At 68.5% G+C, this 55,906-nt stretch carries 54 protein-coding genes, 1 tRNA gene and 1 pseudogene (1 of these 56 running past the window's edge); 33 read left to right on the top strand and 23 right to left on the bottom strand.

Annotated features, from left to right (window positions below):
• The 16 genes and pseudogenes from EZ313_RS14850 to EZ313_RS14780 form a co-directional block, all read left to right on the top strand.
• Window positions 1-782, top strand: partial view of a branched-chain amino acid ABC transporter permease gene (locus tag EZ313_RS14850; RefSeq protein WP_135264062.1) — the 3' portion only. The gene continues 364 nt to the left of window position 1, outside the view; 782 of the gene's 1,146 nt are visible here — the last part of the coding sequence; the start codon falls outside the window, past its left edge; its stop codon occupies window positions 780-782.
• 25 nt (window positions 783-807) lie between these two features.
• Window positions 808-2,061, top strand: a complete 1,254-nt coding sequence (locus EZ313_RS14845; protein WP_205960401.1) for an ABC transporter substrate-binding protein — start codon at window positions 808-810, stop codon at window positions 2,059-2,061.
• A gap of 11 nt (window positions 2,062-2,072) precedes the next feature.
• On the top strand, window positions 2,073-2,897 hold the full coding sequence (locus EZ313_RS14840) for an ABC transporter ATP-binding protein (protein ID WP_135264061.1): 825 nt from the start codon (window positions 2,073-2,075) through the stop codon (window positions 2,895-2,897).
• Window positions 2,897-3,394: pseudogene (locus EZ313_RS23625) on the top strand (ABC transporter ATP-binding protein); the annotation flags it as partial. The gene EZ313_RS14840 and the pseudogene EZ313_RS23625, both read left to right, overlap by 1 nt.
• A gap of 558 nt (window positions 3,395-3,952) precedes the next feature.
• Window positions 3,953-5,155 (top strand): Tm-1-like ATP-binding domain-containing protein, encoded by a 1,203-nt coding sequence (locus EZ313_RS14835; RefSeq protein WP_240788704.1) that lies wholly within the window; start codon window positions 3,953-3,955, stop codon window positions 5,153-5,155.
• An 18-nt stretch (window positions 5,156-5,173) separates the two neighbouring features.
• The gene (locus tag EZ313_RS14830) at window positions 5,174-6,016 is read left to right on the top strand and encodes a phosphoenolpyruvate hydrolase family protein (RefSeq protein ID WP_135264059.1); all 843 of its coding nucleotides are present in this window, start codon (window positions 5,174-5,176) and stop codon (window positions 6,014-6,016) included.
• A gap of 21 nt (window positions 6,017-6,037) precedes the next feature.
• Entirely contained in the window at window positions 6,038-7,729 is a 1,692-nt protein-coding gene (locus tag EZ313_RS14825; RefSeq protein WP_135264058.1) for a flotillin family protein, read from the top strand.
• Between the two features lie 7 nt (window positions 7,730-7,736).
• The gene (locus tag EZ313_RS14820; protein WP_135264057.1) at window positions 7,737-8,183 is read left to right on the top strand and encodes an SRPBCC family protein; all 447 of its coding nucleotides are present in this window, start codon (window positions 7,737-7,739) and stop codon (window positions 8,181-8,183) included.
• A 12-nt stretch (window positions 8,184-8,195) separates the two neighbouring features.
• The gene (locus EZ313_RS14815; RefSeq protein ID WP_135264056.1) at window positions 8,196-9,668 is read left to right on the top strand and encodes an SRPBCC family protein; all 1,473 of its coding nucleotides are present in this window, start codon (window positions 8,196-8,198) and stop codon (window positions 9,666-9,668) included.
• A gap of 16 nt (window positions 9,669-9,684) precedes the next feature.
• Window positions 9,685-10,059 (top strand): VOC family protein, encoded by a 375-nt coding sequence (locus tag EZ313_RS14810; protein WP_135264055.1) that lies wholly within the window; start codon window positions 9,685-9,687, stop codon window positions 10,057-10,059.
• Window positions 10,060-10,223: 164 nt separating this feature from the next.
• Entirely contained in the window at window positions 10,224-11,387 is a 1,164-nt protein-coding gene (locus tag EZ313_RS14805) for an ABC transporter substrate-binding protein (RefSeq protein WP_135264054.1), read from the top strand.
• 211 nt (window positions 11,388-11,598) lie between these two features.
• Entirely contained in the window at window positions 11,599-12,921 is a 1,323-nt protein-coding gene (locus EZ313_RS14800; RefSeq protein ID WP_167772590.1) for a sensor histidine kinase, read from the top strand.
• On the top strand, window positions 12,918-14,324 hold the full coding sequence (locus tag EZ313_RS14795; RefSeq protein WP_135264052.1) for a sigma-54-dependent transcriptional regulator: 1,407 nt from the start codon (window positions 12,918-12,920) through the stop codon (window positions 14,322-14,324). Before EZ313_RS14800 ends, EZ313_RS14795 begins: the two co-directional genes overlap by 4 nt.
• A 181-nt stretch (window positions 14,325-14,505) precedes the next feature.
• On the top strand, window positions 14,506-14,820 hold the full coding sequence (locus EZ313_RS14790) for a hypothetical protein (protein ID WP_135264051.1): 315 nt from the start codon (window positions 14,506-14,508) through the stop codon (window positions 14,818-14,820).
• A 378-nt stretch (window positions 14,821-15,198) separates the two neighbouring features.
• Complete coding sequence (locus tag EZ313_RS14785; RefSeq protein ID WP_167772589.1) at window positions 15,199-15,660, top strand: SCO family protein; 462 nt, start codon at window positions 15,199-15,201, stop codon at window positions 15,658-15,660.
• 75 nt (window positions 15,661-15,735) lie between these two features.
• Complete coding sequence (locus EZ313_RS14780; RefSeq protein ID WP_135264049.1) at window positions 15,736-17,550, top strand: multicopper oxidase family protein; 1,815 nt, start codon at window positions 15,736-15,738, stop codon at window positions 17,548-17,550.
• 30 nt (window positions 17,551-17,580) lie between these two features.
• On the opposite strand, the gene EZ313_RS14775 is transcribed toward EZ313_RS14780, so the two are convergent.
• Entirely contained in the window at window positions 17,581-18,519 is a 939-nt protein-coding gene (locus EZ313_RS14775; protein WP_135264048.1) for a hypothetical protein, read from the bottom strand.
• Between the two features lie 210 nt (window positions 18,520-18,729).
• On the opposite strand from EZ313_RS14775, the gene EZ313_RS14770 reads away from it, so the two are divergent.
• The 8 genes from EZ313_RS14770 to EZ313_RS14735 all read left to right on the top strand — a co-directional run bounded on the left by EZ313_RS14770 (window position 18,730) and on the right by EZ313_RS14735 (window position 27,682).
• Window positions 18,730-19,197 (top strand): response regulator, encoded by a 468-nt coding sequence (locus EZ313_RS14770; protein ID WP_135264047.1) that lies wholly within the window; start codon window positions 18,730-18,732, stop codon window positions 19,195-19,197.
• A 123-nt stretch (window positions 19,198-19,320) separates the two neighbouring features.
• On the top strand, window positions 19,321-19,701 hold the full coding sequence (locus EZ313_RS14765; protein WP_135264046.1) for a hypothetical protein: 381 nt from the start codon (window positions 19,321-19,323) through the stop codon (window positions 19,699-19,701).
• A 23-nt stretch (window positions 19,702-19,724) separates the two neighbouring features.
• Window positions 19,725-20,297: a GspH/FimT family protein gene (locus tag EZ313_RS14760; protein ID WP_135264045.1), complete on the top strand. Its 573-nt coding sequence runs from the start codon at window positions 19,725-19,727 to the stop codon at window positions 20,295-20,297.
• An 80-nt stretch (window positions 20,298-20,377) separates the two neighbouring features.
• A complete protein-coding gene (locus tag EZ313_RS14755) occupies window positions 20,378-20,908 on the top strand; it encodes a hypothetical protein (protein WP_135264044.1) in 531 nt (176 codons plus the stop codon).
• Between the two features lie 449 nt (window positions 20,909-21,357).
• The gene (locus tag EZ313_RS14750) at window positions 21,358-22,248 is read left to right on the top strand and encodes a hypothetical protein (protein ID WP_135264043.1); all 891 of its coding nucleotides are present in this window, start codon (window positions 21,358-21,360) and stop codon (window positions 22,246-22,248) included.
• The gene (locus EZ313_RS14745; RefSeq protein WP_135264042.1) at window positions 22,238-24,709 is read left to right on the top strand and encodes a heparinase II/III family protein; all 2,472 of its coding nucleotides are present in this window, start codon (window positions 22,238-22,240) and stop codon (window positions 24,707-24,709) included. Before EZ313_RS14750 ends, EZ313_RS14745 begins: the two co-directional genes overlap by 11 nt.
• Before the next feature lie 538 nt (window positions 24,710-25,247).
• Window positions 25,248-27,104 (top strand): hypothetical protein, encoded by a 1,857-nt coding sequence (locus EZ313_RS14740; protein WP_135264041.1) that lies wholly within the window; start codon window positions 25,248-25,250, stop codon window positions 27,102-27,104.
• Between the two features lie 398 nt (window positions 27,105-27,502).
• A complete protein-coding gene (locus EZ313_RS14735) occupies window positions 27,503-27,682 on the top strand; it encodes a hypothetical protein (protein WP_135264040.1) in 180 nt (59 codons plus the stop codon).
• Between the two features lie 7 nt (window positions 27,683-27,689).
• On the opposite strand, the gene EZ313_RS23320 is transcribed toward EZ313_RS14735, so the two are convergent.
• Entirely contained in the window at window positions 27,690-27,848 is a 159-nt protein-coding gene (locus EZ313_RS23320) for a hypothetical protein (protein WP_167772587.1), read from the bottom strand.
• A 275-nt stretch (window positions 27,849-28,123) separates the two neighbouring features.
• Here EZ313_RS23320 and EZ313_RS14730 point away from each other — a divergent pair, with 275 nt between their 5' ends.
• Entirely contained in the window at window positions 28,124-28,408 is a 285-nt protein-coding gene (locus EZ313_RS14730; protein ID WP_135264039.1) for a hypothetical protein, read from the top strand.
• A gap of 19 nt (window positions 28,409-28,427) precedes the next feature.
• Here EZ313_RS14730 and EZ313_RS14725 read toward each other — a convergent pair whose 3' ends face one another.
• The 3 genes from EZ313_RS14725 to EZ313_RS14715 are packed head-to-tail and all read right to left on the bottom strand — an operon-like array spanning window position 28,428 to window position 30,792.
• Window positions 28,428-29,078 carry a class II aldolase/adducin family protein gene (locus EZ313_RS14725; protein ID WP_135264038.1) on the bottom strand — a complete coding sequence of 217 codons (651 nt, stop codon included), beginning with the start codon at window positions 29,076-29,078 and terminating at the stop codon, window positions 28,428-28,430.
• On the bottom strand, window positions 29,075-30,349 hold the full coding sequence (gene otnK, locus EZ313_RS14720) for a 3-oxo-tetronate kinase (protein ID WP_135264037.1): 1,275 nt from the start codon (window positions 30,347-30,349) through the stop codon (window positions 29,075-29,077). Before otnK ends, EZ313_RS14725 begins: the two co-directional genes overlap by 4 nt.
• 44 nt (window positions 30,350-30,393) lie before the next feature.
• The gene (locus tag EZ313_RS14715; RefSeq protein WP_135264036.1) at window positions 30,394-30,792 is read right to left on the bottom strand and encodes a TraR/DksA family transcriptional regulator; all 399 of its coding nucleotides are present in this window, start codon (window positions 30,790-30,792) and stop codon (window positions 30,394-30,396) included.
• 257 nt (window positions 30,793-31,049) lie between these two features.
• Between EZ313_RS14715 and EZ313_RS14710 the strand changes: the two genes are divergently transcribed.
• On the top strand, window positions 31,050-31,283 hold the full coding sequence (locus EZ313_RS14710) for a hypothetical protein (RefSeq protein WP_205960400.1): 234 nt from the start codon (window positions 31,050-31,052) through the stop codon (window positions 31,281-31,283).
• A gap of 97 nt (window positions 31,284-31,380) precedes the next feature.
• On the opposite strand, the gene ku is transcribed toward EZ313_RS14710, so the two are convergent.
• The 5 genes from ku to EZ313_RS14685 form a co-directional block, all read right to left on the bottom strand.
• The gene (gene ku, locus EZ313_RS14705; RefSeq protein WP_135264035.1) at window positions 31,381-32,403 is read right to left on the bottom strand and encodes a non-homologous end joining protein Ku; all 1,023 of its coding nucleotides are present in this window, start codon (window positions 32,401-32,403) and stop codon (window positions 31,381-31,383) included.
• A 37-nt stretch (window positions 32,404-32,440) separates the two neighbouring features.
• Window positions 32,441-32,764, bottom strand: coding sequence for a hypothetical protein (locus tag EZ313_RS14700; protein ID WP_135264034.1), 324 nt, complete (start codon window positions 32,762-32,764; stop codon window positions 32,441-32,443).
• Window positions 32,765-32,855: 91 nt separating this feature from the next.
• Entirely contained in the window at window positions 32,856-33,095 is a 240-nt protein-coding gene (locus EZ313_RS14695) for a KGG domain-containing protein (RefSeq protein WP_135264033.1), read from the bottom strand.
• 167 nt (window positions 33,096-33,262) lie between these two features.
• A complete protein-coding gene (locus EZ313_RS14690) occupies window positions 33,263-34,675 on the bottom strand; it encodes a sigma-54-dependent transcriptional regulator (RefSeq protein WP_135264032.1) in 1,413 nt (470 codons plus the stop codon).
• A 93-nt stretch (window positions 34,676-34,768) separates the two neighbouring features.
• Window positions 34,769-37,402 carry an ATP-binding protein gene (locus EZ313_RS14685; protein WP_135264031.1) on the bottom strand — a complete coding sequence of 878 codons (2,634 nt, stop codon included), beginning with the start codon at window positions 37,400-37,402 and terminating at the stop codon, window positions 34,769-34,771.
• A 324-nt stretch (window positions 37,403-37,726) separates the two neighbouring features.
• On the opposite strand from EZ313_RS14685, the gene rpoN reads away from it, so the two are divergent.
• The gene (gene rpoN / locus EZ313_RS14680; RefSeq protein ID WP_135264030.1) at window positions 37,727-39,109 is read left to right on the top strand and encodes an RNA polymerase factor sigma-54; all 1,383 of its coding nucleotides are present in this window, start codon (window positions 37,727-37,729) and stop codon (window positions 39,107-39,109) included.
• A 30-nt stretch (window positions 39,110-39,139) separates the two neighbouring features.
• Window positions 39,140-40,642 carry a sensor histidine kinase gene (locus tag EZ313_RS14675; RefSeq protein WP_135264029.1) on the top strand — a complete coding sequence of 501 codons (1,503 nt, stop codon included), beginning with the start codon at window positions 39,140-39,142 and terminating at the stop codon, window positions 40,640-40,642.
• Here the strand turns inward: EZ313_RS14675 and EZ313_RS14670 are convergent.
• From EZ313_RS14670 to pcp, 7 genes are all read right to left on the bottom strand, one after another.
• The gene (locus tag EZ313_RS14670; protein WP_135264028.1) at window positions 40,632-41,246 is read right to left on the bottom strand and encodes a response regulator transcription factor; all 615 of its coding nucleotides are present in this window, start codon (window positions 41,244-41,246) and stop codon (window positions 40,632-40,634) included. The two genes, EZ313_RS14675 and EZ313_RS14670, sit on opposite strands and share 11 nt — an antisense overlap.
• A gap of 34 nt (window positions 41,247-41,280) precedes the next feature.
• On the bottom strand, window positions 41,281-42,570 hold the full coding sequence (locus EZ313_RS14665) for a tryptophan--tRNA ligase (RefSeq protein ID WP_135264027.1): 1,290 nt from the start codon (window positions 42,568-42,570) through the stop codon (window positions 41,281-41,283).
• Between the two features lie 7 nt (window positions 42,571-42,577).
• Window positions 42,578-43,240 carry a site-2 protease family protein gene (locus tag EZ313_RS14660; protein WP_135264026.1) on the bottom strand — a complete coding sequence of 221 codons (663 nt, stop codon included), beginning with the start codon at window positions 43,238-43,240 and terminating at the stop codon, window positions 42,578-42,580.
• A 151-nt stretch (window positions 43,241-43,391) separates the two neighbouring features.
• Complete coding sequence (locus EZ313_RS14655; protein ID WP_135264025.1) at window positions 43,392-44,024, bottom strand: L-threonylcarbamoyladenylate synthase; 633 nt, start codon at window positions 44,022-44,024, stop codon at window positions 43,392-43,394.
• 3 nt (window positions 44,025-44,027) lie between these two features.
• Entirely contained in the window at window positions 44,028-44,948 is a 921-nt protein-coding gene (locus EZ313_RS14650) for a DMT family transporter (protein WP_240788656.1), read from the bottom strand.
• On the bottom strand, window positions 44,945-45,796 hold the full coding sequence (locus tag EZ313_RS14645; protein WP_135264023.1) for a 3',5'-nucleoside bisphosphate phosphatase: 852 nt from the start codon (window positions 45,794-45,796) through the stop codon (window positions 44,945-44,947). Before EZ313_RS14645 ends, EZ313_RS14650 begins: the two co-directional genes overlap by 4 nt.
• A gap of 26 nt (window positions 45,797-45,822) precedes the next feature.
• Window positions 45,823-46,461, bottom strand: coding sequence for a pyroglutamyl-peptidase I (gene pcp, locus EZ313_RS14640; RefSeq protein WP_205960433.1), 639 nt, complete (start codon window positions 46,459-46,461; stop codon window positions 45,823-45,825).
• A gap of 61 nt (window positions 46,462-46,522) precedes the next feature.
• Between pcp and ypfJ the strand changes: the two genes are divergently transcribed.
• On the top strand, window positions 46,523-47,395 hold the full coding sequence (gene ypfJ, locus EZ313_RS14635; protein ID WP_135264661.1) for a KPN_02809 family neutral zinc metallopeptidase: 873 nt from the start codon (window positions 46,523-46,525) through the stop codon (window positions 47,393-47,395).
• Window positions 47,396-47,470: 75 nt separating this feature from the next.
• Window positions 47,471-48,916 (top strand): DEAD/DEAH box helicase, encoded by a 1,446-nt coding sequence (locus tag EZ313_RS14630; RefSeq protein ID WP_135264021.1) that lies wholly within the window; start codon window positions 47,471-47,473, stop codon window positions 48,914-48,916.
• Between the two features lie 7 nt (window positions 48,917-48,923).
• Here the strand turns inward: EZ313_RS14630 and EZ313_RS14625 are convergent, their stop codons facing one another.
• The gene (locus tag EZ313_RS14625) at window positions 48,924-49,757 is read right to left on the bottom strand and encodes a symmetrical bis(5'-nucleosyl)-tetraphosphatase (protein WP_135264020.1); all 834 of its coding nucleotides are present in this window, start codon (window positions 49,755-49,757) and stop codon (window positions 48,924-48,926) included.
• Window positions 49,758-49,781: 24 nt separating this feature from the next.
• Here EZ313_RS14625 and EZ313_RS14620 point away from each other — a divergent pair, with 24 nt between their 5' ends.
• Window positions 49,782-51,086, top strand: coding sequence for a hemolysin family protein (locus EZ313_RS14620; protein ID WP_135264019.1), 1,305 nt, complete (start codon window positions 49,782-49,784; stop codon window positions 51,084-51,086).
• 10 nt (window positions 51,087-51,096) lie between these two features.
• On the opposite strand, the gene EZ313_RS14615 is transcribed toward EZ313_RS14620, so the two are convergent.
• Together EZ313_RS14615 and EZ313_RS14610 are read right to left on the bottom strand one after the other, a co-directional pair.
• Window positions 51,097-51,468: a hypothetical protein gene (locus EZ313_RS14615; protein ID WP_135264018.1), complete on the bottom strand. Its 372-nt coding sequence runs from the start codon at window positions 51,466-51,468 to the stop codon at window positions 51,097-51,099.
• Between the two features lie 116 nt (window positions 51,469-51,584).
• Entirely contained in the window at window positions 51,585-51,950 is a 366-nt protein-coding gene (locus EZ313_RS14610) for a hypothetical protein (RefSeq protein WP_135264017.1), read from the bottom strand.
• A 210-nt stretch (window positions 51,951-52,160) separates the two neighbouring features.
• On the opposite strand from EZ313_RS14610, the gene EZ313_RS14605 reads away from it, so the two are divergent.
• Both EZ313_RS14605 and EZ313_RS14600 read left to right on the top strand, forming a co-directional pair.
• Window positions 52,161-53,243 (top strand): hypothetical protein, encoded by a 1,083-nt coding sequence (locus EZ313_RS14605; protein ID WP_167772586.1) that lies wholly within the window; start codon window positions 52,161-52,163, stop codon window positions 53,241-53,243.
• Complete coding sequence (locus EZ313_RS14600; protein ID WP_135264015.1) at window positions 53,240-54,850, top strand: galactose oxidase-like domain-containing protein; 1,611 nt, start codon at window positions 53,240-53,242, stop codon at window positions 54,848-54,850. Before EZ313_RS14605 ends, EZ313_RS14600 begins: the two co-directional genes overlap by 4 nt.
• 65 nt (window positions 54,851-54,915) lie before the next feature.
• On the opposite strand, the gene EZ313_RS14595 is transcribed toward EZ313_RS14600, so the two are convergent.
• From EZ313_RS14595 to EZ313_RS14585, 3 genes are all read right to left on the bottom strand, one after another.
• A tRNA-Thr gene (locus EZ313_RS14595) sits at window positions 54,916-54,991 on the bottom strand.
• Window positions 54,992-55,043: 52 nt separating this feature from the next.
• Complete coding sequence (locus EZ313_RS14590) at window positions 55,044-55,301, bottom strand: acyl carrier protein (RefSeq protein WP_135264014.1); 258 nt, start codon at window positions 55,299-55,301, stop codon at window positions 55,044-55,046.
• 174 nt (window positions 55,302-55,475) lie between these two features.
• The gene (locus EZ313_RS14585) at window positions 55,476-55,739 is read right to left on the bottom strand and encodes a hypothetical protein (protein WP_135264013.1); all 264 of its coding nucleotides are present in this window, start codon (window positions 55,737-55,739) and stop codon (window positions 55,476-55,478) included.
• Window positions 55,740-55,906: the final 167 nt, after the last annotated feature.

Below are 55,906 nucleotides of genomic sequence, written 5' to 3'. Positions count from 1 at the left end.
CGGTCGCGATCCTCGGCAGCAGCGGCACGGCGCTCAGCCTGGGCTGGCACTGGTCGGTCGTGGTGGTGTTCGCGCTGGCCATCGGCACCGTCGCGTCGGTCGTGGTGGGCTGGCTGTCGGTGCGCACCGAGGGCATCTACACCATCATGATCACGCTGGCGATGGGCGTGGCCTTCTACTACCTGGCGCTGCAGAACTACACGGTCTTCAACGGCTTCCAGGGCTTCCAGCGGGTGTTCCCGCCGACGGTGCTGGACATCGACTGGCGCCAGCCGCTGGCCTTCTACTTCCTGTCGCTCGCGTTCGCGATGGCCGGCTACTTCTTCGTGAAGTACCTGATCCGCGCGCCCTTCGGCATCGCGCTGCAGGGCATCCGCGACAACCCGCGGCGCATGAATGCGCTGGGCTACAACGTGACCGCGCACCGCGTGGCCGCCTATGCCGTCTCCGGCTTCATCGCCGCCGTCGCCGGCGTGCTGCTGGTCTGGTACAACGGGCTGATCACTCCCGGATCGGTCGGCACCTCGTGGCTGATCAACATCCTGGTGATCGCCGTGCTCGGCGGCATGAAGCATCCCATCGGGCCGTTCCTGGGCGCGCTGGTGTTCGTGCTGCTGCAGACGTTCGCCGTCGACGTGATCGACCGCGAGCGCTTCAACCTGGTCATCGGCGGCGCCTTCCTCGCCATCGTCCTGTTTTCCCCCGACGGCCTGCTCGGGCTGTGGTCGCACCTCTCGGGGCGGCTGCGGCGCGCGCGGGACGTTTCCTCACCGGTGCGCTAGCGCATCACAACCCAAGGAGACAAGCGTGAAACTGGACAAGCGATTCGTGTTGAAGTCTTTGGCGGGTGCCGCGATGGCCGCCGCCCTGTCCACCGGCTGGGCGCAGTCGGGGCAGCCCGTGAAGATCGGCCTGCTGGCCACGCTGGAAGGGCCGTTCGCGGCCGGCGGCGCGGACGGCATGCGAGGCGCGGAGCTCGCGGTCAAGCAGCGCAACGGCACCGTGGCCGGGCGCCCGGTCCAGATCATCAAGGCGTCGTCGGACGCCAAGCCGGACGTCGCGGTCAACGCCGCGCGCAAGCTGGTGGAGCAGGACAAGGTCGACATCCTGGTCGGCCCGCTGTCGGGCGGCGAGGGCATCGCGATCAAGGACTACTCCAAGACCCAGCCGCAGGTGACGTTCATCAACGGCGGCTCGGGCGCGCAGGCCACGACGCTGGACAACCCGAGTCCCAACTTCTTCCGCTTCAACACCGAGGGCGCGCAGTGGATGGTGGGCCTGGGCGACGCGGCGCTGAAGAAGGGCTACAAGCGCGTGATGGTGATCGCCGAGGACTACGCCTTCCCGTACTCGCAGGTGCAGGGCTTCATGACCGAGTTCTGCAAGGGCGGCGGCAAGGTGCCGGTCAAGGCCTGGGTGCCGCTGGGCGGCAAGGACTATTCCTCCGTCATCGCCCGCATCCCGAAGGACGTGGATGCGCTGCTGCTGGTGCTGGGCGGCGCCGATGCCGTGAACTTCCTGAATCAGTACGAGTCCGCGGGCGGCGACAAGCCCCTGCTGGGCGGATCCATCACGGTGAGCCAGGACGTGCTGAACTACCGCGGCAAGAAGCGCGACTCGCTGGTGGGCACGCTGTCGGCCGGCCCGCTGGCCGACGCGTATGACGGCAAGGAGTGGAAGGCGTTCGTCGAGGACTACAAGAAGAACTACCCGGTGTCCGCCGGCGGCTATCCCAGCCCCTCGCTGTTCGCGTACGTCTACTACGTGAACATGAAGGCGGCGCTGGACGGCCTGGAGGCGGTCAAGGGCGACTTGGGGAACAACCACGCGAAGTACCGCGAGGCCCTGGCCAAGATGACGCTCAAGACGCCCAACGGCGACGTCAAGCTCGACGAGAACCGCCAGGCGATCGGCACCACCTTCGTCACCGAGGTGGTGAAGGACGCCCAGGGCAACCTGCACAACAAGGTGCTGCGCAAGGTCGACAACGTCAACCAGCTGCTGGGCATGAACAAGGCCGACTTCAAGATCGGCTCTCGCGACGTGCCCAACTGCCCGTAAGGCCTGCGCGAATGGCTTCCATCAGCACACTTCGTCCGCCCGCCCGCGCGCACACCGTGGGTGCGCCCGCCGGACCCGCGCGGCCGCTGGCTTCCAGCGACGCGCTGGTGCTCGAGGGCGTCACCCGCAGCTTCGGCGCGCTGCGGGCGGTGGACGACGTGTCGCTGGTGGTGGCCGCCGGCGAGAAGCGCGCCATCCTGGGCGCCAACGGAGCCGGCAAGACCACGCTGTTCAACGCGATCACCGGAGACTTTCCGCCGACCGCGGGGACGATCCGGTTCTTCGGCGAGGACGTCACCGAGCTGTCGCCCTTCGAGCGCATCCGCAAGGGGCTGCGGCGCACCTACCAGTCCTCGCTTCTGTTCCGCGACCTTTCGGTGCGGGACAACCTCTTCCTGGCTGTCCGGGGCGTGTCGAACAACCGGTACAGCTTCCTTCGTCCGTCGGCGCGCCATGCGTCGCGCGCGGCCACGCAGGACCTGCTGGAGCGCGTGCGCCTGGCCCACATCGCCGACGAGCCCGTGTCCAGCCTGGCCCACGGCCAGCAGCGGCAGCTGGAGATCGGCATGGCCCTGGCCGGCGCGCCGCGGCTGATCCTATTCGACGAACCCGCGGCCGGCCTGTCGCCCGCCGAGCGGCGCGAGCTGGTGCTGCTGCTCACGTCGATGCCCGCCCACATGAGTTTCGTGCTGATCGAGCACGACCTGGACATCGCGCTGCGGGTGGTCGAGAAGGTCACCGTCATGCACAACGGCCGCGTGCTCAAGCACGGCACCCCGAGCGAGATCGAGAACGACGCGCAGGTGCAGGCGATCTACATGGGAGGCAAACACTGATGGCGACAGCGTCCCGCAACGCGCGCGACCCCGGTGCGAACGCCGCCCCGATGCTCCAGGTCGCCAACCTGGACGTGTACTACGGCCGCGCCCACGCGCTGCAGGGCGTGAGCTTCACGCTCGACGGCGGTGTGTTCGGCATCGTCGGGCGCAACGGCATGGGCAAGACCACGCTGTGCAACGCTATCACCGGCCTGGTCAGGGCCGGCGGTAGCGTGCGGCTGGCGGGGCAGGAGGTGCTGGGACTGGCGCCGCACGAGATCACGAAGCGCGGCATCGCTTACGTTCCGCAAGGCCGCCGCGTGTGGCCTTCGCTGACCGTGGACGAGACGCTGCGGCTGGTGGCCGGCCATCGCCGCGAGGTCGATCGCGTCTACACCATGTTCCCGCGCCTGGCGGAACGCAAGTCCAACGGCGGAGCGCAGCTTTCGGGCGGCGAGCAGCAGATGCTGGCCATCGGCCGGGCACTGCTGCTGCAGCCCAAGGTGCTGGTGATGGACGAGCCCACCGAGGGCCTGGCGCCGGTCATCGTGGAGCAGGTCGCCCAGGCGCTGCGCAACCTGGGCGGCGAGAGCGGTCTCTCCATCCTGCTGATCGAGCAGAACCTGGGCGTCGCGATGGACGTCGCCGATCGCATCGGCGTCATGGTCAACGGCCGGCTGGCGCACGAGATGGCCGCGTCGCAGCTGGCGGCCGACAAGCCGCTGCAGGAGCGGCTGCTGGGCGTGCGGTCCAACGGCGACGAAGAGATCGCGCCGGAGGAGGAGCAGATGGCTCCCGCGCCGGATGCGGGCGAAGTGCGCGTCTTCACTGTGCGGCGCGCGCATGCGCAGGAGGGCCAGCCCGGCGTGGCCGGCCTGCCGCCGCCGACCGTGCGCGGCTACAACCGCTGGAATGCGGGCGACGCGGCGGCCGCGACGACGGACATTCCGCGCACGGCTTCCGCGCCATCACGCGCCGCGACGCCCGCCGCGCGCTCCGCGTCCGCGCCTCCGGCGTCAGGCGCCCAGGTCTTCGATTTTCCCGTCGCGGCCACCAGCGGCCGTGCCGCGTACGTGGCCGGCACCTTCGACACCAAGGGCCGGGAGCTCTCCTATCTGCGCCAATGCCTGGAGAAGCTCGGCCTGCGCGTGGTCACCGTGGACCTGTCCACCTCCGGCAAGCCGTCGCCCGCCAGCGTGCATCCGCGTGAGGTGGCGCGCCACCATCCGCAGGGCGAGGGCGCCGTCTTCACGAAGGACAGGGGCAGTTCCGTCACCGCGATGGCGCTCGCCTTCGAACGGTTCATCGTGACCCGCCGCGACGTGGGCGGCCTGATCTCCGCGGGGGGCTCCGGCGGCACCGCGCTGGCGACCGCGGCGATGCGCGCGCTGCCCGTCGGCCTGCCGAAGGTGATGGTCTCCACGATGGCTTCGGGCGACACGCGCGCCTACGTCGGCCCGAGCGACATCTGCATGATGTATTCGGTCACCGACGTGCAGGGCATCAACCGCATCAGCCACAAGGTGCTGGCCAATGCGGCGCACGCGCTGGCCGGGATGATCGCGCACCCGACCGGCGAGATGGAAGCCAGGCCCGCGCTGGGCCTCACGATGTTCGGTGTCACCACGCCCTGCGTGCAGGCCGTGACGCGACGCCTCGGCGACCAGTACGACTGCCTGGTGTTCCATGCCACGGGCACGGGCGGACAGTCGATGGAGAAGCTGGCCGACTCCGGCCTGCTGGCGGGCGTGATCGACGTCTCCACCACCGAGATCGCCGACGAGATCGGCGGCGGCGTGTTGTCCGCAGGGCCGACGCGCCTGGACGTTTTCGCGAGCCGCGACCTGCCGTACGTGGGGTCTTGCGGTGCGCTGGACATGATCAATTTCGGCGCCTGGGACTCGGTGCCCGAGCGATTCCGCGGGCGGCGGCTGTACCGGCACAACCCGTCCATCACGCTGATGCGCACCACGGCGGACGAATGCCGGGCCATCGGCGAGTTCATCGCGCGCAAGCTCAATGCGATGCGCGGTCCGGTGAGATTCCTGATCCCGGAGGCCGGCGTCTCGGCCATCGACCGTCCGGGCCAGCCCTTCCACGATCCCGATGCCGATCGCGCGCTGTTCACAGCGATCGAGACGAACTTCCGCGCGGGCCCGAACCGCCGCCTGCTGCGGCTGCCGCTTCACATCAACGACGACGCGTTCGCCGACGCGCTGGTGGCTGCCTGGCAGGAGGTCTGCGCGCCGCAACCCGCGGCGAGGGCGGCCCGCTGAGCGAGAAAAGGGAGACCCATGCCCCGCATCCACCGCAAGGACATCCTCGACCGCCTGCGCCGCAAGGTGGCGCAAGGGCGGCCCATCGTCGGCGGCGGTGCCGGCACGGGGCTGTCGGCCAAATGCGAGGAGGCCGGCGGCATCGACCTGATCGTGATCTACAACTCGGGCCGCTACCGCATGGCCGGCCGCGGGTCCCTGGCCGGCATCCTGGCCTACGGCAATGCCAACGAGATCGTGTGCGAGATGGCGCGCGAGGTGCTGCCCGTGGTGCGCAACACGCCGGTGCTCGCGGGCGTCAACGGCACCGATCCCTTCCTGATCCCGGATGAATTCCTGCAGCGCCTGATCCGCCTGGGCTTCTCCGGCGTGCAGAACTTCCCGACGGTGGGCTTGATCGACGGCACCTTCCGCGCCAACCTGGAAGAAACCGGGATGGGCTACGGCCTCGAAGTCGAGATGATCGCCCGCGCGCATGCGCTGGACCTGCTGACCACGCCTTATGTGTTCGACGAGAAGCAGGCCACCGACATGGCCCGCGCCGGCGCGGACATCGTGGTCTGCCACATGGGCCTGACCACCGGCGGCAGCATCGGCGCGGGCACGGCGCTGAAGCTGTCCGACTGCGTGGAGCCGATCAACGCCTGGGCGGCCGCGGCGCGTGCCGCCAATCCGGACGTGCTCGTGCTCTGCCACGGCGGCCCGATCGCGACGCCGCAGGACGCCCAGGACATCCTGCGCCGCTGCCGCGGCATCCACGGCTTCTACGGCGCCAGCTCGATGGAGCGGCTGCCGACCGAGGTGGCCCTCACCGACGCCACGCGGCAGTTCATGAACATCCGCATCAATGACCACGCCTGACAAGGACCCAAGGAGACTCCCATGACCGGCGCCCAATTTGGCACCTTCATCCTCGGATTGATCGTGGTGGCCATCGTCGCGGCCATCTTCGTGTGGCTGCTGCACTGGCTGTACCTGCGCAGCAGCAAGGAACGGGCGTTCGTGCGCACCGGTCTCGGCGGGCAGAAGGTCGTGCTCGACGGCGGCGCCCTGGTGCTGCCCATCGTGCACGATGTCATCCCGGTGAACATGAACACGTTGCGGCTCGAAGTCGCCCGCGGCCGCGACAAGGCTCTGATCACCAAGGACCGCATGCGGGTCGACGTGATCGCGGAGTTCTACGTGCGGGTGGCGGCGCAGGCCGACGCGGTGGCGGCCGCGGCGCAGACGCTGGGCCAGCGGACGCTGGCGCCCGAGCAGCTCAAGGAACTGATCGAGGGCAAGTTCGTCGACGCGCTGCGCACGGCCGCCGCCGAGATGACGATGGAGGAACTGCACGAGAAGCGCGGCACCTTCATCCGCCGCGTGCGCGAGTCCGTCGCCGGCGACCTGACGACCAACGGCCTGGAACTGGAATCCGCTTCCCTTACACAGCTGGACCAGACCGCGATGGAGTTCTTCAATCCGAGCAACGCATTCGACGCCGAAGGTTTGACGCGGCTGACCGAGCAGATCGAGATCCGCAAGAAGCAGCGCAACGACGTCGAGCAGGACACGCTGATCGCCATCCGCAACAAGAACCTGGAAGCCGAGAAGCTGTCGCTGGACATCGACCGCGAGTCGGAGTACGCGCGCCTGCAGCAGGAGCGCGAGGTGGAGATCGCCCGCGCCCGCCAGCGCGCCGAGCTGGCCACCGAGCGCGCGCAGCGCGAGCAGGATGCGGAGAGCGCGCAGATCACGGCGCGCCAGGCCATCGACGCCGCGCGCATCCGCTCCGAGCAGTCGGTGGAGCAGGAGCGCATTTCCAAGGAGCGGACGCTGCAGTCGGCCGAGATCGAGCGCCGCAAGGAGCTGGAGCTGGCCGAGCAGCAGCGCGCCATCGCGGTCGCGATGGAGAGCAAGGCGCAGAGCGAGGCACAAGCGGCCGCCGACCAGGCTCGTGCGGCTGCCGTGGCCGCCGAGGAGAAGGTGTTCACCGCGCGCGAAGTGGAAGCCGCCGAGCGCCGCAAGGCCATCGAGCTGATCGGCGCCGCGCAGGCTGCCGAGCGCGAGGCGCTGCGCCTGACGCACGCCGCGGCGGCCGAGAAAGCCGCCAGCGCGGACCGCGGCGCCGCCATCCGCGCGCAAGCCGAAGCCGATGCGGACGCCGAGAAGATCAAGGCGATGGCGTCCCGCGTGCGCGCCGAGATCGAAGCCGAGGCGGCGCGCATGATGAACGAGGCGCACAACGTGCTCTCGCCCGAGGCGCGAGCCTCCGCGCTGCGGCTCAAGCTGGTGGAGAAGGCCGAGGCCATCATCCGCGAGTCGGTGCGGCCGATGGAGCGCATCGAAGGCATCAAGATCCTGCAGGTCGACGGCCTGGGCGGTGGCGGCAACGGCCGCGTCAACGGCGAAGGCGGTGGCAGCTTCGCCGACAACGTGGTGAATTCCGCGCTGCGCTTCCGGGCGCAGGCGCCCATCGTCGACCAGCTGCTGCGCGAGATCGGCCTCGAAGGCGCGGACATCCACCGGCTGGTGGGCGGCGCGGCAGGCGGTCCGGCCGCGCTGCCGCCGGGCGAGCCCGACAAGGACTGACGGCTTCATGATCCGCGTCTACGTCTCCAGCGTCATCGACGCGCCCGCCGACGCCGTGTGGGCGCGCATCCGCGACTTCAATGGCATGCCGCAGTGGCATCCCGGCATTGCCGACAGCCGCATCGAGAACGGCGAACCGTCGGACAAGGTGGGCTGCGTGCGGCACTTCCACACCCGCGACGGCGGCGCGATCCGGGAACGACTGCTGGCGCTCTCGGACTACGAATACAGCTGCACCTACTCGATCCTGGAGAGCCCGATGGGCGTGGAGAACTACACCTCCACGCTCAAGCTCACGCCGGTGACCGATGGGGCCCGCGCCTTCATCGAATGGAGCGCGGAGTTCGACTGCGACGAGCGCCGCGAGCGCGAGCTGTCGGACCGGGTCGGCAACGGCGTCTTCCAGGCCGGCTTCGACGCGCTCAAGCGGCACTTCATGGGCGTGAGCCGCTAGAGCCCGCGGCCCATGCTGCAGAAGGTCGTCCGCTCCACCATCATCGACGCGCCGATCGAGCGCGTGTGGGCGGTGCTGCGCGACTTCAACAGCCACGACCGGTGGCATGACGTCGTCGACAAGAGCCGCATCGAAGGCGCAGAGTCGTCGAGCCAGGTAGGCTGCGTTCGCAACTTCACGCTCAACGACGGCAACCACATCCGCGAGCAGCTGCTGGCGCTTTCGGACAGCGAATACAAGTCGACTTACTGCATCGTGCAGGCCACGGTGCCGCTGCAGCGGTACGTCGCCACCGTCACCCTCAAGCCGGTGACCGACGGCAATCGCACCTTCTGGCACTGGGAATCCAGCTTTGCCACGCCGCCGGGCCGGGAGAGCGAGCTGCGGGACATGGTCGCGACCGAGGTGTACGAGGCGGGTTTCGAGAACCTGCGCCGGCACTTGCGGGCGGATGGGGACTCGCGGGTCGTGCGCCCCGGCGCCGCGGGCGGCCCGGCCGCTTCCCGCAACCTGCCGTCCCGTCTGGTGCGGGCCAGCCGCGCGGGAGGACCCGAGGTGCTGGAGATCGCGCGCGGCGAGGTGCCTCCGCCCGGGCCGGGCGAGGTTCGCATCCAGCAGCGCGCGGTGGGCGTGAACTTCATCGACGTCTACCTGCGCCGCGGCTGGTTGCCCGGGCTGATGCCGCTGCCCGGCACGCCGGGCATGGAGGCCGCGGGCGTGGTGGTCGACGTCGGCGCGGGCGTGCAGGCGTTCTCGGTGGGCGACCGCGTGGCCTACATGAGTTCGTACCCGGGCTCGTATTGCAGCGTGCGCAATGTTCCGGCGCAGCACGTGGTGCGGCTGCCGGCCTCGGTCGACGAAGAAGTGGCGGCGGCGCTGCTGCTCAAGGGCGTGACGGCCGACTACCTGCTGCGCGACCTGGGCCGGGTGGGCCCCGGCACTCGGCTGCTGGTGCATGCGGCGGCCGGCGGCGTCGGCCTGCTGCTGTGCGCGTGGTCGCGGCGGCTGGGTGCGACGGTGCTCGGCACCGTGTCCAGCGAAGCCAAAGCGCGCACGGCGCGCGAGCACGGCTGCCAGCAGGTGATCGTCACGCGTGATTACCGCTTCGCCGACGCGGTTCGGCGCGAATGCGGCGGCGCCGACCTGATCATCGATGGCCTGGGCGAAGCGGCGCGCGAAGAGAACCTCGCAGCCCTGGCGCCCTGCGGCCACTGGGTGAGCCTGGGCCAGGCCAGCGGCCCGCTGCAGCCGATCGACCCGGAGGCGCTGGTGCGCAAGTCGGCCACGTTCTCGCGGCCGGTGGTGTTCGACTACGTTGCCCGGCCCGGGCTGCTGGCCGAGAGGGCGCAGCGCGTGTGGGATGCGCTCGAGCAGCGCGTGCTGCGTCCGCCGCTCATCGAACGCTTTCCGCTCGATGCGGCCGCCCGCGCGCATGAGCGGCTGGAATCGCGCGCCAGCATGGGCGCACTGGTGCTGATCCCCTGAACGCTAGGAGCTTGGAATGATCCACGGCCTGAACCACTTCACCGTCATCACCGAGGACCTGCCGCGCACGCTGGACTTCTATGTCAACGTGCTCGGGCTGGAGCAGGGGCCCCGGCCCGATCTTGGCTTCGCGGGTGCGTGGCTCTATGCGGGCGCTGCGCCGATCCTGCACGTCTATGCGGACCGGCGCATCCCGCCCGGCGTGGCCGGCGTGATCGACCACATGGCGTTCTCCGCGAAAGGGCTCAAGCAGGTGAAAGCCCGCTTCGACGAGCGCGGCCTGAAGTACGACCTGCGCCAGCAGAAGGGATCCGGCACATGGCAGCTTTTCTGCCATGACCCGAGCGGCGCGAAGGTGGAACTGGATTTCGATCCGGCGGAGACGCTCTGATTCGTCGCCGGCGTGCGACGGGTCGTGTTAAGCGGCGGCAGGCCAGTGCCGAAACGCCGCACCGACATGTAACGTTCCGGAGACTGAGGCAAATGTCACGGCGACTTCCTTGAATACCTAAGTCATCTGTTGCAAGCTGTAACCAGTGCAACAGGAGGCGTGATATGGGTAAGGCAAGGGATTGGATCTCGCTCGGCCGGCGCACCGCGCTGCTTGTGGGCCTGGGCTTGGCGACGGGGCTTTCGTGGGCGCAGGCCGACGGCGTCGCGAAGGGGAGGCTGCTGATCGGGCAGTCGATCACCCTGCAGAACGGGCGCAACGCGTACGGCACCGCGGTGCAGGACGGGATCACGACATACCTGAAGGTGGTCAACGAGCAGGGCGGCGTGCACGGGCGGCAGCTGGTGCTCAAGACGCTGGACGACGACAACAAGCCGGCGCAGGCGGAAGCCAACGCTCGCGCGCTGGTCGAGCAGGACCGCGTCTTCATCCTGTTCGGCTCGATCGAGGGCGGGCCGTCCACGGCCGTGATGAAGGCCGCCGTGGACCTGAAGGTTCCGTTCTTCGGCCCGATGGCTGGATCGCCCACCTTCCGCCGGCCGCACCAGCCCATGGTGTTCCCGGTGCGCAGCGAGCACCGCGAGGAGTTCCGCGCGCTGCTGGCCCAGGCCAGGAGCAACGGCATGACCCGCGCCGCCTTCGTGCGCTCGGATTCCGAAACGGGCCTGCAGCACCTGGAGAACGTGCGCATCCTCTGCAAGGAGCTCAGCATCGAGCTGGTGGCGGACCTGCCGTTCAAGTCCGACATCAGCGAAACGCAACTGGAAGCGATGGCGCAGGCGGTGGGCAAGTCGGGTGCGCAGGTCGTCATCAACCACGGCAGCGCGGGCATGTACGAGCAGCTGATCCGCAAGGCGCGCAACCAGGGGGTCAAGGCCAATTTCTGGGCGGTGAACTCCGGCTCGGCCCAGCTGGCGCAGAAGCTGGGGCCGCTGGCGCACGGGATGATCTTCGCGCAGGTCGTGCCCAACCCCATGGAGCGCAAGACCGAGATCGCGCGCGAGTACCGCGAAGTGTTCGCCAAACACAACCCGGGCAAGGACTTCTCTTACGGCAGCCTCGAGGGCTACATGACGGCCAAGGCGCTGGTCGCGGCGCTGCGCTTGGCCGGCCCGGAGCCGACGCGAGCGAGCTTCGTGCAGGGGCTCACGAAGGCCGGCGTGATCGACCTCAACGGCATGCGCGCCAAGTACCAGCCCGGCGATCACACGGGCCTGGCGATGGTGGACCTGGCGATCTACACGCGCGACGGCCGGTTCATGCACTGAACGGCCGCACTGCACCGTCGAGCCCGGCTGCCGCGGTCAGCTCGACTGTCGTAACACTTGCTGCGATCACGCTACAAACATGTTGTAGGCATGGGCTGACAGCGGGCGCATATTGGGCGAATGGCTCATGCGACTTGCTTTACGCAAGCGTTCCATTCGTTCGGCAGGGGGGCGGTCGCGTAGCGCGCGACCCGGGACCCGCGCGCAGCCCATGCAGAACCCCTTCAAGCTCACGCGCCGGTTCGCGATCCTCGGGCTGCTGCTGACCGTCGCCGTCAGCGTCGCGTCGTCGTTCTTCCTCTCGCGGTTCATGGTGCGCAACCTGCTGCGGCAGGACGCCACCGTGAGCAGGGACTTCGTCCAGAGCGTGGTGGAGGTCCAGCAGGCCTGGGAGTATTTCAGCGGGCGCCGGGCGGGGGACACCAACCTTGGCGAGTTCTTCAGCCGCATCGCCGCGATGCCGCACGTGGTGCGCACCAACGTCTTCTCGACCGAACGCACGATCGTCTGGTCCAGCGATCCCGCGCTGATCGGCAGGCGGTTCGACCGCAACCCGGAACTGGAAGCTGCCCTCGGCGGTCGCCTGGAGGTCTCGCTGGACGACCAGAAGTCGAAACCCGAACACGTAGCCCTCGACGGCGAACACCCGAAGTACGTGGTCGAGAACTATCTCCCGGTGCGAAGGAACGGCGAGGTCATCGGCGTCGTGGAGATGTACAAGAGCTCGCGCGCGCTGTTCGACTCGATCGACGAAGGGCTGCAGCTGATCTGGCTGAGCGGCCTGGGCGGCGGGATCTTCCTCTATGGCGTCCTCGTGTGGGTGGTGCTGCGCGCCGAGCGGATCATCCGCGCCCAGCAGGCCAGCCTGGTGCAGCACGAAACCCTGGCCGCGCTGGGAACGATGGCCTCGGCCGTGGCACACGGCATCCGCAACCCGCTGGCCTCGATCCGCTCGAGCGCCGAGCTCAATCTGGACAACGAATCCGCGCCTGTGCGCGAGGCCAGCGAGGACATCGTCGACGAAGTGGACCGGCTCGAACGCTGGGTGCGCGACCTGCTCGCGTACGCGGTGCCGGAGGCGGGCGAGCCCGAGAACGTGCGGGTTTCGCAGGTCCTGCACGACAGCCTCAATGCATTCGAAGGCGTCTTCGCCAAGCGTGACATCCGCGTGTCGTCCGACGCGCTCCAGTCCGCCGCAGTGGTGCGCGGCGACCACGCCTTGCTGACGCAGGTGTTCAACTGCCTGCTGACCAACGCGATGGAAGCGATGCCGCAGGGCGGTGAGTTGCAGCTGAAGACGGCGCCCGTGGGAGCTGGGCGCCTGCGCGTGAGCATCAGCGACACCGGACACGGGTTCTCCGCGTCCGACCTGCAGAACGCCTTCGTGCCGCGCAGGTCGACCAAGCGAACCGGGCTTGGTGTGGGGCTTCCGCTCAGCAAACGCATCCTCGAGCGCTTCGGCGGGAGCATCGAGCTGGTCAGCCGGGCCACGGGCGGGGCGACGGTCAACGTCGATCTGCCGATCGCCAGATGAACCGCTCCGTCCTGATCATCGAGGACAACGCCACGCTGGCCAAGAACATGGCCACGTATCTGCGCCAGCATGGCTGGGAAACGCGCACCGCGCCCGAAGCCGGGGACGCGCTGACGCAGATCGCCGATTCACCGCCCGACGTCGTGCTGGTGGACTACAGCCTGCCGGGCATGGACGGCCTCGAGCTGCTTCGGCGGATGCGCGTGGACCACCCGGACGTCAAGTCCATCATGGTCACCGGCCACGGCAGCGTGGACATCGCGGTCGAGGCGATGAAGTCGGGCGCGTGCGACTATCTCTCCAAGCCGATTGCGCTGAGCGACCTCAAGCTGACGGTGGAGAAGGCGATCCACGGGGGGTCGGCCGTCCGGCGCAGCGAGCCGGGCACCGCTGCGAGCGCCGCCGGACTCGACAAGCTGCTGGGTGAGTCTGCCGCGATGCAGATGCTCAAGGAGCAGCTGCGCCGGCTGCTTGAGGCCGAGCACGCGCTGCGCGACCGGGACCGTCCGGCGGTGCTGATCATGGGCGAGACCGGCACCGGAAAGGAACTCGTCGCGCGCGCGATCCACGAAGGCGGGCCGCGGCGCGAGGGCCCCTTCATCGAGCTGAACTGCGCTTCGATCCCGGCGGCGCTGATCGAGTCCGAGCTGTTCGGGTTCGAGCGCGGCGCGTTCACCGATGCGCGCGATCGCAAGCGCGGCCTGGTCGAATTGGCGGAGGAGGGGACTCTGTTCCTCGACGAGATCGGAGAGCTCGACCTGCCCGCGCAATCCAAGCTGCTCAAGCTGATCGAAGACCGCGTCACGCGCCGGCTCGGCGGCGTGCGGGAGCATCGCAGCAACGTGCGCATTGTCGCCGCGACCAACCAGGACCTGGAGCGGCTGGTCGCTTCGGGGCGTTTTCGCGGCGACCTCTTCTTCCGGCTGCGCATCGTGCTGATCCGCGTGCCGCCATTGCGAGAACGAAGCGGCGACATCCTGCTGCTGGCCCGCCACTTCGTCCGCCTGCACGGACAGCGGTACGGCAGGCCCAACATGTACCTGTCTCCCAGCAGCGAAGACCTGCTGGCCGGCTACAGCTGGCCCGGCAACGTGCGTGAATTGCGCAACTGCCTCGAGCAGGCGGTACTGATGGCGCCACGCGACGAGATCGGGCCGGAGCGGCTGGTGCTGTCACCGATGGCCGCCATGGGCATGAACCAGCCGCCTCCTTCGTCCTCCCAGCCGTTGCTGCCGGAGCAAGGGGTGGTGCTGGAGGAGTTCGAAGGCACGCTGATTCAACAAGCGCTTGCGCGCACGAAGTGGAACGTGACGCGCGCCGCCAAGCTGCTCGGCCTTTCGCGCGACACGCTGCGCTACCGCATCGAAAAGCTGGACCTCAAGCCGCCGCCCGGACGGCAGTGACCGGGGCAAGTGGGTGAAATGCCCCACCCAACCGGGGGTTCTCACCGTGCGCCCAGGCGCGGACCGGCTGAACGGAACCGCTGCGACCGCGCTCCCACGAAAGACTTGGTCCCGGTGTCCGCCCTTGTGCCGAACTGGCACGGGCCATGCATGGCGTTCGGTCCCTTCCGGAAGAACCGCCATGAATCCCCAGCAGATCTACGTGGTCGCACAGGAGCGGCACTTGAGCGACATCTCCGATCCCGATGATTCGCCGGTCGATCCCGCCATCGATCAGATCGAGGTCGACATCTGCGCAGACTCGCCGCTGCGCATCGAGAGCATGCCCGACGGCGGCCTGCACATCACTTGCTACCAGCTGGTGGGACAGCAGGAGCTGGTGGCGATGCTGCTGCGCTTCACTCCCGAGGCGGCTGCCAACCTGATCGGCGGGCTGTACCGCGCCATCGAAGCAGGGGAGATCGGGCTGCGCGGCGAAGAGCCGCCGCCGCACTGAGCGACGCAGCGCTCGCCGCGAGGCAACGCGCGGACGCTGCGAGGTTGCGGCCCTTTCGGCTACCCAGAACTGGGTAGTCCGCTGTCCTGCGCCGCGCAGCTGCGTAGCGCCCGTTTCACTTCGAGAACACAAATGCGCTTGCGCGTTCGAGGGCCTCAAGCAAACTGACCCGATCCTTCCCGCAACGGGAAGGGGAGGAGAAGCGCCATGGAGCCTGTTGTCGCCGGTGCACCGAGCTCGGTTCGCTCCTGCACGGTGCTCCGACGACGGCATTTCGCCACGGTGCTCGCTCTCTCTCCTCTCGCGATTTCCGGGCCGGCGGAAGCCGTTCCGAGCGCGTCGCCCCCTGGCCGCGACGATCTGCCCAAGGTCGTTCTGGTGAACCAGGACAGCCAGCCCGTCCGCTTCTACGACGACCTGGTTCGCGGCGACCATGTGGTGGCCATCAACTTCATGTTCGCGCAGTGCTCGGACATCTGTCCGTCGACCACGGCCAACCTTGCGAGGGTGCAGGCCCTGCTGGGCGAGCGCCTCGGGCGCGACGTGCGCATGGCGTCGATCAGCATCGACCCCCGGCGGGACACGCCGCCCATCCTCAAGGCCTATGCCCGCAACTTCGGCGCGCGCCCCGGCTGGCAGTTCCTGACCGGCCGGCCCAAGGACATCGAGCGGCTGCGGCGTCACCTGGGCGTGTTCGAGCGCGACCCGGACCTGGACCGCGACATCTCCCAGCACACCGGAATGCTGGTGTACGGCAATGAGGCCCGCGGGCGATGGAGCCGCGTCTCCGCGCTGGCCGACCCGCTGCGCATCTTCGAAAGCATCACCCGCTGGACCTGACGGTCCCCCCGTCCGGCCGGACCGCGCGGCCGCAAGCGTCGCGTGGAGCGCGTCCACTTCAAGGAGGAGATCGTCATGCTGAACCGGCGCAACTTGTTCCACGTGGGCCTGGCGGGTTCGGCCGGCGCCTTGTTGTCCTGGCCCGCGCTTCGAGCGCAATCGCGTCCGCTGACGCCTTTCCTGGACCGCTTGCCCATGCCGCCGGAGCCCACCCCCATCGACTGGGCTCCGAACCAGGTGCCCTTCGCCGACCTCGACCCCGAGGCCGCCGAGTACGTCGATCCGACACAGGCCCGGGGCAAGGCCGGCTTCTACCGGGTCGTGTCCGAGGTGCGATCGGTCAAGTTCCATACCGAGCTGCCGGCGACCGAGATCTGGGGCTACCGGGACGGCAACTCGAGCGGGCCATGGAACTTCGCGTTGGGACCGACATTCAAGCGGTACCTGTCCAATCACAGCGCATTCAGCGGCACGATCGTGCGGCACGAAAGCCAGCTGCCGTCGGTGGAGGAGCACCGCGGATTCGGCGAGCCGATCAGCACGGTGCACCTGCATGGCGGCCACCATCCCGCTCGCTTCGATGGTTACCCCCACGATTTCACCCTGCCTGGCGGCGTCCCGTTCAATGTCACGTTCAGGCGGGGCGGGCACTTCGACTATGCCTACCCGCTCACCGAGCCCGGCTTCTTCAGCGACACCGCCAACCACGGCAGGCACCACGAGCGGGCGTCGACGCTCTGGTACCACGACCACTTCCTTGATTTCACGGCCCCGAACGTCTACCGCGGTCTGGCCGGGTTCTTCCTCGTCTTCGACAACCCGAACGTCGACGCGGCCGACCCCAACCAGGCCAGCATCACCGAGCAGACCCGTGACACCGGAGACGAGAACAACGCGGCGAAGACGCCGAACGCGCTTCGCCTGCCCAGCGGCGAATTCGACGTTCCGCTCGTGCTGCAGGAAAAGACGTTCAACGCGAACGGCCAGCTTGTCTACGACGTCTTCAACACGGACGGTTTCCTGGGCCAGAACTATCTGGTCAACGGCATGGTGCAGCCCTACCTGGCGGTCAAGCGGCGCAAGTACCGGTTCCGCGTCCTGAACGGATCGAACGCGCGGATCTACCACCTCTTCCTGGCCGACCGCAATGGCCGTACCTATCCGATGACGCAGATCGCCACCGAGGGCGGGCTGCTGTCGCGGCCCGTGCGCCGGCCGAGTTTCCTGCTGGCGATGGCCGAACGCGTGGAGGTGGTGATCGACTTCAACGAGTTTCCGTTCCCGCAGTTCAGCGAGGTGTACCTGGTCAACCGTGCCGCGCAGGACGACGGGCGCGGGCCCCGGGGCACCTTCGAACGCCCCGAGCTGTTTAGCGGCACCCGGTTACTCAAGTTCGTGCTCGAGGACGTGGTGCCGGATCCGAGCCAGGTGCCGGCGGTGCTGCGGCCCTTCCCCACGGTGCCGGCGCAGGAGCTTGCTGCGGCGCGCAGGCGGACATTCGAGTTCGATCGCACCAACGGGCAGTGGGCCATCAACGGACGGCTCGCGGGTGACCTGAGCCGGGTTTCGGCGAATCCGAGCATCGGGGTGGGCGAGATCTGGCGGCTGGTGAACAAGTCCGGCGGCTGGTGGCACCCGATCCACGTGCACCACGAGTTCATGCGGGTGCTCAGGCGCAACGGCAGGCTGCCGTTCGACGGCACCGGCAACGACTTCGGCCAGAGCGTGGAGCGCGACGGCGTGGCGCGCAAGGACACCATCCTGCTGGGCCCGAACAGCGAAGTGGAAGTGTTCGTCCGGTTCGAAGACTACCGGGGCCCGTTCGTCTTCCACTGCCACAACATGGAACACGAGGACCACCAGATGATGGCCCGCTTCGACGTGGTCTGAAGGCCGCAGGGCCGGCGCCGTGGGGCGCCTTCAGTGGGCGGGCCGGGCGTATGCGAAGGGCTGCAAGGCTTCGCGCAACCGGGCAGCGGCCGGTTCGGAGATCAGGCTGAACAGCACACGCGTGAAGCGGGGCTCACCGACGCCCGAAGTGATGTACTGCCAGCGGTAGGCCTTGAGCACGCAATCCCGGAGCTGGTCCTTCTCCACCTGAGTGAAGCGGCTGTTGGCGTTCGAGACGAAGTATTCGACGTCCGAGTTCGCCTGCGACTGGAGAATGCCGTCGATCGCGCCGACGAGCTGGATCAGCTCGTCGACCGCGGCTTCGCGCTGCGCCGGAGTGAGCGCGGCGTCGGCCCTGAGCAGCTCCAGCTCGTCGAGCACGGCATGTTGCGATTCCTCCCGCCAGTGGAACAGGAAGACATCCTTCCAGAGCGGGCAGATCTCCTCCCCGTGCTCGATGCTGGCGCGGAAATGCGCCTGGGTGAACAGCTCGATGTCGAGGGTCAGGGCGAGCACCGCCCACGTGCTCTTGCCGAGGACGGCCCGGCCCACATCGTTCGGATGGGCGACCTGGCGGTATCCCGTGGGCATGCCCTGGTTCATCATCTGCTCGAGGCGGCGGAAAAGGGCCTGGTGCTTCAGCTCCTCGTCGGTCATTCGCACCAGCGCCTCGAGCGCGACTTGGTCCCCGAGCCAGTGGTCGCGGCTGACTTCCAATGCCTTCGCGCCGATGAACCGCTCGACGAGGCCGAACATGAAAGCGTACGTGCGGCCCTGGACCTGCGAGAGAAAACGCCTGTCCTTGTCGGTAAGGAAGGGCACTTCGTCCACGAGGGAGAGCCCCGTCGGCAGGAAGGTGCGGCTGTAGTCGAAGGAGCGCCCGCCGATGACATCCCTGTCGATGTCCCAGCGGACGCGCTGGGAAGCTTCGATGACTCGAGCATATTTGCGACTGTTATCCGTTTGCATGGTTGCTCCTATGGCTGAGGGAGGCCGGGACCATCCACGCAATCTGCTCGTGCCGCCAGACAGGAGGTCATGTCTTCCGTGGAGAGCAAGAGGATCGTCCTGGACGCGCGGCTTACCCGCGCTTACGGAAATCCGATGACCCGAGGCACCTAGCAAGTTGACGCCCACATTCGAACATGACCGCTTCGTAGCGAGCTTAGGAGCAGTTCAATGTGTGGAAAGAGCCATGGGTCCCTGGAGAGCGCGAGCCCATTGCGGGCGTCCCTGTCGGGAGAGACGACCGGGTTGCGCGTACTGCTTGTGGACGACAACAGCGATGCCGTCGAGTCGCTCGGCATCCTTCTCGGCATGTACGGACACTACGTTCTCACGTGCACACATCCGCTCGACGCGCTGGAGGCGGCGCCGGCTTTCGAGCCGGACGTGTGCATCCTGGACATCGGCCTGCCTTCGATCAGTGGCCACGACCTCGCGCGTCGTCTGCAAGCCGCGGGACTCACAAGGACAAGCTTCATCGCCGTCACGGGCTATGGATCGGACGACGTTCGTCAGGAGTCCGCTTCGGCCGGCTTCTCCCTGCACCTCACGAAACCGGTCGATCCGGTGTACCTGCTCGAGCAGCTGTGTGCGCAGCACTGCATGACGGCTCCGAAGTCTTCTGCCAACTTGGCGCCTTGACAGGAAAGGCGGAAATCCGCAGCAGTGCGGGCGCGCCATGGATGACCTTGCTCCTACGATGAGATGAGCTCATGGCCGCAGAGTTGATCCGTAAGCATTGCTTGCGTGTCAACAGGAGCGTCCATGCGCCACCAGGAAGCATTCAGTCGAAGCAAACCATGGGGATGGCTCCTTGGCCCGTTCCTGCCCCGGTCTTTTGACGATGCTCCGGTGACGAGCATCATCGACAGCGAAGAAGTCATCCGCGAGGAAGTGGAGGAGGTCCTGGGCAGATACGCAATCTGCCCGCCTTCCTATCGCCTGCGTCTCCTGATGTGCCCCGAGTCCGAGACCGGCGAGGACCTCCAGTCGGGTCCTGAGGAGTGGGTCATCTATGTCGCACTCACCGACAGGGCCGGCGAGATCGTGGCTGCAATGACGGCGCTCGAGAAGTACCTTCATCGCCGACTCGCCCGCTATGCCATTCGGGTGAAAGCCGTCTACTGGCGAATGCTGCCCGCGTAGTCGTGGCGATTGCACGAGCCAGCATGCAAACCACCGGAACATCCGACAGGCTGCGTCGCACCAGAGGCGTAACGGCGGTTGAGGTGCTGGTCGTTCTCACACTGGTCGCGGTGGTGGTGGCGGTTGCCGCTCCCGGCATGAGGGACTTTCTCGTTCGATCGTCCGTCGCAGCAGGGGCCGAGGCCCTCGTTGAGGCACTGAACACGGCGCGCATGGAGGCCCTGTCGCGCAACGCACAGGTCACGATCTGCAAGTCCTCAAACCCCCATGCGGCAGTTCCGACTTGCGCTGGCAATACGGCTGATTGGCCTGAAGGCTGGATCATCTTCGTTGACCAGTCGGCGATCGGGGCGCTTGACTCGACTGACAGGGTGATCGCGGGGGGAAGAGCCGACGGAAGGATCGAAACGGTTGTCGAGACTCCCACCCGGCTCGCATCGGTGACGTTCAACCCCCTCGGGCCGATCACTGGTTCGCCAGGTACCGTGGAGATCCGCCTCACGTCGGCGCTCTCGGACGGAACGTTCGAACGCGTTATCTGCCTCTCGGTCCTGGGAAGGGCCTCCGTTACCAGGTCAGGAGTTTGCCAGGCATGAGGACACTCGCTCAGTCATCGTGTTCTTACGGGACACGCGACACTCGCCGCGGCCATCGCGGGTGAGTTGATGCATCTAATATGAATCTGCTTTCCTTTTTCATCCCGAGCCGGAAGCCCAATCCGGGCAAGCGTCAAGAACACCGCCCTGGTCCCGACCAACGGGGATCCGTCAGGCGCGAAATAGTCAAGCTGTCACTGCGGGAGACCCTGGTGCGGGCCAGAGTGCCGGCCGAATGGGTGGGGTTCGAACTCTTGCCCGTCGCACAACAAGGGACACCGCACGTTGCCCATGTCCGGCTGATCCTCTCGCAATGGGATGGCAGGCCGGTCTACTCGATCTTCGAACTGGAGCGCAGCTTCATGCGCCGGATGAAGTTGTTGGACTCCACTTCGAGTGATTGGGTTCGCGGCATCAGTTGGCGCCTGGCGCTTCCTTTGGCGAGGATGCCCGTGGCAGCAGAGACGATGCCGAATGAGCCCGCCGGCACCGCCAGTCCTGCACCGGCGAAGAGCGCGAACGTCGAGCCCTTGCTCGAGCCCGATCGTGAGCAGCAGTACGCCTCCCGTGGCGACCATCCGGATTTCAGTCCGACGCAGCCGATGCTCTGACACAGTGGGTGGCAGCGCGCCCGCGGCAAGCTTCGCGGCTTACCGATTCGAGAAGCTCAATTCACCCCGTCGTCCGATAGATTCTGGATCGGCACCGTGTCTGCAAACGGCGGGGCCGCCTCAGCAGTGGCCTCCTCCCAGGCAGCCCAAACGCTTTCCCCGTCCGACTCGATCGTCTCCGGCAGCGGGATGACGTCGCCCGGAACGTAAGGAATTTCGAGAGAAGCTGCTCCTGGCTTTCTCTGCGGTGACTTCTCCCCATCGGGGCCAGTTTCTGAGCGTGAGCGCGTGTCCACTGCAACCACCATTCCTCTGCTCGATCGGAATGGCATCGTCACTTTCAGCTTCTGCGCGGAGCAGGCGATAAGTCATCCACGAATGACGTTCGCTCCTTCATCGCTATCGGTCGGCACCCTAGCCTTGACTTCTCCAAGCACTGAGGTGACGCCATGGTTCGCTTCCTGTCTTACGTGTTCTTGTTCTTGCTGATGGCCACGGCTGGCGGTTGTGGCGGAGGAGGTGGGGGATCTGCCCTGGATCCTCAGGTCCTCGCCGAGGGCATTTCGACGGAAGAAGTTCTTCCGGAGGATCAGGGCTCGGGCGACCGCAACCTCATTCCGCCGAACTTCGTCGTTGTCGTGCCCGGACCGGGCAGTGGGGGCCAAGGCGCTGATTGGGTCATGTGGCCTGAAAGTCTGGCTACCCATGTCCTCGACGCAAACAACCTCTATGCACACTCCGACCAAGCCTTGAGCTGGCCGGCCAATGGCGTCGGGATTTACTCGAGCCGAGCCGATTGCTCCGGGTACGTCACACGTTCCTTGTTGAAGGCGTTCGATCTCACGACCGACAACATGAAGGCTTGGATGGGGAGCACGGGGCCTTCTTCCGCTCGTTATCACGACAACATCGTCTTCAAGAACAACTTCCAACAGATCGAAATTGCCTCTGATATCCGCCGCGGCGACATCGTTGCGATCAAGTATCTCGACAAGACGAGCGGCGGAACCGGGCACACGATGATCGCGGCCAGCGCGCCCGTCTTGCGTACAACGCCGACAAAGCCACTTATCGCGGGAACGAACCAGTTCGAGCTCCGCATCATCGACTCCACCTCCTCGCCACACGGCACGGGTGACACGCGCAAAGGCACGGCCGCCGACGGTTCGGACCAGAACGGCGCAGGACTGGGCACGATGCGCATCTACGCCGACGCAACTTCTGGATTGATCACCGGATACACCTGGAGCTTGTCGACGGGTTCTTCCTACTACACAGCGAACAGTCCAGCGGAAGATCGCCGAAGCCTCGTTGTCGGGAGGATGACCTTTGCAGACTGAAGCCGTCTATCCCGGAGATCGCCGCTTGCGAGCGGCCGTCTCGCTGCGCTTCCTGGCGCTAGTGCTCGCGCTGCTGGTTCTGTCATGCGGCGGGGGCAGTGGTTCGACGGAGCAAGCCCCCACCTCCGCGGCCTGTCTGCTCGTCGATGAAGCATCAGGCTGCCACGAAGCGAACTTCCGCCCGACACATCCCCGCATCTCCATCGACGCGGAGCGCCTGTCCATGTTGCAGGCCAAGGCTGGACGGCTCCCGGACGGGTCGCTCGGGGCGCCTACGAACGACGAGAACTGGCAGGTCATCTATCCCTACCTCAAGTCGCAGGCCCGGCTGACGCAGGGCTACGACTACGGTCTTGAAGCATGGCACTTCGCCCTTGCGCATGTGGTGACGCGCGAAGAGGAGTTCGCCGATCGGGCGATCCACTTCGCCGACCGGATGGTGGCGAACCTAACGAGCGATCCCATCGATCCGTCTTCGGATTCGCCGCCATGCGTCGCGCGATACCCGGCGGATCTTCCCCCGACCGACTTCGCCAACCCTGGCCGATGCCTCTCGGCCGGGCAGTACCTGTACGCGCACTACTACGTCAAGAACGTCGCGTTGGTGTACGACTGGCTCCATGACCGCCTCACCCCTGAGCAGAAGGAAAGCTACCGCGCCTACATGAGGGCGGCGGTCGACCGGATCTGGAACAACCGCGTGGACGGCGGCTGGGCGCTGGATGATCCCGCCAACAACTACCACTACGGGTACCTTGCGGCGACGATGCTGCAGGTGCTCGCGACCTGGGGCGAGGACGAAGCCTCGGTGCGGAACTGGAACTTCATCATGCGGGACAAGTGGCCCCACATCGTCGGCTACCTGAACGGCGACGGACGAGGAGGCTACTGGCATGAAGGCACCCACTACGGCCGCAAGTCCAAGCTCGACCTGGTCGAGGTCCTGCTCTGGTTGCGCGATGCTTCCGTCGGTCGCCGGCTCGACCTCTTCAAGGCGCCCGGGTTCACGTATGCCGAGGAAGCCGCGCGCTTCCAGCTCTACTCGACCCAGCCGGACGTCTTCTCCAAGCGCGGGCAGCACGGCTATCGGGGATCGCCGTACGACGCGGCCAACAACCCGCCTACGCTCCTGCAGGTCGGCGACCTCGCGAGCCATGCCCAAGGCGCGATGACCTCCCTTGATGTGTCCTTGATGACGATGCTTTCAGACGGACTCTCGGGCCGGCCCGCAGGCGCTTCGGCGCAGTACTGGCTTCGCGAACATTCGGCCGGAGTGCTCCGCAGCCGACGCAGCCGCATCCACGAATTCCTGTTCGACGATCCTTCCAGAGGCTCGCAAGACTTCCGGTCGGAGACCGTCCTCCCGACGTTCACTGCGTCGGCGCACTGGTTTCACTCCCGCAGCGACTGGACTGCCGATGCGACGGCAGTGAGCTTCTTCAGCGCCAGCGGACCGCAGATCGCAAGCCACCAGCACCGCGACCAGAACAGCTTCGTCGTGTGGCACAAGGGCTGGCAGGCCGCCGACCTGAACAGCTGGAGCGGAAGCGGTCTCGCTGACGACACGGCCGTGCACAACACCCTGCTGCTGAACGGCCAAGGACAGCGCACTCCGATTCTCGACCCGCGATTCAGCGCCAACGATCCGGGCTACGGGCGCATCGCGGCCGTCCACGCATCGACAGCGGTGCCCGGCCTGAGGGCGGTGATCGGCGATGCGGCCGCCGCCTACGGTGTGCCCGAAGACTTCGGCCGCAAGGTGCGAAGGACGCTCCAGCGCTTCGACCGATTGCTCGTGCACTACAGGCACATCGTCGTCGTGGGGGATTCCGTCGTCACTTCGAACGGAGCAGCAGACAAGATCACGTACGCCGTTCACAGCAGGGGCGAGTTCGCGCCGCTCGACCCCAGAACCTTCGTCTCGGCTGCTCCTTGCGGCGAGAGCATGTTCTCGGGACCCGACTGCATCGATGCGATGCAAGGCGGGCGGATGGTTCACACGACCGTGGTTCCAGCCAATCCTGTGCTGAGACCCGTTACCGGCTTCTCCGGACGATCGAGCCCTGCCATCGACGGTTTCGGGCTGGAACTCGACGTCAGTGGTCTGGCAGTGGTGATGTTGAACGCGATGACGTTCACCGACCGCTCTTCTGCGGCGCTCCCCATCGTTGAAGCCGTTGACAACGATGCGGGTTTCGCAGGAGCGAGGGTTGACCACGACGGCGCCGCGCTGCTGGTCCTGCTCCGGGCTGATGCATCGGCAGGTCCGGTGGAGTCAATGCGGTTCACGGTGACCGCAACTGGGCCGCACGCCCTCCTCATCTCGGGCCTGGTCACGGGCCGGTACCGGATCACCCAGCCCGACGGGAGCGGGATCGACGACATCGCCGTCGGGTCGGACGGTCTCTTGTCCGCCACCGTCAACGCCGGCGGGCAGATCAGCGTCACGCGCACTCAGTGACACGCGCGTCGCGGCGGTCACGCCGCACGCGTTGACCTGCGGCAGCTCTGCATGCCAGCTCCCTGCTCGGGCCATTGCCGGGCTGACTCGGCCGTTCTTTCGAACAATTACGTCCCATTCAAACAGTGACCGCGTCATCGGTCACTGAGGCGTGGCCACGCTTTCGAGCCGTCTGAGTCGGCAGGTCCGCCATCAACGGTCGAGTTCGCTTCTGCTCGTGCTAGAGATTCCATAGCAGTTGCCGCCACAGGCACGCACGTTCGCTGCGGCCCCGCTGCTCTCCGCGCAACGGCGTTTCCGCTGGCCAGGTACCGCTGCGCCCCGGGTTCGGGTGTAGCGTGCGCCCGCACCGCCGCGTGCCTTCCCGCCCCAAAAAACAGGATGGAGCGGCTGGTCCGCCACCCGCAGACTGACTCCAGGAGTTTGTGGAGTGGACATGACGAACAAGAACACCTCTTCAGGCCGTCTTGCGCCTCGACAGCCGGCGGGCCGATCCCGCGGGAACTTCCGGGCCTTTGGAGCAGCGGCATGCCTCGCATTGCTGGCCGCCGGCGCGTCGGCGCAAGCACCGAACGTCTCGGTCGGCTCGAAAGCGGAGCAGTGGTTGCCCGCGGGAACGCCCGCAGATCCGTACTGGATCGTCGACAACCGATGGGGCCAGGGTTCGATCGCCGACGGCCAGTACTACCAGGGCGTCGGAGCGGGCCAGGGCGTTGGCCCCAACGGGGAAGTGGCGTTCCGCATGAAGTGGACCTGGCCGCAGGGCAGCACCGAGGTCAAGTCGTTTCCGGCCGCCGTCTACGGCCGCAAGCCCGGACATGCGGGGTATCCCGACAGCGGAGGCGGATTCTTCCCCTTGCAGATCCCGCTCGCGCCGCTCAAGGCCAAGTTCGCGTTCCAGCACAACGAAACGCCGACGGGCCAGGGCCAACTCACGTTCGATCTCTGGCTGCAATCCAGTTCGAAGCAGGACACGGGCTGGTTCAACTCGTCGATCACGCACGAGATCATGATCCCGCTGGACTACTGGGGGGGCTACGGCGCCCACAAGGCGCCCGGCGGACGCAACCCGGCCTGGTACGACCACGATGTCTCCATCAACGGCAGGCTGTTCCACGTCTACATCTTCAAGGACGGCGACGGCTGCAGCCGCTACAACTTCGGCACGATCAACGGCAGCTATGGCAAGACGGGCTGGAAGCTGATCGCCTTCGTACCGGCTGAAATGCCGGTCGGGCCGGGCGAGATCGACCTCAGCGCGATCGTGAACCACATCGCGACCCGGACCGACCCTTGCGGCCAGCGGTGGGCCGAGGGAAACGAGTTCGTGGTCAGCGCCGAGCTGGGCGTCGAGCCGGTGGTCGGCAGCGGCGACATCACCGTGTACGACTACAAGGTTTCGGCGGGCGCGGCGTCGGGCATCAGCGCCGGCGTGGTCACGTTCCCCAGGAACAACACCGGCCTGATCCACGGCGGTGGCTTCACTGGCGGCTATGGCGGTGCGCACACGGGCCAGAATGCCGGCAATCCTGCCAAGCCCGGTGCGGGCACAGCGAACCCCGGCACGGGCGGCAACACCGGCACGGGCGGCAACGCCGGCACGGGCGGCAACTCGGGTTCCGGCGGCAGCGCCAGCACGGGCGGCAACACGGGCACGGGCGGCCAGGCGGCCCCTGGCGGCAACAACAGCGGTGGCAAGAAGCCGGACCAGGACAAGAAGGCGGACAGGGACAGGGACCGGGACGACAGGGGCAAGGGTCACGGCCACGGCAGCAACTCGGGCCCCGGCTCTGGCACGAACACAGGCGGCACTGGCGCGAATACCGGCGGCACGGCCACGCCCACGCCCACGCCCACGGGCACAGCTACTGGTACACCCACGGTCACCCCCACGGGCACAACCACAGGCACGACCACGGTGACACCCACGGGCACGACTTCAGGTACATCGACCGTCACCCCCACGGGCACAACTACAGGGACAGCCACCGTCACACCCACGGGCGCAACGACGGGCACGGCCACCGTGACACCCACAGGCACAACCAGTGGCACGACCACCGTGACACCTGCAGGCACGCCCGCCGGCACGCCCACGATCACGCCCACGGGCACTGCCACGACCACGGGCACGACCACGGGCACGACCACCGGCTCGGCTCCGGGTGCTGGCACGAACCCCGGTCCCGGCACCGGCGGAGCGCCCGGCACGGGCGCTCCGCCAGATCCCGCCGGCTTGGCAACCCCGGGCAATCCCGCAGGACCGGCGCTACCGCCTCAGGCGGCGGGGCTACCCGCTCAGGCGTCGCCACCGGTACCACCGCAGGCAGCGGCAGCGATACCGCCGCAGGCACCGCCGGCGATACCGCTGCAGGCGACGGCGCTGCCACCGTAAAGCAAGCGGCGCATACCGCTCAGGGCGGTGGCGAGTGCTGCAAACCTGCCACGGCTGATCCGCCCGGCACCCCTGACGCGGTTCTGCAAAGGAAGAGCGTCCTTGACAGCCGCCCGCCAACCCGAAGGTAGGAGAAAACTCACAGCCGCGGTGGACAACTCTGTGGGAAAGCCCTGTGCTTCCCAGCAAAGCTTGCGTGGACATTCGCTTTCGACGTTCTGCCTAAAAAAGAGGCAATCCCGCTGCGCATGCGGGCGGGTGCTCACATCCTTTACGGTACGTTGCAGCGAGCTGCGGCTCCTCCGCACCGCTTCCGGCACGTTGCCGTCCCTGTCCTACAGCCGAGTCACACCCGCGCGGCCACCATCTGCGCCTGACTCAGCAAGGAGGACACAACCATGGAAGACACCGGCCTCGACGACTTCGAACCGCCGCCCACGCACCGGAAGGTATTCGCCGGCCTGCTGCACCGCATCTGCGGCGTGCAGGCGCCGTCGGCGCCTTTTCGGGAGAGCGATTTCGAGCCGTCGGAAAGTCGCTGGAGCGGTTTCGACCTGGAGCCCGGCCGCGCGGAATAGGGCCGTCTCAGTCCAGCAGGATCGTCAGCAGCACCCCCACCCCCGGCGCGATCGACAGCAGCACGATCAGCGCCCAGAGGCCGAGGCCGCCGGGCCGCTCATCGTCAACCGGGCCGGAGTCGTTCCACCAGGTTTCGCTGAAATGGGCCTGGACGGGGGTGGTCATGCGGAAATCGTCTCCACGTCCTTTCGGGCACCGTGTAGGACGCTCGCGGTGCCCAAGGTCAGCGGTTTGCCAGAGCCGTCGCCGAGCCGCGACTGCGGGGTGTGGGCTCGACAGGACGACCAGCCGCACTCCAGCGCGACTCTGCTTGAGTCCGCGCCGTCGCGGCGCTCCGCTGACCCGGGCCGCCGAACGGCACCGACAAGCCGCGCGAGCTGCGCCTCGAACAATGGACTGCACGCGGCGGGGAGCCGTCGCCTCAACCCCAAGGAGCAGCGATGAACGAAAACCGCTCGAACGACGGTCGCTCCGACCGCCCCGGCAGCAAGGAAGCGGAACCCTGGCATCCGGCCGACGAGAAGCGCGGCAAGGCCAACTCTTCGCCGATCGGCACGCACAGCCTCACGGGCGGAGGCGCCGAGGTGGGCATGCCGGCCAAGCCCGAAGCCAACGCGGGCGCGGAGCGCGGCGAGAGCCCGTCCGACGCCGGATCGCCGGCGCAGCCCGATCCCTTGGCCGAGCCGCGCGCCAGCATCGGCGAGATCCTCGGCCGCAAGCCTTGAACTCGTTCGCAGGCCTGGTTCACCAACGAGCGCCGAAGGCGGTGCGCAGTTCATCGATCTGCGCCTCCGTCAGCGGTCGCGGCCGGGGCTGCGCCAGCAGCCAGAGGCGAGCCGTCTCTTCCAGTTCCTCGAGGGTTGCCATCGCGCCTGCCGGCGTCTCGTGCCAGACGTTGGGCCCCAGTCTTTCGAGCATGACCGCGCGCAGCGGCGTGCCCCGCTGCCGGTGCTGCTCGATCTGGCCGGCGACGAGTTCGCCGACCGCGGGATCGCCCGGCCGGTGGTACGGAATCACCGGGACGTGGCCGACCTTCATCACGTAGTAGGGCGTGATAGGCGGCAGCAGATCGCCCTCGCAGGGCTGCAGCGTCAGCGCGACGCAATGCGTGCTGTGCGTGTGGATCACGCAGCGCGCTTCCGGCGCCGCGTCGTAGATGCGCCGGTGCAGCGCGAGCGTCTTGCTGGCGCGTTCGCCGCCGACCTGCCGCCCCTGCGCGTCCACCCTGGCCAGTGCGTCGGGCTCCAGGAAACCCAGGCAGGCATCGGTCGGCGTGATCAGGAAGCCGTCGGCCAGCCGCACGCTGATGTTGCCGGCGATGGCATGCACGTAGCCGCGTTCGAACAGGCTGCGGCCCACGCGGCAGATCTCGCGGCGGGCGAAGTCTTCGTTCATTTGAGCAGGTCGAAGGCCTTGATGAAGAAGTCGCGCGTGCCGAAGTTACCCGACTTGAGCGCCAGGTGGACGCCCGCGCCTTCGCATGCGCCTGCATTCGCGAAGCACCAGGGCACGCCGGGATCGATCTGCGCTCCGATGCGCAACTGGCGCACGCCGAGTGCCTGCACCGCCGCGCCGGAGGTTTCGCCTCCCGCCACGACGAGACGGCGCACGCCCAGCCGCACGAGTCCGGCCGTGATCGCCGCCAGCGTCTGTTCGATCATTTCGCCCGCGCGCGTGCCACCGACCGACTGCTGCACGGCGCGCACCGCATCCGGCGCTGCCGTGGAGTAGACCAGCAGCGGCTGATCGCCCAGGTGCTCGCCCGCCCAGCGAAGCGCTTGCGCCGCCACGTCTTCACCGGCGGCGACGCGCAGCGGATCGATCGCGAAGGACGGCAGCCCGAGCCCGGTGAACTGACGCACCTGCTCCTGCGTCGCGGCCGAACAGCTGCCCGACACCACCGCGCTCGCGCCTTCGGCGCCCGGCAGACGCGCGGCGTCGGAAGAGGGCGCCAAGCCGTGGTTCGTCGGCAGCGCGATGGCGAGGCCAGAGCCCGCCACCATCAGCGGCGCATCGGCCACCGCGCGGCCCAGCGCCATCAGGTCCTGGTTGCCGATCGCGTCCACGATGCCGAAGCGGAATCCCTTCGATCGCAGCACGGCGATGCGTTCGCGAATGGCCTCGCTGCCGCGCGCGACCACCTCGTGCGGCACCAACCCGACGCGGCTCGACCTGCATTGCGCCTGCATCACGCGCACCAGGTTCGCGTCGGTCATGGGCGTGAGCGGATGCTGGCGCATGCCCGAGTCGCTGAGCAGCACGTCGCCGACGAACAGGTGGCCCTGGTAGATGGTGCGGCCGTTCTCCGGAAAGGCCGGCGTGACGCAGGAGAAATCGGCGCCGAGCGCATCGGCCAGCGCTTCCGCGACCGGGCCGATGTTGCCGGCCGGTGTCGAGTCGAAGGTGGAACAGACCTTGAAATAGAAGTGGCGGCAGCCGCGCTCCTGCAACCATCGCATCGCGGCGAGCGATTGCGTCACCGCGTGGGCGGCGGGGATGGTGCGCGACTTCAGCGCGATCACGACGGCATCGACGTCGTCGACCGGCGTTTGCGGCACGCCGATCGTCTGCACGGCACGCATGCCCGCGCGCACGAGGTTGTTGGCCAGGTCGGTGGCGCCGGTGAAGTCGTCGGCGATGCAGCCGAGCAGCAGGGGCGAACTCATGGTGGCGACACTCTAGCGTGTCGCCAGTGTCCGCGAATCAAGCGTCAGGACGCGACGGCCGCGCCTGGGTGCGCCTTCTCCCAGGCCTGCTCGTGCTTCAGGCAGAAGCGCGCCGCGGGCCGGACATTCAGCCGCGCCAGCGGGATGGGCTCATCGCATTCCTCGCAGCGCCCGTAGTCGCCGCTGCGCATCCGGTCGCGCGCGTGGCGCACCTCGCGCAACTCGTCCTCCTGCCGCTGCAGCTGCACCAGGTCAACGCTGGCCGCCATGCGCGCGTCACCGTCCTCGACGGAGTCGCGCACGTCCGAACCGCCGCCGCCCGCGCCCGGCCCCGCGATGTTCTCTCGCAACCGGGCGATCGACTGCTTCAGTTCGTCCTCGCGCCGCGTCAGTTGCTGCTGGAGTTCCGCGCGCTGCTGTGGATTGAGCTCTGGGGTGTCCATCGGACCATTCTGCGGACCAAACCGGTGCGCCGGGCGGGCAGGCCTGTTACGTCCCTTGCGGATGCGTGAAAAGCGGTGAAAACGGCCGAGTCTCGCCGCGACCGGACTGGCTGAGCAGTCGAATGGTTTAATCCGACGCCGCGTCCAGTGCCTTCCGACAGGCTTGCGACAGGTGCCGACTTCCACGTGAGGCGCTGTCCTACAAAGAGGCCGCTGAGCTTGGCCAAGGATGGGCACCTTTCACCAGGAGCCCACCCATGACCCAGCCCACGGATACCCCTCGCAAGCGCGGTTTCGCCCTCCTCGATCCCGAGAAGATGAAGCAGGTTGCGGCGCTCGGCGGCCGCACCGCCCATGCCGCCGGCCGTGCCCACCAGTTCTCCCGCGAGGAGGCCCGTGCGGCAGCGCGCCGCAGCGTGGAGGTGCGCACCCGCCGTGCCGCGGAAGCCCGCCCGGCGGCCAGCAGCGAAGGCAGCAACCCCAGCGCCTGAACCCATCCATTGCGGATCTCCGACCCCGGCCTCGTGCCGGGGTTTTTTCTTGGGGGTTCGTTCGCGCTCGGAACGCCGCGGGAATCTGCGCGAACCCTCAGGCTGCCCGGCGCGTGCGGCTCTTGGTTGTCGCGGACTTTGCGGGCCTGGACTTGTCCGCCGCCTTGCGCTTGTCCGCGCTGCCCTTCGCAACCGCCTTCTCGCTGCTGCGGGCCGCACTCTTGCGCGCGGGGGCTGGGGCAGGAGCGGCCGCGGCGCCGCGCCCAGCACCTTGCAGGCTGCGCTTGAGCAGCTCGGTCAGGTCGATCACGTCGGCGCCGCCGGTGGGCGCCTTCTCGATCGGCGTCACGTGTTCGGTTTCGCCGGCCTGGGCCTTGGCCTCGACCAGCTTCATGATCTCTTCCTTGAAGGAATCGCGGAACTGGTCGGCGCTCCAGTTGGCGCTCATGCCCTCGATCAGCTGCTTGGCCATGTTCAGCTCGGCTTCCTTCACTCCAGCGGCCTTGGCGTCGGAAGGCGGCAGCTTCAGGTCTTCCCAGGAGCGGATCTCGCCGCCCCAGCGCAGCAGGTTCAGGATCAGCGCCGGCCCGCAGGGGATCAGCACCGCGAGGTGCTGCTTGGTCTGGATCACCACCTTGGCGATGCCCACCTTGTGCGTCTGCTTGAGCGCCTCGCGCAGCAGCGCGTAGACCTTGTCGCCCTTGTTCACCGGCCCGACGTAGTACGGCCGCTCCAGGTACACGAAGGGCACCTCGTCGGCGTCGACGAAGGCCTCGATCTCGATGGTCTGCGTGGTCCGCGGATACGCGGCCTGGATCTCCTCCGGGCTGAGCACGACGTAGTCGCCGCCATGCCACTTCACGCCCTTCACGATGTCCTCCTTGTCGATCTCCTTGCCGGTCTTCTTGTTGACGCGCTTGTAGCCCACCGGGTCCATGGTGCGCCGGTCGAGCCAGTCGAAGTCGACGCCGCTCTCGGCGGTGGCGGAGTACAGGCCGATCGGGATGTGCACCAGCCCGAACGTGATCGCGCCCTTCCACAGCGAGCGCGTGGACGTGGGGGCCATGCCCTTGGACGAGGACTCGCGGGACGACGAGGAGGATTTCTTCGCTGCAGCCATGGATCGAAGTCTGCTGGTGTGGCGGCCCGAAGCAAGCTCAGCCGAGCCCGATGAGCCCCAGCACGCGCTGCACGCGCGAAGGCGCCGGCTTGCCCTGGAGCCGGTCGGCTTGCGCGTGCCAGCGCGCGCCGAGGCGCGCGAACTGGCGGCGGCAATCCTGCGAAAAGCACTCCTGCTCGCGCAGCGTCTCGAAGTTGCGCGCGATGCGCCGCGCCATCAGGCAGCGGTGCGCGGGCGCCTGCGTCTGCATGAACGCCGTCATCAGCGACAGCGTCGCCAGCCACAGCGCGCGGCCGGCATCGTGCAAGGTGGTATTCGCGGGAGCCGGTGTGTTCATCGGGCAGTCGAGGGCTGCGGCCATGCTAGGCCGCGCGCCATCGGCGCCCTGTCAGCGCAGGGGCCGCCTGCGAGCCGCGCGGATTCCTACCCGCGCGCAGGCGGCCGCCAACACTTCAGCGCGAGCCTTGCCCGCTGCCGTTGGCGCGCGAGGCGTGCCGCTTCTTGCCCGCGGCCCGTGCTTCCTCGGTGGTGAATTCGTGGGCATGCCCGCTCTGGTGCGCGGCCCGGCCCCCGAGGCTCGCGATCTCGCGCTGCCGCTGCGGATCCATCGCCGCGAAGCCGCGAAGGCTCCTGCGCGCTCCGGTGCCTGCACCGCTTTCCTGCTTCTGGGGAGAAGAATCTTGAGAGGCCATGTTTTCCCGTCCTTTCAGAGTCATGGGGGTTGAATGCCGTGAGGCATCGCAGGGTTGGCAATGCGCGTGCCCAGGGATGGGTCCCGCGCCGAAAAAACCAATCGTCTCTTCGCTGACTGATCCGTGCCGGACCCGCCGCCGCCCGTGGCGGGCGGCCTGCGCGCCGTTTACAGCCCGTATTCCTTGAGGCGGTTGTAGAGGGTCTTGAGGCTGACGCCCAGCGCCGCCGCGGTGCGTTCCTTGTGGTGGCCGTAGTGGTCCAGCGTGGCCAGGATCACCTGCTTCTCGATCACCGCCAGCGGCGTGCCCACCGCGACCTCGATCATCCGCACCGCCGACGGCGCTGCGTGCGCGGACGCACCGTTGCCGGAAAGGGCCACCGGCATCGCCTGCGCAGCTGGCACCGCGGCCGCAGCCACCTGCGCCGGATCACGCGGCAGCCACTGCTCCGTGATCTCGGGCCCGGTGGACATCACGTACGCGCGCTGCAGCACGTTGCGCAGCTCGCGCACGTTGCCCGGCCAGCGGTACTGCGCCAGGCGTTCCAGCGCCTGCGGCGTCGCGCGCTTGACCACGCCTTCGCGCTGGCCGATGTCCTGCAGGAAGTGCCGCACCAGCAGCGGCAGGTCCTCGGGCCGGTCGCGAAGCGGAGGCAGCTCCAGCGGGAACACGTTCAGCCGGTACAGCAGGTCCTCGCGGAACTTGCCCTGCGAGACCGCCAGGGCCGGATCCCGGTTGGAGGCGGCGATCACCCGCACGTCCGTCTCCTGCGGTGTGGTGGAGCCCACGCGCATGAAGGTGCCGGTCTCCAGCACGCGCAGCAGCTTGACCTGCAGCTCCAGCGGCATCTCGGTGATCTCGTCCAGGAACAGGGTGCCGCCGTGGGCGCGCTCGAAGAAGCCCTGGTGCTGGCGCTCGGCGCCGGTGAAGCTGCCCTTCTCGTGGCCGAAGATTTCGCTCTCGATCAGATTGGGCGAGATCGCGCCGCAGTTCACGGCCAGGAAAGGCTTGGCGCGCCGCCGGCTCAGGTCGTGCACGGTGCGCGCCACCAGCTCCTTGCCGGTGCCGCTCTCGCCCGTGACGAAGACGGTGACCGAGGTGCCGGCAACCCGTGCGATCTGCTCGTAGATCTGCGCCATGGGCGCGCTGGTGCCCACCAGGTGTCCGAAGCGGCCGGTGCGCGCCAGGTCGTCGTGCAGGCTGCGCACCTCGTCCTGCAGGACCGAGGGCTTCATCACCCGCGACAGGATGCTGTGCAGCTGCTTGGCGCTGACGGGCTTGATCAGGTAGTCGGCCGCGCCGTAGCGCAGGGCCTGGATCGAGGTTTCCAGGCTCGCATGCCCGGTCATGAGGACCACCTCGGAATTGCCGATCAGGTCGGTCTCGTCCAGGAGCGCCATGCCGTTTCCGTCCGGCAGCCGCAGGTCCAGCAGCACCACGTCCGGCTGCTGGAGCGCCATCTGCCGGCGTGCCTCGCGCAGGGATTGCGCGGTGGCCGCCGAGAAGCCTTCGTTGGCCACCAGCTGCGCCATCATGCGCGCGGCGTCGACGTCGTCCTCGACGATCAGTGCATGACCCATCCAACTCCCTCTTTGATGCTCCGCCATTGCGGCGAATGCCGGGCTGATTATTCGCCGCTGTAGTTCTGCCGTGGTGTAACGCCCTTCGAAATTTCACTCCGCGCTGAGGCTGGCGCGCAGCTGGCCATGGTCGACCGGCTTGACGAGGTAGCCGTCGAAGCCCGCCACCAGCGCGTCGCTGCGATCGCGCTCCTGCCCGTAGCCTGACAGCGCGATCAGGCGGCCCGCGTAACCCGCGGCTCGCGCATGCCGCGCCACTTCATAACCCGTGAGGCCGGGCAGGCCGATGTCGACGATGGAAACCTCGGGCTGCTGCCTCAGCAGGCGCGTGAGTCCTTCGATGCCGTCCGCGGCCGTGCTGACCGTGTGGCCGTCGAGCTCGAGCTTGGAACGCAAGGCGGCGAGCACGTCCGCGTTGTCCTCGATGACCAGCACACGACGGCGCCGCGACGGCGGAAGCGCGTCGCCCTCGGGGTGCAGCGGCGGCGCGATCGCGGGCAGCTCCACCGTGAAGCGGCTGCCCGATGCGGAACTCTCGGCCGCGACCGTGCCGCCGTGCAACTCCACCAAACGCTTGACGAGCGTCAGCCCGATGCCCAGGCCGCCGGCGCGCCGGTCCAGCGTGCGCTCGCCCTGCACGAACAGCTCGAAGACGTGCGGCAGCAGCGACGCCGGGATGCCCATGCCGGAGTCCTTCACGTCGAACACCGCGCGGTCCCCGCGCAGCCCGACCATGACTTCGATGCGCCGGCCGCCGGGCGTGTACTTGATCGCGTTGGTGAGCAGGTTGGTCATCACCTGTTCGAGCCTCACCGCATCGCCATCGACCCAGGCGTCGCTCACGTCCATGTGCAGGTCGTGCCCGCCCGCTTCGCCGGTGAGCTGCGAGGTGCGCCGCACTCGCTCGAACACCTGCGCGAGGTTGACCGGCTGGCGTGCGAGCAGGATCTTGCCCGCGATGACGCGGCCGACATCCAGCAGGTCGCTCATCATGTGCGACAGGTTGCGTGTCTGCCGCGCGATGATCGTCCGTGCTTCGAGCGCCGTCGCGCCGCCGGGCTCGGCCGCTTCCAGCACGTCGATCGCCGCGGAGATCGCGCCCAGCGGATTGCGCAGCTCATGGCCGAGCATCGAAAGAAACTCGTCCTTGGCCCGGCTGGCCGCTTCCGCCGCCTGGCGCGCGGCGACCGCCTGCTCCGTGAGCTCGGCCCGCCGCAATTCGGCCTCGCGCTGGTCGGTCATGTCGACCGTAACGCCCGTCATCTGCACGGGCTTGCCTTCCGGGCCGTAGCGCAACAGGACGCGGCTGGAGAGCCAGCGCCGCTCGCCATCGGGCCGGGGCACCTCGTATTCCAGCGTCTGCATCTGCCGCTGCAGCGCACAGGCGGTCCAGAAGTCGCGTTCGGACGCCGCGCGTTCGGAAGCGGCCATCAGCTCGAACCAACGCGCCAGGCGGGGCGGCTCCAGCGCCTCCACCCCGAACAGCCGGCAGTGCCCCGGCGTCCAGGTCAGCCGGTCGTCCTCGAATCGGTAGTGGAAGAAGCCGACCCGGCCCGCCTCCTGCGCAAGGTCGATCAGGTGCTGGCTGGCCTGCAACTGCTCGTGCGCGGCCAGGAGCTGCGCTTCCACTTTCTTGCGCTTCGCGATGTCGTCCTCGAGGGTGCGCCGGGCCTCTTCATCGTGGCGCGCGGCCGCCTGCAGCGCATCGCGCAGGATCGAGATTTCGCGAACGGCGACCCGGCCCGGCAGGCCGCCCGGCCCGCGCATCGCGAGCGCCTGCAGCGGCCCCGCGATGCGGCGGGCCACCATCACCGCCAGCAGCACGCCAACCAGCAGGCTAGCGCCGCTGACGGAAAGGGCCGCGAGGATCGCCTGCCGGTGCGCGCTCTCGATCGGGCGCGCGGGGATCGCGACCTGCACCGTCCAGCCGGAGGAGGGCACCTGCTGCCACGCGGAGTACACGGCGAGGCCGTCCACGCCGGCCATCCTCTGCACGCCGGATGGCCGGCTGCCGATCGACGTGGCCGCATCCGCGCCGAGGGCCATGCCCAGCGGGGGGTTGGGCGACACCGTCCAGCCGATGAGGCGCAGGCTCGCGTCGTGCAGCAGTGCGTATCCGCCTTCCGGCCGGCTGGCGGAGGCGGCCAGCCGCTGCCACGCGCTGCCCGCCACGCGCGCGCCAAGCACGTGGCGGACCTCGCCGGCGCGAACCACCGGCACGGCCAGCATCACGGCATGGCCCTGGGGTGCGCGCACGGGAACCAGGCCCCAGACGACGGGCTGCCGCTGGCGCAGCACGCGCTCGTGCAGCTGGCCCAGTTCGCCCGCGATGGCGCCGCTGGCCTGCGCATCGGCGGAATCGAACAGCAGGTGGCCTTGCGCATCGAGCAGGAACACGCTGTGCCAGTCGCGCCGCGGCGGCCGCTCGCGCAGCATGCGCAGCCGCGGCTGCGGGGCGTCCAGCAGGTCGGACTGACCGAGCGTGCCGAGTGCGTCGAAGGACGCGTGGATCTCGCTGTCCACTGCCTGCGCCAGGGCGGACGCGGACCGCGTCAGGTTCGCCTCGATCTCGCCTTGCTCCGCGCGAACGTCGGCCAGGATCTGCCAGCACACCAGCGCGGCGAGTGGCAAGGTCGCCAGCAGGATCATCGCCACCAGATAGTGGCGAAGCGAGGCGCGCGGCCAGTACCGCTCCAGGCCGGAGGAGGGAGGTGGGGCCGGGGACATGGCGGTGCGAGGTCAGCGCGACCGAGCAGCGTAGTGCGGCTCAGCCGCCCACGGGGCGGGCGGCAACAGGATGTTTCCCCGGGCGCCCTTGCGGCAAACGCTACCGCCTTGCGGCGCGGCTGAGCCGCGCCCTGCGCAACATTTACAGAAAGCGAGACACGTTCCCGTGACGCTTGCCTAACCTTGTTCGTTCGACGGCCGAGCAGCTGTGACGGGGCGTGTCAGACGTGACGGCAGGGCAGACGCTCCGCAAGACGGCACGTCACTTGCGGCAGGTGTCCTTGCGCATCGCTCGCGCGCCCCGTCTCACCAAGGAAGGAACAGATGCATTCGCTGAGCCTGCAGATCAGTTCAACGATCCAGCCCACGCTGTCGCCGCGCCTGCAGCGCGCGGTGCGGCTTCTGCAGATGTCTTCGATGGACTTCTCGCAGGTGGTGCGCGACGCGCTGGACAACAACCCGTTCCTGGAACCCGACGAGAACGCGGTGGCCGACCTCCAATCCGCCGACGACGTTTCGCCCGCTGTCGATGGGTCGGCCGAATCGCCCGGCTGGGGCGCCGAGCCGATCGCGCGGGCACGGATGGTCGACGGCGAAGGCGTGTTCGACACGCTGGCCGCCCACACGTCGCTGGCCGACCACTTGCTCGGCCAGCTGAACCTGCTTCCGCTGTCGGAGCGGGACTGGACCCTGGCCGCCGCCGTGATCGAGTCGCTGGACGACGACGGCTACCTTCGCACGCCGCTGCAGGAGGTCGGCGCGCTGGTGCCGATGGAGCCGCCGGTGGAGCCCGAGGAACTGGGCGTCGCCCTGCGCCGCGTGCAGTCGCTGGAACCCGCCGGCGTCGCCGCGCGCGACGTGATCGAGTGCCTGCGCCTGCAGCTGCCCGCGATCGACTGCGGGCGCAAGCGCGAACTGGCCACGCGCATCCTGCGCGATTGCGTGCAATGCCTGGCCAGCCGCGACATGCAGTCGGTGGCGCGCCGCCTGGGCGTGACGGTGGCCGAGGCGGACGCCGCGTGCGCCGCCATCCGCCACCTGGATCCGCGGCCCGGCTGGCGTTTCGGCTCGCCCTCGGTGCAGTACGTGACGCCCGACGTGATCGTGCGAAAGGTCCGGGGGCAGTGGACCGCGATGCTGAACGAGGCCGTGGTGCCGCGCGTGAGGCTCAACCGCAGCTACGCCGAAATGTTCCGCCGCCACCGCAGCGCGGAGCACACGGAGCTGGGGGCCCACCTGCAGGAAGCGCGCTGGACGGTTCGCAACGTGGAGCAGCGCTTCTCCACCATCCTGGCCGTCGCGCAGGCGATCCTCAAGCGGCAGCACCGCTTCCTGGCTTACGGTGCGATGGCGATGAAGCCGCTGGCCCTGCGCGAGATCGCGCAGGAGGTGGGCGTGCATGAATCGACCGTCTCGCGCGTCACGAACAACAAGTTCATGGCGACGCCGGTGGGCGTGTACGAGCTGAAGTACTTCTTCTCGCGCGGGCTGGCGACGGCGAGCGGCGGGGAATGCTCGCCCACCGCGATCCGCGGCCTGATGCAGGAGATGTTCGCCGCGGAGTCGCGCGCCAATCCGCTGTCGGATGTGGAGATCGCGCGGCAGCTCGCGTTCCAGGGGCTGAAGGTGGCGCGCCGGACGGTCACCAAGTACCGGCAGCAGATGAAGATCGAGCCGGCGGAGCGCAGGAGGGCCGTTTCGGCTTGAGGACATCCGAACACGCCTAGACTTCGGGCGGTGAAGCCCGACACGACGTCTCCCATCGACACCGCCGGCACCCAATGGGTGGAGGGCGAGCTGGTGCGCAGCCTCATGCGCACGCAGCGCAACACGCAGCTGCTCGGGCTGATGCTGATCCCGGTGTTCATCGGCGTGCTGTGGACCGATGCGCCGCGCGCGGCACTGCTTCTGTGGGCCGCGGCCACTGCGATCATGGCGGCGGCGCGCTTCCGCGTGATCCGGCGCTATGGCCGCGAAGTCTCCGGTTCGGGCGCGGCGGAGCACCTGGACTTCCTGCGCCGCTACGGGTTCATCTGGCCGCTGAGCGCGGTCTGCTGGGGCCTGACGACGGTGCTCTTCTTCGATCGCTCGCCGCTGTCGGACCAGTTCGTCTGCTGGCTGATCATGGCGGGCCTGGCGATGTTCTCCATCAACGGCCTGTCCAGCCACCTGCCCACGATGCGGCGCTACCTGGACACGCTGGCGCTCACGGCGCTTGCGGTGATGGCCTGGCGCATGGGAGTGGAGCTGGGCGGGCACGGGCCGGGCTATCACGGCTGGATGGTGCTGCTGCTGGTGACGTTCTGGCAGGTGCTGCGCCAGGCCGGATTGCGCCTGCACGAGACGCACCGCAAGAACTACGAACTGCAGTACAGCAACCGGCAGCTGATCGAATCGCTCACGCGCCAGACCCAGGCCGCCCTGGACGCGGTGGAGATCAAGAACCGGTTCCTCGCGAGCGCCGCCCACGACATCCGCCAGCCGGTGCACGCATTGGGCCTGTACGCCGACTGGCTGGGCAGCGAGCCGGAGCTGGTGCACGACATCGCGCCCAAGATCGTGGAATCGACGAAGGCGGTGAACGCGCTGTTCGATTCGCTGTTCGACCTGGTGCGGCTGGACTCGGGAAAGATCAGGCTGAAGATCGAGGAGCTGCGGCTGGACAAGCTGCTGCACGACCTCGAACTGCAATACCGGCCGCTGGCGGACGCCAAGGGCCTGCAGTTCCGCGTGCATGCGGTGCCCGGGACCGTGACGTCCGATCCCATCCTGCTGCAGCGCATCGTCGGCAACCTGATCTCCAACGCGGTGAAGTACACGGATCGTGGCGGCGTACTGGTGGCTGCGCGCATGACCCGAAGCGGTCCCCGCATCGAGATCTGGGACACCGGCGTGGGCATCGCACCGTCCTACCAGAAGGAGATCTTCCGCGAGTTCTACAAGGTGCCGAGCCACGCCGGCACCGAGGAGGGCTTCGGCCTGGGCCTGTACATCGTCGGGCGGCTGTGCAACATCCTGGGGCACCCGCTGCAGTTGCAGTCCAAGCCCGGGCGCGGCACCGTGTTCCGGCTGCTGGTCTATCCGACGGACCCGCGCGGCGCCGCCGAGCGGGCCACGGCATCCACCGTCAACATCAAGGCGACCCCGATGCCGATCCTGAGCGAGCCGGTGGAAGCGGACCCGGTTTCGGCGTCATCCCCCGCGGGGGAACCGGCCCTGCAGCGCGGGCTCAGTTACTGAGCAGTCCGTGCGTCCGCGCGTAGTGGATGGTCTGCGTGCGGCTCTTGACGCCCAGGCGGCGGAACAGGCGCCAGAGGTGCACCTTCACCGTGTGCTCGCTGATGCCCAGTTCGTCCGCGATCTCGCGGTTGGACAGGCCACGGTCGAGCATGACGATCAGCTGCTTCTGCCGCTTGGACAGCTTGTTGTCGGTGGGCGCCAGTTCCTCGAAGCTGCCGTCGGTGTTGAGCAGCGCGCGCAGCGCGTTGCCGATCTCCTGCGCGCCGGAAGACTTCTCGATGTAGATGTCGGCGCCGGCCTCGATGCAGGCTTCTTCCGCGTCGGCCGCCGGCGAAGCCGACAGCACCGCAAGCGGCGCCTGCGGGAAGCGGTTCTTCATCTCGTGCACGCCGGACGTGCCCGTGGTGTCGGGCAGCTTCAGGTCCAGGCAGATCAGGTCCGGGAAGCCGTTCTGCTTGACCGCCGATTCCATGCCGCCGATGCGATCGAGCTCGATCACGTGAGCGCCGGGCCGCAGGCGGCGCAGCAGCATCACGACCGCCTCGCGCATGAGCGGGTGGTCGTCGATCACGTACAGGGTGCTGGGATTGGGATTCGGTTTCATTGCCTGGACAAGGATACTGCCAACGGTGGCCGGCTCAGCCGGCGGCCAGTTGCGCCAGCGCCGCCTTCACTTGCGCTTCGCTGACGCCTTCGGCGCGGCGCGCAGCGCCCTCGGCGCCCGCGAGGCCCTCCTGCTTCAGTCGCGCGACGGCGCGGCCCGCCTCCTGCGGAGAGTCGAAGCCGACGCTTTGCAGCAGCAGCGCGCCGCCACCGTCGACGAACTTGAAGTAGTGGCGGCCGTCCGCCTCGCGGTATTGCTTGAAGGAAGGCAGCGCCTGCTTCGACTTCGCCTTGCCGGCGGCCTGCGGCTGCGCGGCCAGGTTGCGCAGGCCGACGGCGTGGCGCAGGCGCCCGATGAAAGGCGTCGCGATCGCGCGTGCCTTCTCGGCCCCGCCCTTGAGGATGCGTTCGAGCTGCGCCGGATCGTTCACCAGCTCGTCGTAACGCTGGCGCATCGGCGCGATCTCGCGGTCGATGCGCTCGAACAGCAGCTGCTTGGCGTCGGACCAGGCGATGCCTTCCGCGTAGGCCTTGCGCAGCGCGGCCGTCTCGGCCTGGTCGGCGAACGCCTGGTAGATCTGGAACAGGGCCGAGCCCTCGACTTCCTTGGGCTCGCCGGGCGCGCGCGAGTCGGTGACGATCGAGAAGATCTGCTTGCGCATCTGCTCGCGCGGGCCGAACAGCGCGATCACGTTGTCGTAGCTCTTGCTCATCTTGCGGCCGTCCAGGCCGGGCAGGGTGGCCACGGTTTCGTCGATCTGCGCTTCGGGCAGGGTGAAGTGCTCGCCGTACAGGTGGTTGAAGCTGGCCGCCATGTCGCGCGCCATCTCCAGGTGCTGCACCTGGTCGCGGCCGACCGGCACCTTGTGCGCGTTGAACATCACGATGTCCGCCGCCATCAGCACCGGGTACATGAAGAGGCCCGCGGTGACGTCGTTGTCCGGTTCCACGCCGGCGGCAAGGTTCTTGTCCACCTGCGCCTTGTACGCGTGGGCGCGATTGAGCAGGCCCTTGCCGGTGACACAGGTCAGCAGCCAGGTCAGCTCGGGGATCTCGGGGATGTCGGACTGCCGGTAGAAGTAGACCTGCTGCGGGTCCAGCCCCGCAGCCAGCCAGCAGGCCGCGATCTCCAGCGTGGAGCGCTGGATGCGCGCCGGCTCGTCGCACTTGATCAGCGCGTGGTAGTCGGCGAGGAAGTAGAAGTTCTCGGTGCCGGGCCGGCGGCTGGCCTGCACGGTGGGCCGGATGGCGCCGACGTAGTTGCCCAGGTGCGGGGTGCCGGTGGTGGTGATGCCGGTGAGGTAGCGGACGACGGGAGCGTTCATGGGCGGATCAGGAAAGCAGTGCGTTCAGCGGCGTCAGCAGCAGCCCGAGCGCGGAGTAGCCCCAGGAGATCAGCGGCCGCAGCCACAGCGAGCCGACGACGCCGGCGACCACCAGGCCCAGCACGATGAAGAAGCCGTAGGGCTCGATGCGGCTGAAGGTCCAGGCCGCGCGCGGCGGCAGCAGGCCGACCAGGACACGCCCGCCGTCCAGCGGCGGCAGCGGAAACAGGTTGAAGGCCCACATCACCAGGTTGACCAGCACGCCGGCCTTGGCCATCTCGAGGAAGAAGCGCTCGTCGACGCCCGCGGCCGCCAGGATGGTGAACAGCACGGCCCACAGGATGGCCTGGATGAAATTGGAAGCGGGGCCGGCGAGAGCGACCAGGATCGAGTCGCGCCGCGGATGCCGCAGGTGCCCGAAGTTCACCGGCACCGGCTTGGCGTAGCCGAAGAGGAATGCGCCCGACGTGGCGAAGTACAGCAGCAGCGGCATCGCGATCGTGCCGATCGGGTCGATGTGCTTGACCGGGTTGAGCGTCACCCGTCCCAGCATGTACGCCGTGTTGTCGCCGAAGTGGCGCGCCACGTAGCCGTGCGCGGCTTCATGGATGGTGATGGCGAAGAGCACCGGAAGCGCGTAGATCAGGACGGTCTGGATGGCGGATTCCATGGGGTGGGCGATTGTCTCAGGTTGGGGGAGGCGGACTTCCGTACGCAGGAAGCGCGGAAAGAACGCAGAAAGCGCAGAGGAATCTTCGAATCTGCTTTTCTGCGTCCTCTGCGCTCTCTTCCGCGCTTTGTGCGTAAGGGAGTTCTCCCGTTCACAGCCCCAGCCGCCCCGGGTCGCCGCGCCCGTGCCGGGTGATGACGGCATCGCCGCCGGTGCCCATGGCTGTCATGTCCACCACGGTCGTGGGTTCGTCGGGACAGGTCCCCGCGATCACGCCGGCCAGCTGGGACTGGAAGCGGCGGCGGATCTCCTCCGCATCGTTCAGCGGATGGCTCTCGTGCGGCGGGATGAACGTGGTGGCCAGCAGCGGCTCGGCGTGCGCCTCCAGCAGCTGCTGCAGCACGTGGTGGTCCGGCACGCGCAGCCCGATGGTCTTGCGCTGCGGATGGCTCACGCGGCGCGGCACCTCGCGGGTGGCCTCGAGGATGAAGGTGTAGGGGCCCGGCGTGGCGTTCTTCAGCAGCCGGTACTGGCGGTTGTCGACGCGGGCGTAGTTCGAGAGCTCGCTCAGGTCGCGGCACAGCAGCGTGAGGTGGTGGCGCTCGTCGACGCCGCGCAGCTGGCGCAGGCGGTCGACCGCCGCCTTGTCGTCCAGGTGGCAGGCGAGGGCATAGCTCGAGTCGGTGGGCACCGCCAGCACGCCGCCCTGGCGCAGCAGCTCGGCGGCCTGCCGCAGCAGGCGCAGCTGCGGATTCTCGGGATGCAGGTCGAAGAACTGCGCCATCGCTCAGGCCTTCGCCGTCTGCAGCGCAGGCGCGCGGGACTCGCGCACCGTGACCCATGCGCCCGCCGCGCCGCAGGCCGCGATCAGCGCCATGCCCAGCAGCGACCAGCCGTCCGGGACGTGGTTGAACGCCAGCCAGCCGCCCAGCATCGCGAAACCGATCTGCGAATACAGGTAGGGCGTCAGCGTCGAGGCCGACGCATTGCGGAAGGCGAGGATCAGCATGAAGTGGCCCACGGTGGCGGCCAGCCCCATGAAGCAGAGGCCGGCCCAGTGCCAGCCGCTGCCCAGCGAGGTCCACACGAAGGGCAGCGCCAGCGAGGCGAGCAGCGTGCCCACCCAGCCGGTGTACAGGTGCATCGTGACGGGATCCTCGGTGCGGGCCAGCCGGCTGGTCAGCACCTGGAACCAGGCGTTGCTGACCACCAGCCCCAGCGGCAGGAGCATGGCCCAGCTGAAGCTCTCGCCGCCGGGCCGGATGATGACCAGCGTTCCGGCGAAGCCGCCGGCCACCAGCGTCCAGCGCACCGCGGAGACATGCTCCTTGAGCACCGTGGCCGCCAGCAGCGTGACGGCCAGCGGGGCCATCATCACGATCGCCGTGAATTCGCCGACAGGCATGTAGCGCAGGCTCAGGAACGCCAGCAGGCTGCTGGTGAGCAGCAGCAGGCCGCGCAGGCACTGGAAAGGCAGGTGGCGGGTGCGCAGCACGCCCCAGCCGCGCCACGGCAGCACGATCGCCGTGGTCGCCACGGCCTGGAAGGCGTAGCGGAACCACAGGGCCATCAGCAGCGGCACGAACGGGCTCACCGCCTTGGTGGTGGTGTCCAGCGCGGAGAAGCACGCGCAGGCGCCGAGCACCAGGGCGATGCCGGCCAACTCGCTGCGGGAGCTGCGCGGCCGCGGCTGCGGCGGGGAGGTCACCGGATGCGGTCCGCCAGCAGGTGCCACACCGGGGTGAGGTCCTCCGGCAGCGGCGGCAGGCGGCCGAGGTCCGTGTGGCTCTCGTCGGGGCTGTGGAAATCGCTGCCGCGCGACGCGGCCAGCCCGAACTCGCGCGCGGTGTCCGCGTAACGGGCGCTCTCGGCCGAGGTGTGGCTGCCGGTCACCACCTCGACACCCTGGCCGCCGTGGGCCTTGAACTCGGTGAAGAGCGCGTACTCCTCGGTCGGGGTGAACTTGTAGCGCGCCGGATGCGCGATGACGGCCACGCCGCCCGACTGGGTGATCCATCGGACGGCATCCTTCAGGCTGGCCCAGCGGTGCGGCACGAAGCCCGGCTTGCCTTCCGTGAGGTAGCGCCGGAACACCTCGTTCGTCTCCTTGCACACGCCGGCTTCGACCAGGTAACGGGCGAAGTGCGTGCGGGAGATCAGTTCCGGGTTGCCGACGTACTTGAGCGCGCCTTCGTACGCGCCGTGGATGCCAACCTGCGCCAGCTGCTCGGCCATCTCGAGCGCTCGCGCGCCGCGGCCGCCGCGGGTGGCCGTCAGGCCTTCGTGCATGCGCGGATCGTCGGCATCGAAGCCGAGGCCGACGATGTGGACGGTTTCACCGGCGAACGTGACCGAGATCTCGGTGCCCGTGAGGTACTTCAGGCCGTTCTCGCGCGCGGCCGCCGCGGCGCGGTGCTGGCCGCCGATCTCGTCATGGTCGGTGAGCGCCCAGAGTTCGACACCGTTGGCCGCGGCGCGCGCGGCCAGCGCCTCCGGCGTCAGCGTGCCGTCGGAGACCACGGAGTGGCAGTGGAGGTCGGCATTGAGGGGCGGCACCCCCTGATTTTAGGCGGGGGCGTGTTTCAGTTCAGCGCGCCGGCCTGAATCCTCACGTCGCGATGGGTGTGGATGGCGCAGCGCAGCGCCACCTCGAGGCCCAGCGACAACTGCTCCGCGGTCATCGAGGGATGTCCCTGCTGCGGCAGCCAGGGCACGTGGACCAGGCCGCCGCGGATGCCTTCGCACGCAGGGTCGGTGGCCAGGCGATGCATCAGGCCGTAGAACACGTGGTTGCACACGAAGGTGCCGGCCGTCTGCGACACGTCGGCACGCACGCCCTCGGCCAGCATCGCGGCGAGCATGGCCTTGATCGGCAAGGTGCTGAAGTAGGCCACCGGCCCGCCTTCGATCACCGGCGTGTCGATCGGCTGCTTGCCCAGGTTGTCGGGGATGCGCGCGTCGTTGATGTTGATCGCCACGCGTTCGAGCGAGATCGCGGAGCGCCCGCCGGCCTGGCCGGTGCACACCACCAGGCTCGGCCGGTGCGCGTCGATCAGCTCGTCCAGCGCGCGCAGCGAATGGCCGAACTGCGTGGGCAGCTCGGCGGCGACGACGCGGTGGCCGTCGAGCTCCAGGCCGTCCAGCGCCTGCACGGCGATCCAGCTCGGGTTGATCGACTGGCCGCCGAATGGGTCGAAACCCGTGACGAGGATGCGGCGCAGGCCGACAGGGGCGGGAGCCTTCGGACTTAGCATGGATTCACTGTACCGCAGGGGTCGAATCATGCGCTGGGAAGGCAACCGGGAATCGAACAACGTCGAGGACTACCGCAGCGGCGGCGGTGGCGGAGGCTTCGGCGGCCTGGGCGGCCGCAGCATCGGCATCGGCACCATCGTCATCGCGCTGATCGGCGGCGCGGTGCTGGGCATCAATCCGCTCACGCTGCTGGGCATCCTCTCGGGCGGTCCGGCGCCGCAGGTCCAGCAGCAGGCGCCGCAGCAGGTCCCGGCCAACGACCAGATGGCGCGCTTCGTCTCCACGGTCCTCGCCGACACCGAGGACGTGTGGAAGGGCCTCTTCCGCCAGGGCGGCGCGCAGTACCAGGAACCCAAGCTGGCGCTGTTCCGCGGCGCGATCACGACGGCCTGCGGGCAGGGCCAGGCGGCCATGGGACCGTTCTACTGCCCGGCGGACCAGAAGGTCTACATCGACCTGAACTTCTACGAGACGCTGCGCAGCCGCCTGGGCGCGCCGGGCGACTTCGCCCAGGCCTACGTCATCGCCCACGAAGTCGGGCACCACGTGCAGCACCAGCTGGGCATCACGGATCGCGTGCAGGGCCTGCGCGGGCGCGTGAGCGCGGCCGAGCAGAACGCCATGAGCGTGCGGCTGGAGCTGCAGGCCGACTGCTTCGCCGGCGTCTGGGCCCACCACGCGCAGAACGCGCGGCAGATCCTGGAGCAGGGCGACGTGGAAGAGGCGATGAACGCCGCAGCGCGGATCGGCGACGACGCCCTGCAGCGCTCGTCCGGCCGCGCGGTCGTGCCCGAGAGCTTCACCCACGGCACCAGCCAGCAGCGCCAGCGCTGGTTCGCCACCGGGCTGAAGACCGGCAGCGTGAAGGCGTGCGACACGTTTAGCGCCCGGACGCTGTGACGACTTCCTCCCTCTCGCAGAGGGAGAGGGGACACTGGCCGGCTCATCCGTGGCGAGTGAGACAATGACGGGTTGATGACTGCTTCCTTTTCCAACCTCAACCTCGCCGAGCCCCTGGCGCGCGCCGTGGCCGAAATGGGCTACGAGCAGATGACGCCGATCCAGGCCCAGGCGATCCCGGTCGTGCTGACCGGCAAGGACGTGATGGGCGCCGCGCAGACCGGCACCGGCAAGACCGCGGCCTTCTCGCTCCCGCTGCTGCAGCGGCTGCTCAAGCACGAGAACTCCTCCACCTCGCCGGCGCGCCACCCCGTGCGCGCTCTGGTGCTGCTGCCCACGCGCGAGCTGGCGGACCAGGTCGCGCAGCAGGTCAAGCTCTACGCCAAGTACACCAACCTGCGCAGCACGGTGGTGTTCGGCGGCATCGACATGAAGCCGCAGACGGCCGAACTGAAGAGGGGCGTCGAGGTGCTGGTCGCCACGCCGGGGCGGCTGCTGGACCACATCGAGGCCAAGAACGCCGTGCTCAACCAGGTCGAGTACGTGGTGCTCGACGAGGCCGACCGGATGCTGGACATCGGCTTCCTGCCGGACCTGCAGCGCATCCTGGCGTACCTGCCCAAGCAGCGCACCACGCTGCTGTTCTCCGCCACCTTCTCGCCCGAGATCAAGCGGCTGGCCAACAGCTACCTGAACGATCCGGTGACCATCGAGGTGTCGCGGCCCAACACCACGGCGTCCACCGTGGAGCAGCACTTCTACAGCGTGGTGGACGACGACAAGCGCCGCGCGCTGCACCAGATCGTGCGCCAGCGCGGCATCAGCCAGGCCTTCGTGTTCGTCAACAGCAAGCTCGGCTGTGCGCGGCTGGCGCGGTCGCTCGAGCGCGAAGGGCTCAAGGTCGTCGCCATGCACGGCGACAAGAGCCAGGACGAACGCCTCAAGGCGCTGGCCGCGTTCAAGGCCGGCGAGGTCGACCTGCTCGTGGCCACCGACGTGGCCGCCCGCGGACTGGACATCAAGGACGTGCCCGCGGTCTTCAACTTCGACGTGCCGTTCAACGCCGAGGACTACATCCACCGCATCGGCCGAACCGGCCGCGCGGGCGCCTCGGGCCTGGCCGTGACGCTCGTGTCCGGCAGCGACGGCCGGCTGATCGCCGACCTGGAGAAGCTGCTGAAGAAGAAGGTCGAGCTCGAGCCGATCGAGTTCGACGAGGACCGCCCGCGCGGCCGCATCAACGACGGCCGCCGAACCTGGCGCGAGCGCGGCGAGCTGGGCGACCCGCGCGACGTGCTGGAAGAAGCGCGCGAACGCGAGCGCGCTCCGCGGCCGCAGCGCGAGGCCCGCGCGCCGTCGGCGCCCAAGGATCCTTTCTTCGACCAGCCGTACCAGGCGCCCGAAACCGAGGCGAAGCCGGCGTGGGAGAGCGCGGCCAAGCCGGCGGTGAGCCGCGTGTCGGCGAACATCAAGAGCGGGCGCCGCAAGGTCGCGGCGCTGTTCAAGCAGCCGACGCAGTAGGAAGCGGTCAGTCCCCAGGCGCCTGCGCCTGCTCGCATTCCACCTGGATCACCTCGCGCGATCCCGTTGCCGGGTCGTAGCGCAGCGCGCTCAGGCAGCCGCCCCACACGCAGCCGGTGTCGAGCGCGATCACGTCGTCGCGCAGCAGCAGCCCGAGCTGCGACCAGTGGCCGAACGCGATCGTGACGTCGGCCGTCCGCCGCCCCGGCACGTCGAACCAGGCCAGGGTGCCGGGCGGCGCGGCGTCCAGGCCGCCCGAGGCCTTCAGCACCATCGCGCCTTCCGGCGTGCAGAAGCGCAGCCGGGTGAGGGCGTTGACCACGAGCCGCAGGCGATCCGCGCCCGAGAGAGACTCATCCCATTTCGCCGGCTCGTTGCCGTACATGCGCGAGAGGAACTCCACCAGTTCCGGGCCACGCAACACCGCCTCGACCTCGCCGGCAAGCGAAAGCGTCTTGGCCAGGTCCCATTGCGGCAGCACGCCGCCGTGCACCATCAGCAGCCCGTGTTCGTGCAGCGCCATGCGCTGCTGCCGCAGCCAGTGCAGCAGCGCGTCGCGGTCGGGCGCGAGCAGCACCGAGTCCATGGTGTCGTTGCCGTGCGGCGCGCGCCGGCCGTGCGCGACGGCGAGCAGGCTCAGGTCGTGGTTGCCCAGGAGGCAGGTCGCGGTGCCGTCCAAAGCCATCAGCCGGCGCAGGACCGCGGCCGATTCCGGCCCGCGGTTGACCAGGTCGCCAAGCAGGATGGCGTGGTCGCGGCTCGGGGAGAAATCCACCTTGGCCAGCAGCCGACCCAACGCGGCGTCGCAGCCTTGCACATCCCCGATCAGATAAAGTCCCATCGTGTCCGACCCTCCCGGTGAGTCATGGATTTTCTGCTGATCGCGCTGTTGACGCTGCTCAACGGCGTGTTCGCGATGTCCGAGATGGCGCTGGCATCGAGCCGCAAGGCGCGCCTGCTGGCGCTGGCGGAGGAGGGCGACAAGGGCGCCGTCGTCGCGCTGCGCATGCTGGAGCATCCGACGCAGTTCCTCTCCACCGTGCAGGTGGGCATCACCTCGATCAGCGTGCTCACCGGCATCGTGGGTGAGGCCGCCTTCAGCGCGGGCCTGGCGAGATGGCTGCAGGGATTCGGCATGCCGCATGCGCCGTCGGCCATCGTCGCCACCGCGATCGTCGTGGCCATCATCACCTTCATCAGCATCATCTTCGGCGAGCTGGTTCCCAAGCGCATCGCGCAGCTCCATCCGGAAAACGTCTCGCGCCTCGTCGCGCTGCCCATGGACTGGCTGGCGCGCGCGGCCTCGCCCTTCGTGAAGCTGCTGTCGGCCACCACGCAGGCGGTGCTGAAGCTGCTGCGCATCGACACCACCCAGGTGCGCGGCATGACCGAGGAGGAGATCGCGCACAGCCTCGAAGAAGGCGTGGACGCCGGCGTGATCGAGGCGCAGGAGCACCAGATGGTGCGCAACGTCTTCCACCTGGACGACCGCGCGCTATCCTCGATGATGGTGCCGCGTTCGGACGTCGAGTGGATCGACGCGTCGGCGAGCGTGGCCGAGGCGCTGGTGCTGGCCGGCCAGGGCGGCGCGCATTCCTGGTATCCCGTGTGCCGCGGCTCGCTGGAGGACGTCGTCGGCGTGGTGAGCGTCGCGCGGCTGCTTTCGCTCGGGCCGGCCCACCAGGGCGCCGTCGAGGCGCAGGCCGTCCCCGCCGCGTTCGTGCCGGAGACGCTCACCGGCATGGAGCTGCTGGAGCAGTTCCGGCGGCAGTCGCACCGGGTCGTGTTCGTCGTCGATGAGTACGGTGTAGTGCAGGGCCTCGTCACGCCGCGGGACCTGCTGGAGGCCATCACGGGCGAACTGCGGCCCGACGTGCAGACCGAAGCCTGGGCCACGCCGCGCGACGACGGCTCCTGGCTGCTCGACGGCCTCATGCCCGTCGCCGAACTCAAGGCCAGGCTCGACATCCGCGACCTTCCCGAGGAAGACCGCGGCCGCTACAACACCGTGGCCGGGCTGCTGATGTCCGTGTCGGGCCACCTGCCGCGCGTGGGCGAGCGCATCGATTGCGGCGACTGGATCTTCGAAGTGGTGGACCTGGACGGCAAGCGCATCGACAAGGTGCTGGCGGTCAAGGCCGTGGATGCGATGACGCAAAAGCCGGCCTGAGGCGGCGCGCTCAGCGCGCGGGCCGCTCGGCCGGCATCAGGGCGGGGTCGAAGATGTCCAGCGCGCCCTGCGTGCACAGGCGCTTCGTCAGGATGTCCAGGCGCGCCTCGCCGAGGCGGGTGCGCTCGAGGATCCAGCTGCGGCGCAGGGGCCGGCTGCTCATGACCGACAGCAGCCGCAGCACTTCGGCCGTGCGCATCGCGCTGGGCAGGCGAGGCCAGTGCCGCAGGCGATAGATCAGGTCGCCGGGCAGGTCCGGCATGCACGCCCGCGCGCTCGCGACGGTATGGGGAAACTCGGTTTCCGGAAACTGCGGACGCGAGCCGCCGAACGAGGAGCCGGTGCGCCTCGTCCACTCGGTGATCGCCTGCATCATTCCCACACCGCTGTCCTCATCCGTGTTGAGGACCCAGTGTGGCTTCGAGCGCGGCCGTCGAGCTAAGGAAAGCGGGGGCGCGGTGTTAGGGGGGATGCCTATGAGCGCCCTGGATGCGGACATCACGTCGCGGGCAGATCCTCCGCATCGTCGTCCTCCGGATCGAACCCGCAGGACAGGCGCGGGCCGGGCCTGCGCGGCCACCGCTCCGGCGCGATCGGGGCCGCCGCACAGATCCACGTCTGGCGGTAATGCTCCACGCTCTTGCGCCCGCGAGGGATGGACTCGATCCCGGTGACGGTCAGCGCCTCCCGAAGGCGAAGCAATCTCGCTCGTTCCAGGCGCGGCAGCAGTTCTTCCCGTGTTCCGGGCCGGAACAGGCAGGCGAGCAGCGCGGTACGGCCCGTCCAGCCGACGTGGTAGGGCTCCAGGCGGACGTCGCCATGCAGTGCCTCGACCAGCTTGTGGCGGCTCTTTCGCTCGCCCATCCACCTCAGTGCGTACACATAAAGAAGCACTGTACGAGCATACAGTATCGACCCCCGTGCACCCCGAGATGCACTTGGTACAACTGGTACGCGCATTGATCAGCGTCGCAGTTCCAGAATGACTTCGCGGGGTCGGCGAACAGCCGGTTTCGCGAGGAGGTGGACATGCGAAGGCCTGCAGTACGGGGCTCCGGTCCTTGGGTCCGGACGGTGTTCGTTTTCCTGGCGCTGACGGCGGGCGCGATCACCGCCGCAGCCGCTCCCTCCTACACCCTCGTCGACCTCGGCGCCCTCACGCAGGCGCAGGTCCCGGTGGTGCGCGGACCCAACCTCCAGGGCCATGTCGGGGGGACAGGACGCCGGGAGGACGCGCGCGACAGCGGTGCGCGCCGCGGCCTTGTCTTCGAAGCGGGCGCCATCCCCCAGGACATCGAAGGGCTCGGCGACCGCGAAGACCCGACGGTGTTCGCCATCAACGACCACGGCGTCTTCGTCGGCAGCGCGAACAACGGGACCGCCGTGCGCGCGTTCATGGGCTCGCGCTCGGGCGGAGTCAAGGAACTGCCGCCGCTCGCGGGCGACAACGCCAGCGTGGCGTTCGGCATCAACAACCTGGGCGAAGCGGTGGGCTTTTCCAGCGGCGCGAGCGGCGAGCGCGCGGTGCTCTGGGACGCCACCGGCAAGCCGATCGCCTTGCCGGCTCCCGCGGGAGCGCTGGCCAGCCGGGCGAACGACATCTCCGGCACGGGCGATGTGGCCGGCGTGGTGACCGCTGCGGCCGGACGATTGCCGGTGGCGTGGCCGCGCGGCCAACCGGCCCGCTCGCTTCAACTGATCCCGGGCGACGTGGCCGGCGAAGCGTTCGCCGTCAACGCCCGCGGCGAGGCGGCCGGCTACACGGCCAACTCCGCAGGGACGCTGCGCCATGCGGCCGTGTGGGCGGCCAGCGGCGAGGTGACCCCGCTCGGCGCGCTGCCGGGTGGCGACTCGAGCGAAGCCCTGGGCATCAACGACGCCGGCGCCGTGGTCGGCACGACCGGCAGCGCCGCCGGCCATCGCGCCTTCGTGTGGACGCGCTCCGGCGGCATGCGGGACCTCAACAGCCTCGTCGCGTTGACGAGGATGGTGCTGACCAAGGCGACCGGCATCAACAACGCGGGCGCCATCGTGGCGGTCGGCCACGAAGCTTCCCCCCACGAGCCCGCGGGCGCGCATGCGCACGCGGGGGGCCCCGCCCACACTCACGCCCACGGTCCGGTGCGCGTCTTCCTGCTGCGCCCGGTGCGGCCATGAAAGCCCTGCGCGCGCTCCCGGCCGGGCTGCTGGCCACCGCATCCCTTTCCTTCATCGGCGTCGGCGACGTCTTCGCGCAGGCGAACGTCACCGGCGAGTGGACGAAGGTGCAGAACCTGCCGATCTCGCCGGTCCACAACGTGTACCTGCCGAACGGGCGGATCGCGATGTTCGGACGAAACAGCACGCAGACCCTCTGGGACCCGATCACCCAGTCCGCCGACGTTCTGCCGAGCCCCGGCTACGACCTGTTCTGCGCCGGCCACGGCTTGCTGGCGGACGGCCGCGTGCTGCTGGCCGGCGGCCACATCGCCGATTTCGTCGGGCTGGCCAAGGCCTCGGTGTACGACCCGCGCACCAACAGCTGGACGCCTGCGCCCGACATGAATGCGGGACGCTGGTACCCGACCGTGACGATGCTTCCCGACGGCGATGCGCTGGTCGTGGCGGGATCGATGGACACCTCGATGAGCATGAACACGCTGCCGCAGGTGTACCAGCCCGCCACGAACAGCTGGCGCAACCTCACCAGCGCGCAGCTGGCGCAGCCGATGTACCCGATGATGTTCGTCGCGCCGGACGGACGCGTGATCGATGTCGGGCCGAGCACGTTCACGCGCTCGCTGGACACGAGCGGCACCGGCAACTGGTCGTTCGTCGCCAACCGCAACGGCGGCTGGCGCGACTACGGCACGGCGGCCTTGTACGCGGACGGAAAGATCCTGGTGGCCGGCGGCGGCGATCCGCCGCAGGCCTCGGCGGAGGTGATCGACCTGAACTCACCGTCACCCGCCTGGCGCACGGTCGCGCCGATGTCCGTCGCGCGGCGCCACCTCAACAGTACGATCCTTCCCGATGGCACAGTGCTCGTGACCGGCGGAACCTCCGGACCGGGCCACAACAACCCCAACACACCCGTGCTGTCGGCCGAACTGTGGAACCCCGCCACCGAAGCGTGGACCACGCTGGCCAGCGGCACCGTCCCGCGGCTGTACCACTCCGCGGCGCTGCTCCTGCCGGACGGGCGGGTGGCGGTTATGGGAGGCGAGAGAGGCGCCGCTTCCGTGGTGCCCGACGTCGAGATCTTCTCGCCGCCGTACCTGTTCAAGGGCGCGCGCCCCGCCATGAGCGGCGTGCCGGCGCAACTCGCGTATGGCCAGCGGTTCACCGTGCAGAGCGCGCAAGCGGCAGGCATCGGCAAAGTCAGCTTGATAAGGCTGTCGTCGGTGACGCACGCGTTCAACATGGACCAGCGCCTGAACGTGCTGCCGTTCACCGCGGGCACTGGCTCGCTGGACATCACCGCGCCGGCCAATGCCAACCTCGCGCCGCCGGGCATGTACATGCTGTTCCTCGTCGACACGAGCGGCGTGCCTTCGGTGGGCAGCATCGTGCAGGTTGGTGGGACGGGCGCGTCCCAGCCGGTGGCGACGGGTTCTGCGACGCCGGGAAGCGGAAGCTGCAGCTATCCCGCATGGGTGCAGGGGCGGCCGTACGCGGCCGGGTCGATCGTCAGCTACAGCGGCTCGCTGTACATCGCCAAGTTCGCCAACCCGGGCTATACGCCGACGATCAGCACCTACTACTGGGCGCCGTACGCGTGCTGAGGCGCCGCCTGCGGCGCAACAAACGCGAAGGCCGCCAGCGTTGCCACTGGCGGCCTTCTTCTGTCTGGTGCCGGAGAGAGGAATCGAACCCCCGACCTTCTCATTACGAATGAGCTGCTCTACCGACTGAGCTACTCCGGCGTACCGAAGCGCGGGATTATAGCGTCGGGCTGCTGCGCTCCCGCCGCGTGCGTCAGTCGGCGATCAGCTCGCGCAGCGCGCGTTCGATCGACGCGATGCTGCGGAACACGTTTCGCCGGACCATGTACTCGGGGAACTCGACTTCGAACTCGCCTTCGAGCGCGAGCATCACGTTCACCCTCGCATTCGATGTCATGCCGCACTGGGCCAGATCGGCGTCGGCCGGCAGCTTCTCGGGATCGGTGGTCAGGCGGCCATGGTCTCGCAGCACGCGGCGGATCGAGGCTTGTGCTTCTTGCAAGGTGGTCATGCGATGGATTCTCAGCAGCGCAAACGCTCGGCAATGTCGGACGCGGTCGCGCGGCTTGGCTCGATCGGACTAGTGCCTGGGCTGCTTCGCGCGCGCACTCAAGCAACGTGCGGCGCGCGGACCGGTTTACAGCTGCGGACGTCCGGACTCGAACGAGCCGGCGGGCCGCGCTCATCAGCAGAGCGAAGCAGTCCCCTTGCGCTCGACCCTCGGTCCGGCCGGCGGCGGCACTTCCGGATCGAAGAACGACTTGTCGAGGTGGCGCGAAAAGCGCGTGAACCAGCTGTCGCGCGGGTAGAAAGCCGTGCCCTTCGGGCCCGACACACGCACGAGCCCATCCGGCTGGACCACTGCGCTGAAGCTGGCGGGGTCGCGGCCGCTGGCGAGCAGCAGGTTCGCCAGCAGCTGGCTTTCAGTGGGGGTGATGGGTTGGTTCACCGCCGGGATCATGGCAAGCGCGGCGGGGTGGCCGGGGCAGCAACACGGCAGTCCGCGTGTAGGACGGCGCCCCGGGCCCTGCCGTCGGGCTGCACGGGTTTTCGCACGGCGCTCGCCAGCTTCGTCCTACCTGAGCCAATGCGCGCCGCTGCAAGCATGGATGCCAT

It is taken from the genome of Ramlibacter henchirensis (assembly GCF_004682015.1).
Classification (GTDB): domain Bacteria; phylum Pseudomonadota; class Gammaproteobacteria; order Burkholderiales; family Burkholderiaceae_C; genus Ramlibacter; species Ramlibacter henchirensis.
The sequence above is the reverse complement of the archived record's forward strand: the minus strand, read 5'-3'. Positions and strand labels throughout refer to the sequence as shown.

Excerpts from the sequence above, each read along its gene's own strand:
- EZ313_RS14840 (WP_135264061.1), top strand. The coding sequence starts at position 2,073 with ATGGCTTCCATCAGCACACTTCGTCCGCCCGCCCGCGCGCACACCGTG.
- EZ313_RS14590 (WP_135264014.1), bottom strand. The coding sequence starts at position 55,301 with ATGACCACCTTGCAAGAAGCACAAGCCTCGATCCGCCGCGTGCTGCGA.
- EZ313_RS14780 (WP_135264049.1), top strand. The coding sequence starts at position 15,736 with ATGCTGAACCGGCGCAACTTGTTCCACGTGGGCCTGGCGGGTTCGGCC.
- EZ313_RS14810 (WP_135264055.1), top strand. The coding sequence starts at position 9,685 with ATGATCCACGGCCTGAACCACTTCACCGTCATCACCGAGGACCTGCCG.
- rpoN (WP_135264030.1), top strand. The coding sequence starts at position 37,727 with ATGCATTCGCTGAGCCTGCAGATCAGTTCAACGATCCAGCCCACGCTG.
- EZ313_RS14815 (WP_135264056.1), top strand. The coding sequence starts at position 8,196 with ATGCTGCAGAAGGTCGTCCGCTCCACCATCATCGACGCGCCGATCGAG.
- ypfJ (WP_135264661.1), top strand. The coding sequence starts at position 46,523 with ATGCGCTGGGAAGGCAACCGGGAATCGAACAACGTCGAGGACTACCGC.
- otnK (WP_135264037.1), bottom strand. The coding sequence starts at position 30,349 with ATGAGTTCGCCCCTGCTGCTCGGCTGCATCGCCGACGACTTCACCGGC.
- EZ313_RS14800 (WP_167772590.1), top strand. The coding sequence starts at position 11,599 with ATGCAGAACCCCTTCAAGCTCACGCGCCGGTTCGCGATCCTCGGGCTG.
- EZ313_RS14625 (WP_135264020.1), bottom strand. The coding sequence starts at position 49,757 with ATGGGACTTTATCTGATCGGGGATGTGCAAGGCTGCGACGCCGCGTTG.
- EZ313_RS14710 (WP_205960400.1), top strand. The coding sequence starts at position 31,050 with ATGACCCAGCCCACGGATACCCCTCGCAAGCGCGGTTTCGCCCTCCTC.
- EZ313_RS14790 (WP_135264051.1), top strand. The coding sequence starts at position 14,506 with ATGAATCCCCAGCAGATCTACGTGGTCGCACAGGAGCGGCACTTGAGC.
- EZ313_RS14775 (WP_135264048.1), bottom strand. The coding sequence starts at position 18,519 with ATGCAAACGGATAACAGTCGCAAATATGCTCGAGTCATCGAAGCTTCC.
- EZ313_RS14715 (WP_135264036.1), bottom strand. The coding sequence starts at position 30,792 with ATGGACACCCCAGAGCTCAATCCACAGCAGCGCGCGGAACTCCAGCAG.
- EZ313_RS14725 (WP_135264038.1), bottom strand. The coding sequence starts at position 29,078 with ATGAACGAAGACTTCGCCCGCCGCGAGATCTGCCGCGTGGGCCGCAGC.
- EZ313_RS14795 (WP_135264052.1), top strand. The coding sequence starts at position 12,918 with ATGAACCGCTCCGTCCTGATCATCGAGGACAACGCCACGCTGGCCAAG.
- EZ313_RS14750 (WP_135264043.1), top strand. The coding sequence starts at position 21,358 with ATGGTTCGCTTCCTGTCTTACGTGTTCTTGTTCTTGCTGATGGCCACG.
- EZ313_RS14610 (WP_135264017.1), bottom strand. The coding sequence starts at position 51,950 with ATGGGCGAGCGAAAGAGCCGCCACAAGCTGGTCGAGGCACTGCATGGC.
- EZ313_RS14735 (WP_135264040.1), top strand. The coding sequence starts at position 27,503 with ATGGAAGACACCGGCCTCGACGACTTCGAACCGCCGCCCACGCACCGG.
- EZ313_RS14825 (WP_135264058.1), top strand. The coding sequence starts at position 6,038 with ATGACCGGCGCCCAATTTGGCACCTTCATCCTCGGATTGATCGTGGTG.
- EZ313_RS14700 (WP_135264034.1), bottom strand. The coding sequence starts at position 32,764 with ATGGCCGCAGCCCTCGACTGCCCGATGAACACACCGGCTCCCGCGAAT.
- EZ313_RS14620 (WP_135264019.1), top strand. The coding sequence starts at position 49,782 with ATGGATTTTCTGCTGATCGCGCTGTTGACGCTGCTCAACGGCGTGTTC.
- EZ313_RS14830 (WP_135264059.1), top strand. The coding sequence starts at position 5,174 with ATGCCCCGCATCCACCGCAAGGACATCCTCGACCGCCTGCGCCGCAAG.
- EZ313_RS14820 (WP_135264057.1), top strand. The coding sequence starts at position 7,737 with ATGATCCGCGTCTACGTCTCCAGCGTCATCGACGCGCCCGCCGACGCC.
- EZ313_RS14805 (WP_135264054.1), top strand. The coding sequence starts at position 10,224 with ATGGGTAAGGCAAGGGATTGGATCTCGCTCGGCCGGCGCACCGCGCTG.
- EZ313_RS14665 (WP_135264027.1), bottom strand. The coding sequence starts at position 42,570 with ATGAACGCTCCCGTCGTCCGCTACCTCACCGGCATCACCACCACCGGC.
- EZ313_RS14600 (WP_135264015.1), top strand. The coding sequence starts at position 53,240 with ATGAAAGCCCTGCGCGCGCTCCCGGCCGGGCTGCTGGCCACCGCATCC.
- EZ313_RS14760 (WP_135264045.1), top strand. The coding sequence starts at position 19,725 with ATGCAAACCACCGGAACATCCGACAGGCTGCGTCGCACCAGAGGCGTA.
- EZ313_RS14670 (WP_135264028.1), bottom strand. The coding sequence starts at position 41,246 with ATGAAACCGAATCCCAATCCCAGCACCCTGTACGTGATCGACGACCAC.
- EZ313_RS23320 (WP_167772587.1), bottom strand. The coding sequence starts at position 27,848 with ATGACCACCCCCGTCCAGGCCCATTTCAGCGAAACCTGGTGGAACGAC.
- EZ313_RS14630 (WP_135264021.1), top strand. The coding sequence starts at position 47,471 with ATGACTGCTTCCTTTTCCAACCTCAACCTCGCCGAGCCCCTGGCGCGC.
- EZ313_RS14765 (WP_135264046.1), top strand. The coding sequence starts at position 19,321 with ATGCGCCACCAGGAAGCATTCAGTCGAAGCAAACCATGGGGATGGCTC.
- EZ313_RS14730 (WP_135264039.1), top strand. The coding sequence starts at position 28,124 with ATGAACGAAAACCGCTCGAACGACGGTCGCTCCGACCGCCCCGGCAGC.
- EZ313_RS14655 (WP_135264025.1), bottom strand. The coding sequence starts at position 44,024 with ATGGCGCAGTTCTTCGACCTGCATCCCGAGAATCCGCAGCTGCGCCTG.
- EZ313_RS14770 (WP_135264047.1), top strand. The coding sequence starts at position 18,730 with ATGTGTGGAAAGAGCCATGGGTCCCTGGAGAGCGCGAGCCCATTGCGG.
- EZ313_RS14685 (WP_135264031.1), bottom strand. The coding sequence starts at position 37,402 with ATGTCCCCGGCCCCACCTCCCTCCTCCGGCCTGGAGCGGTACTGGCCG.
- EZ313_RS14695 (WP_135264033.1), bottom strand. The coding sequence starts at position 33,095 with ATGGCCTCTCAAGATTCTTCTCCCCAGAAGCAGGAAAGCGGTGCAGGC.
- EZ313_RS14755 (WP_135264044.1), top strand. The coding sequence starts at position 20,378 with ATGAATCTGCTTTCCTTTTTCATCCCGAGCCGGAAGCCCAATCCGGGC.
- EZ313_RS14660 (WP_135264026.1), bottom strand. The coding sequence starts at position 43,240 with ATGGAATCCGCCATCCAGACCGTCCTGATCTACGCGCTTCCGGTGCTC.
- ku (WP_135264035.1), bottom strand. The coding sequence starts at position 32,403 with ATGGCTGCAGCGAAGAAATCCTCCTCGTCGTCCCGCGAGTCCTCGTCC.
- EZ313_RS14690 (WP_135264032.1), bottom strand. The coding sequence starts at position 34,675 with ATGGGTCATGCACTGATCGTCGAGGACGACGTCGACGCCGCGCGCATG.